Genomic DNA, 57671 nt, shown 5'->3' on the forward strand with positions numbered 1-57671 from the left:
GCCACCTACGTATTACCGCGGCTGCTGGCACGTAGTTAGCCGTGGCTTTCTGGTTGAATACCGTCAGTACGTGAACAGTTACTCTCACATATGTTCTTCTTCAACAACAGAGTTTTACGATCCGAAAACCTTCTTCACTCACGCGGCATTGCTCCATCAGACTTTCGTCCATTGTGGAAGATTCCCTACTGCTGCCTCCCGTAGGAGTTTGGGCCGTGTCTCAGTCCCAATGTGGCCGATTACCCTCTCAGGTCGGCTACGTATCATCGCCTTGGTGAGCTATTACCTCACCAACTAGCTAATACGCCGCGGGTCCATCCAGAAGAGATAGCAAAACCATCTTTTAAACAAAGATCATGTGATCTAAGTTGTTATGCGGTATTAGCACTTGTTTCCAAATGTTATCCCCCACTTCTGGGCAGGTTACCCACGTGTTACTCACCCGTCCGCCACTCACCAAGGTCTGAATCATGAAGCAAGCTTCAATCATCAGGATGGTTCGTTCGACTTGCATGTATTAGGCATGCCGCCAGCGTTCGTCCTGAGCCAGGATCAAACTCTCATATTAAAAGTTTGTGACTCATAAATAAAAATACTAGCGAATTGACTTCGTTGTAAATCCAACAAATAAATGTTGGCCTACACAATTTTAGTGTTAAAACTTTGTTCAGTTTTCAAAGGTCTACCAGCTGATTAAGCGCTTACGCTCATCAGCGACTTAATTATTTTATCAAAGAGACAATAACTTGTCAAGAACTTTTTAAAATAATTTTTTCTAACTAATTATCAACGAATTGATAAACAGTTAGGAGTCATCTAACAGACAACTTAATTATCATATCGAAGTAACAAGAACATGTCAAGGACTTCTTTAAAATAATTTGGAATCAACGGAGAAGCAATTAAGCTTGAAAGCGTTGATGCCATTGCTCTGTCGCAACAACAAGATATATATTACCAATCGAATAAGAGAGTTGCAACCCTTTTTTACAAAAAAGTTGTATTTTTTCGTTTTTTTTCTGAAATCAGCGCCATTGCACTGTTTACCCAGCCATTTTTCTCCTTAGCAATGGTTTTATATCCAATCTTATCACGATAATCCGTCCAAAAATGCTTATGTAAAATGGGGCGTCCTACCTTTTCAGGATTCAAAGCTCTTGTAGATAAACTGATTTTTTGATTATATTCATCAATCCCCATTACTACTACTTGAACTTCATCGCCTATTTTATATCTTTCTTCTATATTAGAAACAAATCCATGTTTTAATTCTGAAATGTGAATTAGCCCTTGATGCGTGCTATCCAATTTAACGAACACACCGTAAGATTGAATTCCTGAAATGGTTCCAGTAAGTTTATCTCCTATTCTCATTAATTTTCCACCTTTTTAGATTCTAAATATGTAACAATGTATCTATAGATTATATAACAGAAAATGGTGACTAAGATTATGAATGATAAAATTTATGACATTTCAATCATTGGTGGTGGCCCTGCAGGTATGTTTGCTGCCTATTTTGCACGATTACGTAATTTGAACGTATCTCTAATTGAAAGCTTACCTAAATTAGGTGGTCAACCTGAAACATTATATGCGCAAAAGCATATTTATGATGTGGCAGCCTTACCTAAGATATCAGGTACTGATCTCATTAAACAACTAACTACTCAGCTCAACACTTTGGATTGTGATAAGTATCTAAGTACTTCTGTTTCTTCTATAGATAGAAATGAAGACGATACTTGGACTATTAAGACGAATAAGGGAGAGATTACTTCAAAAGCAATCATCATTGCTATTGGTAATGGTGCTTTCGAACCACGTAAACTAACGTTTGAATATGATCAATCACTTGAAACAAACAATTTAAGTTACTTTGTTAATGACATTGAAGATTATATAGGAAAAGATGTCTTAGTCGCTGGTGGCGGCGACTCTGCTGTTGACTGGGCGATTGATCTTAGTAAGATTGCTAAGCATACATCCCTTATTCATAGAAGAAACAAATATCGTGCAATGGAATCAAGTGTTGAAAAGTTAAATACTTCTGCAGTTGAACAATTGAATCCTTTTATCATTAAAGAGGTTAACTACAATCCTGACAATCATCAAAAAATTGACGTAACTCTTAAAATGGTTAAATCAGATGAAATTAAAACTGTCACTGCTGATAAGCTCCTCGTTAACTATGGTTTTGTGTCTGATTCACGTGTCCTTCGTGATTGGAATATTGATCTACAGGGACCCTTTGTCAAAGTATCGCAAGAAATGGAAACTAATCTCCCCAATGTTTTTGCAATTGGCGATATTGTAACTTACCCAGGTAAACTACAATTGATCACAACAGCCTTTGCCGAAGGTCCTATTGCAGTAACCAAGGCTCTTCGTAATCTGTACCCTGATAGAAACTACTTTGAGCACAGTACTTCTATTTTTGAAAAATAACATTAAATTTAGAAAATATTAAAGCTAATTTTAAGTTATGCTAGTATAATGAAAACTAATTTGAATTCTGGAGTTGATTGATTGAGTTACGTAATGAGTCTGGTCGATTTCATTTTGCATATTGATAGTCATATGGTCAATATTGTAAATAATTTCGGCCTTTGGACATATTTAATCATGTTCCTTATCATTTTCATTGAAACCGGTGTGGTTATTTTACCTTTCCTTCCTGGTGATTCCCTGATTTTTGCAGCAATGGCTTTAGCAGCTAATCCAAAGTATGGATTATCAACTTGGTTGTTATTCATCATTTTCTTAGCTGCCGCGGTCTTGGGAGATTCGATGAACTATGAGATTGGTGAACATTTTGGACAGTTTGCGACGGAGAATAAATACCTTAGTAAGCTGATTAATAAAGAGCATCTGCATGATGCACATATCTTCTTTCAAAAACATGGTGGTAAAACCATTGCGATTGGAAGATTCATTCCACTAATTAGAACTTTTGTTCCTTTCGTTGCTGGGAGTGGAACCATGCACTATCGAACTTTCCTGAAGTTTAATTTTATTGGTGCCTTCTTGTGGGTCTTGGTTTGTTCTATTGCTGGACATCTATTCGGTAATATTCCCGCAGTTCAAGAACACTTCTCAATGATCATCCTTGGTATTATCTTGGTATCATTGATTCCTGTATTGATCACCGCACTTAAAAATCGCAGAAAAAAAAGAGCTTAAGACAAAACGTCTTAGGCTCTTTTTCTTGCTTCCCAAAAATTAAGTCCTTCAAAAAGGATAAAGAATAGTACAAAGCATTGCGTAAAGAATTCTTCCGGCAGGATATTGATAACAGGGTCACGTCCCGGATCGAATAACCAATCACTATTGCGAAACAAGACTTCATGAAAAATCACGAAAAATCCATCGAAATCAATCAACATTAACAAAGCCAGTATGATTCCCAGAATACCAATCCAGAGAAAAACCTTATTAAAATGAGCTCGTATCTTACCAAATTTAACCACTAGTAATCCTGAAATAATCCAGACACCAAAATTTAGCATAAAGAGTTTTTTACAATCTTCAAAATGCAGCCTACCTGCTGGTGAAGAGATAAAATTACTCAAATGAAAATTCCAATTAAATGGATTGATCAAGTAATTCATCATTTGAGCATAATTTTTATAAACTGTTCCGTAATCCATATTTACCAAAGAATCCAAATTGTAGAATCTAATATTGATAGCAAATAAAAAATAGCTGGCAAAAATTGTTACTGTAATTGCCGTTGTCAAAATGAAAAGCGCTAAAGCAGCCGTGTAAAAGCCATCCTTTTGCGTATTAGACATCCCACTTGTCCAAACTTTCTACTTCATGAGTAGGTTTGATCTCTTGTTTAGCAATATCCTCATGTGTACTTACACCCGTATAAACCAATAGAGTATCTACATTTGCGTTGATTCCACACTTAATATCAGTATTGTAATTGTCTCCTACCATCAAAGCTGTCTTAGGATCAAAATTTTTAGCCTTAGCAGCAAAATCCATAATGTCTCGTTCTGGTTTACCGATGTACTTAGCTTTTTGTTGAGTAGACGTTTCAACTAGTGAAATCACAGAACCAGCTCCAGGAACTAGTCCACGTTCATTAGGCAAGTTAGTATCTGCATTAGTTCCAATAAAGAATGCTCCACGCTTAATAGCCAAAGTAGCTAACTCAAACTTATGATATGTAACATCATAATCCAATCCTACAATAACCACATCCGGATTAGTCTCATTCAACTTGATGCCAGTACCAAAGACTGCACTCTTTAAACCGTATTCTCCAACCACATAAGCTGAATGGTTCTTCACATCATCATCAAACATATTCTTAACGTAAGCTGCCGTAGCAAGTGATGGTGTTACCACTTGATCTGCCCTTGCAGAAATTTGGTGGTTATTAGTTAAATTATCTGCCACTTGTTGTGGTGTTTTAGTTGTATTATTTGTTAAAAAATAATAATCAATTCCCTTAGCGTTCAAATTATCGATAAACACTTTAGCTTCTGGAATCTTATCTTTTCCGCGATACATTGTTCCATCTAAATCAATTAAATATGTTTGATACTTCATTTATTCGTTTCACCTATTTTTCTAATTTTAAAAGTCTTTTTAGCCGTTGTTTTTCTTACTCGACGTTTAGAGACTTTATTTTTTTTCTTCTGACTATTAACGTTATTCTTCGAATTATTATTATTCGAATTATTAGAATGCTTCGTTTTATTATTACGAGTATGAAATTTATGATTAGACTTATTATTACGACGTCCATTTTTTAATGGTGCTTTCTTGACCTTTTCTAGTACAAAATAAGCACAGCCAAAATTACAGTACTCTAGTAAGTAATCTTCTAAATAGGAGATTCTGGTATCTAGAGTACTTTCTTTTCTCCCATCTTCATAAAAGCCCTTAAATCTTAATTGATCATAACCCCAGTCGCCGACAATATAATCGTATTTATCTAAGACATTGTTATATCTCTCTTCAATACGTTCTTTGCTAAAACCATCGTCGTGATCTTCAACGATTCTGTACTGGGTTTTATTAATCGTAATTAGGTTATCAGCCAGAACAATAACATCAGCTAATTTGGTTGTGGTATTATTCTCAACTTCCTGCAAACAATCACCTCAAATCGGATATTTTTTCCCTAAATATTCACCAAAAACATTTCTTAAAAACTTAGGATACATAATTTTGTTCTTACCTGCTATCTCTATAGAAGGAAAATACGGAACAAATAAGTAATGATCCAATAAAGCTAAAGTATACTCTTGATTCTTATTTAATTCTTGACCATTTATATATACATTACGTTTATCATCAATCTTAATGCCTCGATAAATGAGTTCGCCAAATATCTTACCACGAAATCCCATTCCCTTTTGTTGATGCGTCCGCAAATACAAACGATTCTTTTCCATTTCCATTACTAGGCGCCAAACATTATCACCTGTCATAGTTGTTCTCATTACATGGATTGCATGTGGCAAAATATCATGTAAATTTTTCTCAGTAATTATACCTTTAGGTAAATCCTTCAAAAATAAACCTGAGCTTAAAATAGCTACTTCAGCATCAGCATATTCTTGTACCGCTGTTAAAGCCTCTTGAATAATCGAATGGTCTGCATGATAATCACTGCTCAAAGTAACTGGCAAATTTGCAACTTGTCTTTGATTCAACAATTCTTCACCTTTATCATATTGTGCTTTAATCCAGGCAGCATCAGTGTCCAATACTTTCATGGATGAAGTTGGTGTAGTAAAGGCGTCCTTTTTAATTACATGTTTATCCTGATTCAACTCTAAATTAATAGTCCCTACATTTTGACCGTATTTACCAGCCGCTGCTAGCAAAACGCCGTTGTCCATTTCTCCCTTAGGAAAAAGATGATGGGTATGAGATCCGATAATCACATCAATTTCAGGATGCTTACTGGCAATCAATCGATCCATGGAAACTCCTAAATGCGATAAGAGAACAATCACATCACAGTCTTTCACATCCTGTAGAACTTTGGGCAACATATCTTGTATTAAACGAATGTCCCAGTTTAATAATGGATAAGTCAAAATAAATGGTGCCGTCAAACCGATCACACCAATTTTTGTACGAGATTCAGTTGTAAAAAATTTCGATTGTACAGCAAAATCAGCCAATTTGCCAGTTTTCTCTTCATATAAATTACCTAAAATAACTGGAAAATTAGCATGGTCGTACAAATGTTCCAATTCTTCATGACTATTACCCAACCCTTCATTATTACCAATTGTAGCCGCATCATAATGAAGTGGATTCATCCAAGCAATATTAGCTTGACCATTAGTTGCTTCACTTAAAGGATGAGCTCGATCCATTGCATCCCCGATATCAAATAAATAAAAATCATCGGCAATACTATTTTGACGAGTCTGCTCAATAAAACGAGATACTCGAGGAAAGTTTTCGAAGTGAGAATGCAGATCATTAGTATGAACTATTTGAATTTTTTCCATGGTAACCTACTTTCTTTCCATCTTTGCTAACTCTTTTTTCTTCTTATCATACATTTCTAGAATCTCTTCTCCACGTAATGGTGAGCCCCAAGGTAAATCCTCAGATAATAGATCACGTTCAGGTGCATCAACTCCGACATTGATATTTTCTGGAATTGGTACAGAATAATGATGAATGTGTCCATGCAAATTAATTATTTTATCAACTTTTCCCAATAACATTGGATAATGCGTACAATAAAATTGATGGTGATCAAACTTCAACAATGAGCCGACATCTTCGAACTCATATTTAGACTTACCATCAACCATTGTCACGTTATGTTTATCAATAAATTTGAAAAGTGAACGATAATCGTGGTTTCCTTTAATCAGGGTTATGTGACCGTTCAATTGACGTAATATATCATAAGTCTCTTGATCAGTTGGATAATCCTGTGGACGCATCGAAATATCACCCAGATGATAAACACGGTCATTATCATCGACACGTGCATTCCAAGCATCAATCATTGCCTGATTCATTTCGTCAACATTACCGAAATGTCTTGGCGCAAAGTTATTTGGTTCTAATAATTGATAATGATAAAAGTGTGTATCTGCTATAAAGTAATTCATTATTCAGCGTTATCATCCTTTGAAATTATTTTATTTGCTTTAAGGATTTCATTGAAGGCATCTTGAATCTTACCTTCCGGTTTCTTATATTCAACCCATTCTGTCAAATCCATCGGTGGAACTGTATAATTTTCGTTAACATAGTCTTCATAGACTTGCACAGCTGATGAGTGTGGGATATTAAGTTTTAAGATTCTAACTTCTTTGATCATTCCTAATTCAGCGGCCTTTTCAGCACGACCATTCATGACGATATTAGCAAGCTCATAATACTTAGTCCCATCATTACGAGTTATTTGTTCAATAATATCGAGTGTTTGCTTTTCATTATCCATTTGTTACTACCTCACATTTCACTACTTATTTTAGTATATAATATCTAAAAAGTTAGGGAGTTAATTATGATTTCAAAAAGTTTCAATCTTTTCAAAATATCATTGGCACTGCTACTTTTCTTCTTTGCTAGTGGATTTACCGTTATCGGTCACCGTGGTGATCCAATCAATGCCCCCGAAGAAACCTTTGAAAGTTTCGATAAAGCTTTTGCGGAAGGCGCTGATTACGTTGAACTAGATATTCATGTTTCTAAAGACAACGTCTTAGTTGTTTCACACGATCGAGACTTAGAACGTGTCACAGGAACTTCTGCTATTGTATCGCAACACAATTTTTCAGATCTGGCTTCACTAAAACAAAAAAATGGTGAATCAATTCATAGTTTGAATCAGGTCTTCGAACACTACAAGAATAACCCTAAGGCTAAATTCCTTATTGAAACGAAGAAAACCAAAAAAGGTAATCCTCAAAATATGGAAGCCCTACTCAAACAAGTTATCGATCAATATGGTATGCAAGACCGCGTTATGTTCCATTCATTTTCCACTAAGAGTTTGGAAAACGAAGCTCAATTAATGCCGAACATCCCTCGTATCTTTATTGCCGGAACAATCAAGCGTGTCAATTTTGATATTTTACAGTATGTCACCGGCGTTAATCTATCTTCTACTATCGTTACTCCTGAAATAATCAATACAATGCACTACATGGGCAAAAGTGTTTATGTTTGGGATGAAATGAATGAAAGTCCTAAAAAATGGAATACTTTGATCAATATGCCAATTGATGGTGTCGTCACTAATTATCCTGCAACTGGTAATGAGTATCGGGAATTAAAGGATAAATCTAAGAGCCAGGTTATCAATCAAAATGTTTATTACATGAGCTCCAAAGAAGAACCTGTTTACGAAAATCCCTATCGTTTGATCAAGACTAAGAAAGTGGTTGAGCCGTTAGGTGGTTATCACATTACTAATATCATTAAATCTAATGGTCAAAAATACGTTCAAATAGGCGAAAATGAGTTTGCAAACGCCACCGGTTTTAACTCTGAATACGTTTTAAAAGATTTACGTCAATATTTCGGTGCTAAAGTTATTTATCGCCAACAACAGCCTAATAATTTTCTCTATAGCGAACCAGATGACCAGAGCCCAGTTTCTAATCGTATTGAAGCCAACAAACCTGAGAAAATTATTACTATCCAACGCACCGGTTCACAGACTTGGTTAAAATTGAAAAATGGCTGGATCAATGCAAAAAATGTTTTAATTCAATTAAATCCTGACAATTACTTAGGCAACGATAGCGAACAAAGTTACTACGACTTACCTCAAGGACAAAGATTGAAAAACATCGACTTGTTAGAAAATATTTCTTTAGCTAAACCAACAACCGACCAAAAGGTTAAAAACGCTGATTTACTAAGTGATTTTAATAATTTATTTATTGATTTCTCTTTAAATAATGACAACGATTCCATAAAGAAAATTTAGGTAAATTAGCCATTAATCCAAACCTTTGGTAAAATATATAAAACTTCATGTGGAGGTCAAAGATACATGTCTATAGATTGGGAAAAAGAAGTTTCACATCGTTCAGATGAATTAATCAACGATCTTTCTGAATTAGTAAGTATTGATAGTTCAAGAGATATCGAACATAAAACTAGTGATTTTCCATTAGGACCTGGACCAGCCAAAGCTCTTCAAACATTTTTACATTTTGCAGACCGTGATGGTTTCGAAACTAAAAACGTTGACAACTTAGCTGGAAGAATTGAATTTGGTGATGGAGAGGATGCTATCGCCATTTTGGGACACGTTGACGTTGTTCCTGAAGGCCCAGGCTGGAATACAGATCCATTTGAACCCGTTATTAAAGACGGAAACTTTTACGCTCGTGGTGCTAGTGACGATAAGGGCCCTAGTTTGGCTTCCTATTATGCAATGAAGATCATTAAAGAATTGAAACTACCAACATCCAAAAAAGTTCAATTGATCTTAGGAACTGATGAAGAGAGCGAATGGGTTGGTATCAACCACTATATGGAAAAAGAAACTCTTCCTAAAACAGGTTTTTCTCCTGATGCTGAATTCCCAGCTATCAATGGTGAAAAGGGTATTGTCTCATTTAGAGTTAACTTCCCTACTCCAAAAATCGGTTTAGTTAAGAGCTTCAATGCTGGTATCAGACCTAATATGGTCCCACAAAATGCTGAAGCAGAGTTAGATTTGAATTCTATCAAGGCCGAAGAACTAAAAGATAGTTTAAATAATTTCTTGGCTGAAAATAGTGAAGTCAAAGGTAGCACAACTACTGAAGACGATACTATCAAAGTACAAATTATCGGTAAGGGTGCACATGCTATGGAACCATTCAATGGTATCAATGCTGCCACTTACTTAGCTAAATTCTTAACTACTTTGAACCTTAATGATAGCGAAAAGCTATACTTCTCATTCATTGCTAATGATTTACACCTTGATTTTGCAGGCGAACATTTAGGAATTGCTAATAAGGATGACGTCATGGGTGAATTAACACTCTCACCTAACATCTATGAATACGACCAAGACCAAGCTAACATTTTATTGAACATTCGTTATCCAAAGGGTGACAATGGCGACACATTGACTGAAAAGATCAATCAACACTTACCAGAAAATGTTACAGCTGTAATTGAAGGACACAACCAATTGCCTCATTTTATTGACGCAGATGATCCTTTAGTTCAAGATTTAGTTGGTGCTTATCGTGATCATACTGACGACCAAACTGAACCATTCACTGTTGGTGGTGGTACTTATGGTCGAATTTTGAAACATGGAATTGCCTTTGGTGCAATGTTCCCTGGTGACGAAAACGTTATGCATCAACCTAATGAATATATTAATATTGATAAATTATTAAAAGCCACTGCAATCTATGCAGACGCTATCTACCGCTTGATTAAGTAACTTAATAAAAGTTCCGTAGAAATTCTTTTCTATGGAACTTTTTTTGTTTTTACACTTCTAAATCAATTTTATTATATAATTACGGTATGTAACTTTTTAAGGGAGCTTATTTAAAAGTGAAAAATTTATGGAATAGCATTGTCAATTGGTTCAAAAGTATTAAGAGCTGGTCCGATTTTGCTAACAAAGCTAATCTTACAATAGAGATCATTAGAAGAATAATTCTCTACTCTATCGCTGGTCTATTTATTATTTTAAGTTTAGCTGTAGGTCTCGGAATGGGATATGTTTCAGCATTAACGAATCAAGTTAGTGTTCCTACCAAAACCGAGATGAGAACCGAACTTCAAGATGTAAACAATTCAGCCACTCTATACTTTGCCGATGGTCAAAAAATTGAGAGTCTTCAAAAGGACCTTGAGGGTACTAAGATTTCAATCAATGAAATGTCACCTTATTTGAAGAAAGCCATCGTCTCAACTGAAGATAGTGACTTCTATCGTCATAAAGGTGTCGTCCCTAAGTCTATCTTTAGAGCTATTATTTCTGATGTTACTGGTATTGGTGCACAAACTGGTGGATCTACTCTGACCCAACAAACAGTAAAAATGCAAATGTTATCATCAGAAACAACTTGGAAACGTAAAGCTGTTGAAATCTTCTTAGCTATGCGTCTCGATAAGTATTTCTCTAAGGATGAAATCCTAGCAGATTACTTAAACGCCGCTACTTTTGGTCGTAATAATAAGGGACAAAACATTCAAGGTGTGCAAGCTGCCGCCCAAGGTCTCTTTGGCAAGGATGCTAAAGATTTAAACTTGGCAGAATCAGCTTTCATCGCCGGTTTGCCTCAAAGTCCTTCTATCTATACACCATATGACGAACGTGGAAGAATCAAGGACAACATAAGTCTTGGTTTAAAACGTAAAAATATCGTTTTATATCGTATGTATCGTGATAACCAAATTTCCGAATCTCAATACAATCAAGCCAAGAAATTTGATTTGAAGAATGATTTCCAAAAGCCAGAAAAAGCTGACAGTCAAAGTATCAAGTATGGTTACTTGTACAATACCTTAACTTCTCAAGCTAGAACAATTTTAATTAAACGTCTAGCTAAAAACGATGGTATTAAATACAAGGACTTGATCAAAGACAAGAACCTTTATGAGAGATATTGGACTCAAGCAGATACAGAATTACACAATAAGAATTACAAGATTCACAGTACAATCAATAAGAGTTTATACGTTGCCTTAAACAAGCAAGCTCAAGAATATAAAGATAACTTGGGAACAACTCATACTGACAACGCAACTGATCCTAATACTGGTAAGAGTATTAAAGTCTCCGAACCGGTTCAAAATGGTTCCGTCTTACTAGATAACAAGACTGGTCAAGTCTTAGCCTTCGTTGGTGGTGTTAACTTCAAGAAATCACAAAATAACCACGCCTTCGATACTAAACGATCACCTGGTTCATCTATTAAACCATTGATTACTTTTGCCCCAGCGATTGAAAATGGATTAATTGGTTCACAATCAATGTTGGCCGACTTCAAGACTAGTTTCAAGAAGTACTCACCAACTGATTATGGTGAAACAATTCAAAATCGTTTCATCTCCGCTCGTGAGACTTTGGAAGAATCATACAATATTCCTTCAGTTAACCTCTATAACTACATCAGACAACACGGCGTTGATTCTGAAAAGTATATGTCTAAGATGGGAATTCATCTTTCTGATAAAGAATATCAACAGTTAGGTATTACTTTGGGTGGTACCGCATCTGGTGTGACCGTACTTCAACAAGCCAGTGCCTTCTCTACTTTTGCTAATAAGGGTGTTCACGTTGATCCTTATGTTGTCTCTGAAGTTACTGATCCATCTGGTACCGATATTTATAAACATAAAGATTCTCGTACTCGTGTCTTCAGTAAACAAACTTCATACATCATCAAGAACATGCTTCACGGTGTTGTAACTAAAGGTACTGCTTCTGCTCTTTCATATGAAGCTAACTTCAGTACTAAGAACCTCTTTGGTAAAACTGGTACATCTAATGACTATCGTGATAACTGGTTCATTGGTAGTACCGATGGTATGACTTTGGCTTCTTGGATTGGTTACGATAATTTCTACGGTAACAATTACAATCTATCAAGCAATTCGACTGACCTTAACCAAGAACTCTGGGCGAAAATGGCAAATGCCGTTTACAAACAGGATCAAAGTGTCCTTAACGTTCATACCGCCTTTACTAGACCAAGTGGTGTTCAATCTTACAAGGTCGACAAAGAAACAGGTACTAACGTTGGTACAATTGGTTACAATGGTGTCACTTCTAAGGTTGATCAACATACAACTACCTCACTTTATTACAAAGGCAGTCCTCGTGATATGTCTTACAATAACTTTGCCATTGGTGGTAAAGCTAAGAATTACAAACTATTCTGGGATAACTACTTCGGACGTAGCAATAGTTACGGTACTGTAAAACGTCTTGGTGATGATAGTAAATCTGCCAATGAATTAGCTCAAGAAAACGGAAGCGGTCGTACTTCTGGTTTCAGTAATAGTACAAACAGCAGTGATTCATCACAAGTAATTACTAACAATAGTTCTTCATCCAATTCGGCTACAACGGAATCAACCGCTAGATCAAACATATCTAACAGTAATTCCGACACTGGTACTGGCTCGGGAACAGGTTCAGGCTCTGGTTCTGGATCAGGTTCTGGTAGCTCAAGTGAAGAAAAAGAATCTTCAAATAGTACTAGTTCAAGTTCTAATGAACAATCAAGTACTGAAACCACTGGTAACTCTTCATCAACTGGTACTGATACGGTTTCGACAACTCCACCAGCAGGTGAATAGTTAAAAAGCAGATATCTACGGATGTCTGCTTTTTTATGCAATCGAAAAACTATGATAGAATAAGTTTCGTTACTTTAGATCTAAGGAGAATAGTATGTACTTTAGTCCTGAATTCTTGCAAAACACTTTATATATAGTTGCTGCCATTTTAATTTTGTTTATCTTAATCGTGATTGGTTACAAAATTAAACACAACATCAAAATATGGGATAAATCTTTTACTTTAGCTTTGATCGTACTAGCTAACACGCTTTATTCCATCCTATCTGGATTCTTCGATATGCCTTACGAATTAAGTTCAATTATTACCGGTGGACTTTCATTAGTTGCTTTCGGATATATCGTCGTCATCGTTTGGGAATTACATAAGCAAAGAAAATCAATCAAGAGCAAGTAAAAAAGCCCTGAGAATGAAAATAACTTCACTCTCAAGGCTTTTTGTTTATGATCTTACTTATTTTGTTGAACCACGTTTTACAATGCTGTATGGTAATTTAACTGTATTTTCATCAATTTGTTCTTGATTCATCATCTTAGTCAACAAGCGCATAGCAACCGCACCAATATCATACAATGGTTCTTCAATAGAACTCATCTTTGGACGTGTTACTTCACAAAGCACTGTATCGTTACTTGTAACAAGTTCAAAATCATCTGGAACCTTAACGCCAGCCTTAACAGCTGAATTAAGAATACCAGCAGCCAACAAATCATCTGTAACATAAGCAGCTGTAGCACCACTACTGTGAACGGCATCCCAAATTGCTTCTCCGGCACGAACTGAATATTCAGCTTCAAATACTAAGTTAGATGAGAAGTTAAGATGTGCTTTCTTCAAAGCTTTCTTGTAACCATCTAATCTGTATTTTCCATCAATAGGATTTTCAAGGCTACCACCCACGAAGGCAACCTTCTTGTGACCATTTTGTGTTAATTGACTTACAACACTAGCAACAGCATCTGTAAAATCAATATTTACACTGGCACTTTCATTATTCTTATCAACTGAACCAGCCAAAACGATTGGTGTCTTTGAGTTTGCAAGAATGCGCTTCAATTTCTTTGATAATTGCTTGCCCATGTAAATAAGTCCATCAACTTGTTTAGAAAGCAAGTTATTCAAGATTTGTTCTTCATCACCAACAGATTCTTGTAAACTTGTCAAAATAATATTGTACTTGTACATTGAGGCAACATCATCAATACCTTTAGCCAATGAAGCAAAGTATAGGTTAGTGATATCTGGTAAAATAACACCAATAGTTGTACTCTTCTTACTTGCCAAACCACGAGCAACCGCATTAGGACGATAGTTCAAACGATCGATTACTTCCAAAACACGTTTTCTTGTTTCTTCTTTTACATTAGCGTTCCCATTAACTACACGTGAAATTGTAGCCATTGAAACATTAGCAGCCTCGGCTACGTCATAAATTGTTACTACTTTTTTGTCCATCAATATTCACTCTCTCAAACAATATTTTCATTAATTAACTTTAATTTATCAGAAATTTTCACTAATTGCAAGCGGTTTCTACATTATTGGCATATGTTTTCATATTTTTTCAAAAAGAAAATGATTTTCAGTGATATACTACTATTAAATCTGAACGTAAAGGAGTATTTTCATGAAGAAACAATTATTAGATCTACAAGAATATTTAGCACAAAATAATCTGGATATTGCTTATATCTCTAACCCCAGTGACATCAACTACTTTACCGGTTTCTACAGTGATCCTGTAGAAAGAATTCTCGCACTTTTAGTTTTCCCTGACAAGGACCCATTCCTATTTGCCCCTCAACTAGAAGTTGAAGCAGCTAAAGATGCTGGCTGGGATAAGGATGTCTTCGGTTACTTAGATCATGAGAAACCATTTGAATTAATGGCTGGTCATATCAAGGATGTGGCTGGAACTCCTACCAAATGGGGTATTGAAAAAGATGACTTACCTGTTCAAAAACTAGAAGCTATTAAAGGACAATTTCCTGATGCTCAATTTCCAACTAATCTTTCTCGCTACATGGAAAATGCTAAATTAATCAAGACGGCTGCTGAAATCAATGAATTAAAAGCTGCTGGTACTGAAGCAGATTACGCTTTTGAAGTTGGTTTCAATGCTATCAAAGAAGGCCGCACTGAACAAGAAGTTGTTGCAGAGATCGAATACGCAATGATGCGAAAAGGTGTCATGCATATGAGTTTTGATACTATTGTTCAAGCTGGTGCCAACGCTGCTAATCCACATGGTGGCCCTGAAAAGAATCCTATCGAAAAAAATGAACTTGTCCTCTTTGATTTAGGTACAGTTCATAACGGTTATATTAGTGATGCCTCACGTACCGTTGCTTTTGGCAAACCAGATGCTAAATCACTTGATATCTATAAAGTTGACCTTGAAGCTCAATATGCTGCTATGGATGCTACTAAACCTGGTATTACTGCTGCCGAACTTGATAAAGTTGCTCGTGACATCATCACTAAAGCCGGTTATGGCGAATACTTCATTCATCGCCTAGGCCATGGTATGGGAACTTCTGAACACGAATTCCCATCAATTATGGAAGGCAATGACATGGTTCTAAAACCAGGCATGTGCTTCTCAATCGAACCCGGAATTTACATTCCAAATGTTGCTGGAGTTAGAATTGAGGACTGTGTTTATATTACCGAGGATGGTTGTGAACCATTCACACATACAAGTAAGGAACTGAAATATATCGACTAATATAAAGTAAAAAGGATTTGATAAAACCACTAAGTGGTTTATTAAATCCTTTTTGTTTGTATAAACTTATTAAAGCAAACATCTTCCATTCAGAGAATCTCATAAATTTTAATAATTATATTACCAAATTTATTTTTAGAATCAGGGATTATCTTTGAAATAAATGTTCGGTTAGCTAAATTACCGTAGTATCCTTCATCATTTACAATGAATTCAGGATGACATATTCCAATTCTGCCCTTTTCTATATTACCTGAATTTCTGATGAAAATATTTTCTTGATTATTTTCAGTCTGAAGAACATATGATGCGTCAGCACTAGAATACTTGTCATCAAATTTATAATTAAAATCACCGCCAAACTTCAATACTTTTCCTGATATTTCTCCAGTAAAATATCCGCCATCAATTGGAATGATTTTAAAATATCCCTTTTTCGTATTTCCTATTCTAATTGGATTACCTAACATTATGTGAATATCAATAAAACTCTTAATCTTTAATGCCATTTTTATTAGATCCTTTATATCCAAATAGCATAACTAAAACAAAACCTATAATTGCAGTGACTATTCCTCCAATCGTCATAGGAATCCAATTAATTGATGTTTGTAATGATAATATACTGAAGAACATTACAGTAATTTGACCTTTTACAACTGCTGTAATTGCTCCACCTATAGCACCAGCTACAATAACATATGCCATACATTTCCTATATCTTAATAATGCTCCATAGACAATGGGTTCTGTTATTCCTGCAAATAATACAGGAATAATGGCTGCAGCCATAACTGAACGTAGTTCCGGATCTTTTTTTGCTTTAAAGATTAAAGCAATGGCAATACCAATAGCAGCCCAAGTTGCAGCACCAGCACAAGCTAATATTGAATCTGCACCTTTGGTTGCAATATTAGAGATAACAATTGGCATTATTGCCCAATGTAACCCAAACGTTACTAATATTTCCCATAAGCCACCCAAAAGCAAACCAGCCAAAATTGGTGCAACCGAAAACAGGCTCATAATTAATCCACTGATCATATCTCCAAGTCCAACTGCAATTGGACCAATTATTAAAATAATAAACGGAACCATAATTAATAATGATATAAATGGAATCAATAACGTATGATAATTACTTGAAATTCTTTTTTTCATAAATTTATATATTAGTGTATAAATGGGAATAGCAATTAATACTGGAAAAACTGTTGAAGAATAATTTTCCATCGAAAATGGAATTCCTAAAAATGATGTACCTTTAACACCAATTAATTTCATGATCATAGTAGGTTCTAGAATTGACGCACCAATAGCTGCAGCCACATATATATCAACTTTAAATTTTCGAGCCATACTTATACTTATGATAATTGGCAAAAAGTAAAAGAAAGCATTATATATTCCATTAAATATCATTAATGTTGGAGCTTTAGCAGAAAATACGCCTATCCCTGACAAGGTTATTGACAATGCTTTTATCAAACCCACTCCTGCCATTGCTGGTAATATCGGAGTGAATGTCGCCTGTAGTACCGAGAAGACACTGTTAATTAGATTATTAAATGATAATGATTTTTTATCTTTTAAATCTTCTTCAGAATAATTTTCATCTACAATTCCTTTTCCCTTGTCCTTATCAAGTAACGTCATAACAGCATCATACATACTTTCAACTTTTGGACCTATAACTACTTGTTCCTGTCCACCACTCTCTAAAAATTTTAATACTTCATTTAATTTCTCTATATTTTGACCATTTACCTTGCTTTTATCATGAACTACAAAACGTAATCTTGTAGCACAATGTGTAAGACTCACTATATTAGATGTTCCACCAATATATTCCACGATTGATTGTGCTTCTGCTTCAAATGACATATTTGTCCTCCAAATTTTAAGCATTCGCCATTTCTTTTATAAAATTTATAATTCTATTCCAAGCGTCTTTAGATGCATCGGGGTTAAATTCTTTCAAGTCTTTATGTGTAAATCCATGTTGGCAATCCTTGTAGCATTTATAATTGACCTTAATATTTTCTTTAATCAATGAATCTCTAAATATTTCTTCACCCTTTCGTAGGGAATCATACTCAGCGGAATTTATTAAAGTTGGTGGATAAATACTAAAATCAGAATTTAAAAGCGATGAAAGAGGATTATCCATATCTTCAAAATTATCATATTCCCAATACTGATATTGTTGAATTCTATTTATAGAAATTGCCTTTTGAGGATCAATATAAGTTTGTAATTGATTATTTTGTGAACACGGTGCGTAATTCATAACCAATCCTTTAATAAAATTATTTTTATCCTTATTTTGAAGTTGAACTAACGCTGCAGCAATTTGACCGCCCGCACTACTACCCCCTACAATAAATTTTTTACCTTCGAAATCTAAGTCTCTTCTATGAGAATCACAGTACTTTATAAATTCATAGGTCGTACTGTATGCCAAAGGAAATTTATATTCAGGAGCCAAACAGTAATCAATATTTACAACAATTGCTCCACTTTTCTCACAAATTAATTTACAGTATGGAATATCTAACTGATAATATCCAAGGCACATACCACCGCCATGCATATTAAAATAGACAGACTTTGTCTTTAAGTGTTTAGGATAATAAATGTATCCATCTATGAACCCTATAGAGGTTCTAACTGAAATTTTCTTTGAAGTATCATTGGCCATTTCTTGTTTTAAATAATCATTCAATTTCATTAATTTCGATTTTCTATAATCATAAACATCAGAATCTCTAATTTTTTTATCCAAATAATTACCTTCTTAAATTTATTCGTTGGAACCGGTTTCAAAAACTAGTATAATACAAATATAAGCAAAAGCAACACATTTTTGAAACCGGTTCCAAAAAAAGGAGAAAAAATGACAATAAACGATATAGCAAAAATAAGTGGTGTTTCTAAAAGTTCAGTTTCTAGATATTTGAATGGCGGTAGTATTTCCAAAGCAAACGCTTCAAAAATCGAAAAAGTAATTAAAGAAACAGGTTATAGACCCAATAAAGTCGCCAGTAGATTAAAGGCAACAAATGGAAAAATGATAGGTATCCTCATTAGTGAAATTCAAACAAAAAGTGTTGGGATCATTTTATTTAATTTACAAGAAACACTAAAAAAATTAGGATATCAATTATTTATAATATCTGATAGGCAATGGGAAAATGATAAAATTTCCAATCTAGCATCCCTTGTTTCTCAAGGTGTGGACGGCATCATTCTTGGTACATCACGTCTAACAAAAGATACCTTGAAATACCTTTCGTCATTAAGTATTCCCGTTTTACTTTTAGGTCAAAAAAATAGTATTTTTCCTTATTGTAAAATCAATGATTTTGATGGCGGACTCATGATGGGTCAATATATTAACACTATTACTGATGGACAAATCTTATACTTATCAATGCCCTTATACGATTTGGCTGCTGGTAAAGAAAGACAGGACGGGTTCTTAAGTGCCTTCACTACAAATAGTACTAATGTTCATACTATCGAATGTGGGTATGATCCAGAATCCGTTTATAATCAAAAAGAAAAAATAAATAAAATTAACCCCTCTGTTATTGTTTGTGCTTCCGATTATTTAGTTCTTGGATTGTTAAAGATAATTAACGAAAAAAGTATATCCAATTATCAACATATCAAATATACCGGTTTTGGAGATTATGAATTTAGTGGAGACTATGCTCTATCAATAACCAGTCTAAAGTTTGACTATAAACAGTTGGGAATTAACACAGGTTATAAAATAGTAAATATGGTAGAAGGTAATAACAAACTAACATCAAATGAATTAACATTGAATTTGATAAAAAGGACAAGTACTGAAGGAATTTAAAAAATGACAAATAAAATAATTATTCGAGCAGATGATTTAGGATATTCAAAGGCTGTGGATTATGGAATATATGAAACAATAAAAAATGGATTAATTAATAATGTAGGAATCATGACAAATATGCCTGATGCCGAAAGAGCCTTTAATTTAATAAAGAACTTTGATGTTTGTCTTGGACTACATGTAAACATTTGTACAGGTTTTCCTTTATCCAATCCATCTAAGATTAAAAGTATTACCACAAATAATGGATTCTTCATTCCCTCAAAAAACTATAGGAAATCAAAAAAAGATATTGTTAACTTAGAAGAGGTAACTTTAGAAATACAGGCCCAGTATGATAGATTTATAGAAATTACTGGAAAAAAACCTTCTTATTTCGAAGGACATGCGGTCCAAAGTAAAAACTTTAAAATCGGACTAAAAAGAGTAGCAAAAAGAGAGGACGTAGCTTATTTAGATTTTTCACTTGATCCAGATATTAAAACAATTCCGTTTAAAAATACTATCATGTACCCTTATATGGAAACTTTAAATGAAGGCTTTAATCCTTATGACATGTTGAAAAATGCATCTCTTGATGAGCATAAGGATGGTTTTTCAATGGTCGTTTGTCATCCAGGTTACTTGGACAAGTATATTCTCAATCATTCAAGTGTAACTATTCCCAGAACTGAGGATGTAGAGATGCTCACTAGTCCCAAAGTAAAAAAATGGATTATATCGAATAATATTCAATTAATTAAATATTCCGATATCAAGTGATTCAAAAAGAGGACTCAAACCTAAATGGTCTGAATCCTCTTTTTTATGTTTAATTTAAATTTTTAAATATATATTAATCTTCGTCGTTAAGATCATCTTCATTAAAAACGATGTCTGATGTATCTTCATCATCTTTAATCTTATCAACAGTTGAAGCCATATGATCTTTTAGGGCATCTGTTTTGTCATTAAAAGCATTTACTAAATCACTGTTAGTGTTTAGACCAACGCCACCATTATTGAAATCGCCACGAATAGTCTTAATGTTTTCAATCAACTTTTGTCCTGATTCACTAGTTAAATACTTAGAAGCTAAATAGCCTGATGCGCAGCCTAAAAATAAGCCAACAATAAAATGATTATTTTTCATAACTAATTATTCTTCTTTCTTGGCCATACTTTGGTGGCTGTCTTAAGAACTGTAGCCACATTGCCTAATGTTAATAAGTTTTGAAGACTGAAACCTGAATTATGATGTTCTGAAGTTGCAGCAGCACTCTTCTTACCTAAGTTCTCCACTGTATCAAAAAGTGGATTCAGCTTACTAGACTTACTGTTAACGTCATCCATCAAAGTATTTGTCTTATCAACAAGCTTTGTACTTTGATCCATGATTTCATCTGTATTCTTAGATAAAATCTCCACCATCTTAGTAGTTTCCTTCATTGTTTCTTGTAACTCTTGAAGCAATTTAGCAGTTTGTACTAGTGTTCTGGCTAAATATACAACCAACACTACAAATGCGACTGCAGCAATCAATCCTGCAATTTGTCCACCAGTCATAATATTACCCTCCTGTATTTTAATAGCACTTTCATACTAGCATTATAACAATTTTAGGGCAATTAATTACCAAATAATCCAATCTTGCCACTGTTTTTCTAACTTTTTAATAGCTTGTCCACGATGACTGATCTGATTCTTTTCATCGACTGTAATTTGAGCCATTGTTTTTCCTAATCCCGGCACATAAAACAACGGATCATAACCAAAACCGTCGTCACCTTCTGGGAAAGCACCAATAATTCCATCTACTTTTCCTTCAACGACTAAATCTTTATCATTCTTAGGATTAGCAAAAACTAAAGTTGAAACAAAATGGGCTGTACGTTTTTCTTTAGGGACTCCACCTAATTCACTCAACAATTTAGCATTATTAGCGGCATCATTGTGATCACCAGCATAACGGGCCGAATAGATACCAGGACGACCATATAAAGCATCCACTTGTAAACCAGAGTCGTCAGCAATCGTAGGTAGATTGAAACGTTCCATGACGGCATGAGCCTTTAAAGTAGCATTCTCTTCAAAAGTTTTACCAGTTTCTCTAATTTCGGGAAAATCTGGAAAATCTAATAAAGTCTTGATTTCAAAATGTTCATCATCAAAAACACGCTTGAACTCACGTGCCTTACCAGGATTCTTAGTTGCTATTATTATTTCTTTCATCGTTTCCTCCGATATTTACTAAGCTAATTTCATCAATATCCGTTTTTAACCAACGTTTAGCTAATCTAGAGAATTCTTCAATATCACTAGTTGCATATAATTTCAATGTACGTTGCTTACTATCGGTCAACAAATCATTTTCAGTTAAATATTTGGTTGTCACTTTAACAGTACTTACAGCTGGATCGATTAACTTAGTATCTGGTAAATAATCATTAATTTGTTTCTTTAACATTGGAAAGTGAGTACATCCCAAAATTAAAGTATCATAGTCGTTATCTTTAAAGGGTTTCAAAGTTACTTCAATATTATCTTTGGTCTCTTTAGTATCAGCTTGATCATTTTCAACAAATGAAACGAATTTTTGCGCTGCTACACCTAGAGAAGTCAATTTAGGATTTATCTCTTGAATAGTTTTGTTATAGCTCTTTGAATTGATTGTTGATTCAGTTCCAATAATTCCAATATGACCAGATTTAGTTACTTTAGAAGCTTCTTCAGAACCTGGTTTGATTACTCCAATCATGGGAACAGTAAACTCTTGACGCAAAGTTTGTAATGCGTTGGCAGTTGCTGTATTACAACCATAAATTATTAATTTTACATTTTGACTAATTAAATACTGTACCATTTCACGAGTATAAGATATGATTTGGTCATGTGTTTTGACCCCATAAGGCATTCTAGCCTCATCACCGATAAATACAACGTCTTCGTTAGGTAACTGACGAATCACTTCTTTTACCACTGTCAATCCACCTAACCCAGAATCTAACACTCCAATTGGTCTATTATCACTCATATGTTACCCCTGCCTTCATTTAAGCGAATTATCTGTATTTTATGAAAATAATTATGTGCTATCTTTTACATTGACTTAAAAAGCAATTATTCTAATGATATAATGAATTGTCTGAAAAAAGGAGTTAAAGCAATGGCCGCAAAATCAAATGATCTCAACAAACCAAAGTTAACAGATACCCAAGATGATAAAAGTGAAAATACGTTAACTGAAAATTACTTTGCAGTTTCGGTACTCCGTGATTTTATCCTTCCCGATCTACTCGATAAAGATACCGTCGAACTACTATATTGGGCAGGTAAAAATCTTAGCCGTCAATTGATTCTTGACATGCAAAGCCTACCTGAACTATTTCAAAAAGCTGGCTTCGGTAAACTTGAAATTACCAAGCAAACTAAACATAGTTACATTTATACGTTAACCGGTCCCGAAGTTGTTCAACGTTTTGATACTAATAATGATGATCCAGAGTTTTCATTAGAGACTGGAATAATTGCTGAAACTGTCGAAAAAACTATTGCAGCATATTGCCTAGGCACATATACTGTCGACAGCAAAGCCAAAAGCGTTTCAATTAAAATACAAATTGATCGAAACTAAAGTATACACCAAAAAAGCCCTAATTCAGATGAATTAGGGCTTTTTTTATTGCTATTTATTTGAATTAGTCAGAATAGCCATCAAGAATCTTAGCTAGTTGAGCCTTATTATGGAATCCAGTTATCTTATCAACTACTTCGCCGTCTTTTTTAACAAGCAATGTAGGGATAGCCATAATTCCAAATGATTTAGGCGTATCAGGATTAGCATCTACATCCATCTTTAAAAATTTAACTGAATCATCTTCTTCAGACAATTGTTCAATAACTGGTGATTGCATACGACATGGGCCACACCATGTTGCCCAGAAATCAACTAGGACAACGCCATCTTTTGTTTCTTCCTCAAAATCTTTGTCTGTTACTTCATCAACCATTATAATCACTCCTTAACTGGTTAAATATTATCATTAATAACCTAATTTTTGAAAATATTTTGCTTATATTACAAATCAACAATTGTTGCACCAGAACCACCTGAACTAGCTGGTGCGTAGCCAAATGACTTAACTCGCGGATTACGTTGCAAGTAATTCGTAACACCTTTTCTGATAACACCAGTACCAAATCCATGGACAATTGTTACTTGATTATAACCGGCTAACAAGGCAGCATCAATATATTGATCTAGATCTGACATAGCCTCTTCATAACGTTCACCACGTAAATCTAGCTTACTTGATAGACCTGTGCTCCTTGTTCTTCTGACCATAGTTGGGTTTTTCTCGGGTTCAGGTTCGGCTGATTGAACTTTCTCAAGATCTTCAGCACCAAACTTCATCTTCAAAATACCTAATTGAACTTCATATTCATTATCTTTATTCTTACGAACAATCGTTCCAATTTGGTCGTATGGCAAAGCCTTAACATCATCGCCAACTTTCAAAATTTGTTTACGTTTATTACGACGTAAAACCTTATTCTTCTTGATCGTCTCATCCTGATGTAAGTTCTTCAAACCAGTCTTAGCCGAAATAATCTGATCTTCCTTGACCATTGATCCCTTACGTTCCATTTCGTGAAGATGATCAATAATCTTTTCGGATTCTTTTTTAGCTTTAGCAACAATTTGATTAGCACGAACCTTAGCAGCTTGAATCTCAGAAGCTTTAGATTTATCCAGAGCGTCACTCTTTTGTTCATAATCTTTTTGAACATCTTTATTCTTAGATAATTGAACCTGCAATTGCTCATTCTTCTGTTCAAATTCTTTACGACGATTCTCTAAGTCAGCAATCATGTTATTCAAATCCTGACTCTCACCACTCATCAATGACTGACCACGATCGACAACACTACGATCCATGCCCAATCTAGCTGCAATATTAAAAGCATTACTTGCACCTGGAATGCCAATCAACAATCTGTATGTAGGTTTCAATGACTCATCGTCAAATTCCATACTAGCATTGATTGTCTCTGGCGTATTGTAAGCAAAGACTTTCAATTCAGGATAGTGAGTTGTTGCCATGATAAAGCAATGTGATTGAGCCAATTTTTCTAGAATAGCAATCGCAATTGCAGCTCCCTCTTGGGGATCAGTGCCGGCACCAAGTTCATCGATCAGAACTAAACTGTGTCCTGACACCTTATGGATGATATTAATAATATTATCCATATGAGATGAGAAAGTACTCAAGTTCTGTTCAATTGATTGTTCATCACCAATGTCGACAAAAACTTCATCGAAAACAGCAATTTCACTTTCTTCACGCGCTGGGATAAACAATCCAGCCTGAGCCATCAATTGAATCAGGCCCAAAGTTTTCATAGTAATAGTTTTACCACCAGTATTAGGACCAGTGATCAACATTGTCTTATAGCCATCACCCATTTTAATATCATTAGCCACGACCTTATCAGGATCGATTAGAGGGTGTTTTGCATTATAAAGTTCAACTACATGGTCCTTAGAAATTAAAGGCTCTGTCGCCTTTATTTCACGTGCATACTTAGCTTTAGCATTGATCAAATCAAACTGAGCCAGTACTTCGTTATTTTTGACGATCTCATCAATTTCTGGGCGAACTAAGTCTGACAAGTCATTTAAAATACGGACTTCTTCCATCTTTTCAGAAACCTGAGATTCATGTAATTGATTATTTAGCCCAACAACGGCTTGAGGTTCAATATAAAGCGTTTGACCACTGGCACTTTGGTCATGGACTACACCACCAAACTTAGCCTTATATTCAGTTTTAACTGGAATTACAAACCGATCATCACGCAATGTCACAATTGCTTCGGTTAAATACTTAGTATTTTTACCACGAGTATATTGTTCCATTGATTGTCTAATTTGGTCATTCAAACGAGAAATACGTCCACGAATATACTTCAAATCATCAGAAGCTGTATCCAAAACTCGACCAGTATCATCTAATGAACGAGAAATTCTCTTTGTTAAACCAGGATTATCAATCAACTTATCATTCAATTCATACAATTGACGTAAATCAATTCTGTCATCCTTTAAACCTGCAAAGAACTCTTTTAATTCAGTTGTATTCTGAAGTACTTGTCCTATTTGAGCCAATTCAGTTCCATTTAAATTACCGTCTTTTTTCAAACGGTTGGCCTGATCATGTAGATCAGCCAATTTTCTAACAGGGATTTCTCCCTTAATACGAAGAATGTCAGCACCATCTTTAGTTTGATCGATCAATCTTTGAACAATTGATTCGACTGACATCGGCATTAATTTTTTTAAGAGAGTATTCCCACGCGTTGTGATTAGGTATTTGGCAATTTCAGCTTTGATTTTGTCAAATTCTAATACTTTCAAAGCCTTATTATTCATACTCTTCTCCTGTTATAAAATAAGACTGAAACAAACGTCTCAGTCTTAAAGTTTTACATAGCTCCTATCCACAGATTACTTAGCATTGCCGTTAAACCTGGTGTACTCTTAATCATCGTCGAAGCTACAAATGAATGTTGCAAAGCATGTTGAATTCCGGATACTGGAATCATTGCCAAAATTAATAGGATCATAAAGATCGTTACATATGTGACAACGAAACCAATAATTCCACCGCTTAATATATTGACGTCATTATACATTGGAAAATAAGTTAAACGTTTAAAATAAAGCCCAGCAAAACGAATAATTACCCAACCAATGAAACAAACAAATATAAAAGCAAAGGCACGATAAAATGCATCATCTAATTTCATACCAACTTTTGTCGTAAAAAAGGCAAACTCACTGCCCAAACTAGCTGAAGGGTATGGTACGATCATTTCAAATTTAGGACCAAGGGCCTTATATGTCACCCATGCTAAACAAAAGAACAGTCCATATCCAACTGCATAAAACGCCTCCATGGCAAGGCCACGGCGAGCACCAATATAAAAACCATAAATCAAAAGTAAAATAAGTAAAAGACTAAGCATTATTTCCCCTTACATCAATCATGCTAAAAAGCGAATTTGTGAATCATACTTTAGGATAAAAATACCAAACGATTGGCTTACGCCAATCGTTATTTTTATCTTATTCTTCGTCACTTGTGAAGGTATTTAATACCTCTTGAACCATATCCCATTCTTCAGGATCTTCAATTGGATTCAATTCTCCTGCATCTACATCACCATTTTGGTCTGGTGTGAAAGAAAAGGCTTGAATCTCAATTTCATCTGAATCCTCTGAAGCCTTAGGATATAGAAAGACATATGATTTACCATAATCATCTGAATCAAAAGTAAAGAGAATCTTGTAAACTTCTTTATTACCTTGTTCATCACTTAAAATAACTTCATCTAAATCTTTTGGTGGTTGTTTTTCACTCATATTTATCACCTAATTCCGTGTTAGTTTACCTTTGGCGTCAAGGTAATTTTGTAAAATCATTTCGGCAGCAATTTTATCAACTACCTTCTTACGTTTACGACGTGAAACATTTGCTTCATCAATCAGCATTCTTTCAGCTTGCACAGTTGTCAAACGTTCATCAATAAAATCGACTGGTATATCGAAACGTTCTTCAACCATTTTACCGTATTCACGAGATTTTTCCGCTCTGGGTCCTTCAGTATTATTCATATTTTTAGGCAAACCGAGAACAATCCCCGTAGCCTGCTTTTCTTTAATGATCTCACCTAAACGATCTAAGCCAAAATCATCTTTTTTTTCATTCATATGAATAGTTTCCACACCCTGTGCTGTCCAGCCTAACAAATCGCTTGCTGAGACACCAACAGTTCTTGCACCAACGTCTAAACCTAATAATCGCATTTACTTACCTTGATTGAGATAACTCTTAACTAATTCTTCGATTATCTCGTCTCTTTCATGTTTCAAAATCAAATTACGGGCATCATTATGTCTTGGAATATATGCTGGATCACCAGAAAGAAGATATCCAACAATTTGATTGATTGGATTATATCCCTTTTCTTCTAGTGATTGATAAACACTTTCAAGTGTCTCTTTGACATCTTTGCCTTTGTTTTCATTAAAGTCAAAACTCATTGTTTTATCAAGTGAACTCATGGCAAACCTCCATATAACAAATATTTAAGTGACTAGAATGCTTAGTTCAATTATAGCCCACTTTAATAAGATTTAATAATATCTTTAGCTAATTGTAACGCATTTGTTAAACCAGCTGGATTTTTACCACCGGCTTGTGCCATATCTGGACGACCACCGCCGCCACCTTGAATCTCTTTGGAGATCTTCTTAATGATATCGCCAGCTTTAATACCTTTAGCTTGTGAATCTTTATTTACAGCTACAACTAAACTAGCCTTATTGTCACCACTGGCACCCAAAACAAGAATATCTGACTTCTCATCATTCTTCCATTTATCAGCCAATTGTCTCAATGTAGCCATGTCAGTTGGGATGATATTAGAAATAACTTTATAACCATTAATTTCTTCAATACTATCAAAGACTTCAGCAGACTTTTGACTTGTTAATTGAGTCTTCAAGTTTTGATTGTCACGCTTCAATTCCTTGATTTCATCGACTAATTGACTAGCACGAGCTGGAACATCTTTTAATTGATTTACTCTCATATTCTTAGCTGTCTCTTGCAAAGCTTGCAATTGATCATTTAAGTATTCAAAAGCCTCTTCGCCAGTTACAGCTTCAATTCTTCTTGTACCTGAACCAATAGCTGATTCAGAAGTAATCTTGAAGAGACCAAGTTCTGAAGTATTACGAGCATGTGTACCACCACAGAACTCAGTTGAAAAGTCGTCAATTTCAACAACACGAACGGTATCACCGTACTTTTCACTGAATAGAGCAATAGCGCCCTTCTTCTTCTTAGCTTCTTCAATAGGCAATACTTCTGTTTTAACAGGAATAGCTGCCCAAATTTTTTCATTAACAATTTTTTCAAGTTGACTAATTTGTTCAGGTGTTAATGCTGAATTGCTGTTGAAATCAAATCGTAGATAGTCAGGTTCAACCAAAGATCCGGCTTGATGTGTTCTTGAACTAACAACATCACGTAAGGCTTGGTCCAACAAGTGAGTAGCAGTGTGATTATGACGAACCTTTTCACGGAAGGCACCATCAATCTCCAACTTGTATTCTGCATCAGCATCAATTTCTGACATTACATTTACTAAATGAATATTTTGTCCATTTGGTGCATGCTGAACATCAACAACCTCAGCGACTTGATTACCCTTCAAATCGTAAATATTACCAACATCTGCAACTTGTCCACCCATTTCAGCATAGAAAGGTGTTGTATCGAAGATCAATTGTGCTTGACCTTCGGTAACATTCTTAACTTCTTTATCATTAACAATAATGTTTTTCAAAGTACTTTGTGTTTCGTTATGATCATAACCAACGAATTCGCTAGGTGTCTTGATTTCCATCAAAGTTTCATCTTGCATACCCATAGATTGTAAGTTACCACGAGCATCACGAGCACGTTGTTTTTGTTCTTCCATGTTTTGTTTGAAACCATCTTCGTCAACTGTTAGTCCTTCATCACTAGCATATTCACGAGTTAATTCCATAGGAAAACCGTAAGTATCATAAAGTTTGAAAGCAGAAGCACCATCAATAACTGTTTGATTCTTCTTCTTCAAATCAGCAATTTCACCGTTTAATAGAGCTAGACCAGCATCCAAAGTTTCTGAGAAACGTTTCTCTTCTTGTTGGATAGTCTTAGCAATAAAGTCTTGTTGTTGGCTAACTTCTGGATAGTAACTTTCCATGATCTTACCAACGATTGGAACCAATCTGTAAAGGAATGGTCCATTAACGCCTAGCTTCTTACCATTCAAAACAGCACGTCTGATAAGTCTTCTGATAACATAACCACGACCTTCATTTGAAGGAAGAGCACCGTCACCAACAGCAAATGAGACAGTTCTAGCATGGTCGGCAATGATTTTGAATGAAATATCATCCTCATCATTTACGCCGTATTTCTTGCCACTCAATTCACCAACATCTTTGATCAATGGCATGAATAGGTCTGTTTCAAAGTTAGTCTTTGTTCCTTGAATAATAGATACAAGACGTTCTAGTCCCATACCCGTATCAATGTTTTTATGTGGTTGTTCTACATATTGACCATTTGGTAAATGATTCAATTCTGAGAAAACAATGTTCCATACTTCGAGGTAACGTTCGTTTTCGCCACCAGGATAGTTCTCAGGGTCATCTTCAGAAAGGTTATTGAACTCTTGACCACGGTCATAGAAAATCTCTGAATCAGGACCACAAGGACCTTCACCGATATCCCAGAAGTTGTCTTCATTCTTAAGAATATGATCTTGAGCAATTCCTGCTTCAGCCCAAAGTTTTTGTGTTTCAGTATCCTTAGGATAAGTTGTGATATAGAGATTATCTTTATCCATACCAATCCAATCAGGACTTGTTAAAAATTCAAAAGCCCAAGGAATAACTTCTTTTTTGAAGTAATCACCAACTGAAAAATTACCAAGCATTTCAAAGAAAGTTTGGTGACGAGCTGTACGTCCAACATTTTCAATATCATTAGTTCTGATACATTTTTGAGCATTGGTGATACGAGGATTTTGTGGGACAACTGTTCCATCAAAATACTTTTTCAAAGTAGCAACACCAGAGTTGATCCATAACAAAGTTGGATCATCATGTGGAATCAATGATGCACTAGGTTCAATCATGTGACCTTTTGTTTGGAAAAAGTCTAAAAACATCCTTCTTATTTCAGCACTTGATAAGTTTTTCATTTTATCTCCCCAAAAAACGAAAAATCGTTGCAAGTCCAAGGACGCCCATGCGCGGTACCACCTTGTTTGCAACGATTTCGTTAGCCTCTCAATATTTTATATACAATTTAAATTGGCAGCATCTTTACATTAAATACATAGGCCTTCACACCAACTGGCCTTCTCTGAAAGTATTTAATACAAGATATATCCAAAGAAAATATTAACCACCAACTGAAAAATTGTCAATATTAAAACTAACTATTATTTTTACGTCTTGCATCTCTTTGCTTACGTCTCTCTTGTCTGATCTCAATTTTACGTTGTTGACGACGCTCATCTGAGATAGCTTGCTTGATCTTTTTCTTATATCCTGGTTTCTTCTTAGTCTTCTGTTTCTTAACGAAACCAACTAACTTAGTATCAAGTTTTTCTTGAGTTGCCTTACGGCTTTGACGACGATCACGTTCTTTAACGTCAACGATCTCACCATTCTTAATGTCCTTAGGTTCAAACTTGATGCCCATATGTTCAATCTCATCAACCTTGTGATCTTCACCTGGTTCGTACAAAGTAATGGCAATACCAGACATCCCATTACGACCAGTTCTACCAACACGGTGAATAAAGAAGTCTAGATCATCAGGAATTTCAGCATTGATAACATGAGATACACCACTAATGTCAATACCACGTGCAGCCAAATCAGTAGCTACAACAAATTGATACTCCATGTTTTCAATCTGCTTCATAGTTCTCTTACGTTCTCTAGGTGTTAAACCACCATGAATACGAGCTGTTTTCAAACCCTTATTACGCAAGTAATGATAAATTTCATCTACAGTCTTCTTAGTATTAGCGAATACCAAAACCATATATGGTTCACCAATTGTCATAAGTCGATAAATAATCTCTTTCTTATCACGACCATGAGTGAACATTAGCCAGTTATCAACATTCTTAGGAATAATGCTACTATTCTTAATTTCAACTCGTTTGGGACCATGCATGTATTTGTCCAAAAATGGTTCCAATTTTTGTGGAATTGTAGCTGAGAAGACCATCATTTCACGATCTTCTGGTAATTTATTAGTAATTTGATCAACATCATTCAAGAAGCCCATGTCTAAAGTCATATCGGCTTCATCGACAACATATCTTTGAACATTATCAACATGTAAGTCGTTTTCACGAATTAAATCCCAAAGTCTTCCGGGAGTACCGATAGCAATTTGTGGTTGATGTGCTTCTAGCTTTCTCTTTTGACGATCACGGTCAGCTCCACCAACAAAAATGAAAGCATTATATTCTTCAGGATAATTCTTCAAAATATTCTGTGTATCTTCGTATATTTGGTAAGCTAACTCTCTACTTGGGGTAGCAATCAACAATTGAACCTCTTGGTCCTTTGTCAAAGCATTCATCGATGGCAACAAGAAAGCATGCGTCTTACCTGAACCTGTTTCAGATTGAACAATAATATCTTTTTTCTTATTGACCAATGAGATTACAGCCTCTTGAACCTTTGTTGGTTCATCGAAATGTATTTCTTTTAATGATTTATTGATAGCATCATTAAAGTTGTATTGTGAAAATTTAGTCATCTATTCACCCTTCTGATTAAAATCAGTCACTATTTTTATTAGTTCCTTAAACATTTGTTTAACTTCATCAAGATCCTTAGCTGTAGCACCACTAGCTAATGGATGTCCACCACCATCATGTCTTTTAGCCAATTCGTTGATAACTGGTCCTTGAGAACGCAAATGCATTCTAAATGTACCATCATCCTTTTGGACGGCCTCCATCCATGAACAAACTTCTTTTAGTCGACCTGGTGTAGAAACTACTGAGTTTGCTTCTTCTTGGTTAAGATTTAACTTCTTCATTAAATCATCATCAATAATAGCTAGAGCAGCTCCTGAATCATCGATTTGCAAAATATCATAAATGAAGCCTTGTAACTTAGCTTGTTTCAAGCTAACTTCATTCATCTTATTGTTAATACCAGCAGTATCAACACCTAGCGCAATAAACTTTCCGGCAACTTGCATTGTATGTTCAGTCGTTGCTGGATAAAGGAATCTCCCTGTATCGCCAACAATACCAGCATACAAATAATAAGCAACTTTCTTTGTCAATTGTAGTTCATCACTGCTATCAATCAAATCAGCTATGATTTCTGAACAAGAACTGGCATCAGTATTAACAAATAATTGGTCACCGTATGGTTCATCGTTAGGATGATGATCGATTTTTACTAAAAATGCTCCATCATTATAACGTTGATCGTCAATACGAGGTTCATTAGCGGTATCAACAACAATTACTAAAGCACCTTGATAATCTTCAGCAGATACTTTTTGAGCAGTTGATAACCACTTCAAGCCTTCGGTATCATTTCCGCCAATTAAAACTTTTTTATCAGGATAAGCCTGACGAATGACGGTTGCTAAGCCAGCTTGGGATCCCAATGCATCAGGATCTGGATTTTGATGACGTAGAATGATAATTCTATCATATTTTTTTATTGTTGCAATTATTTCAGCAAAGCTATTCATTATAATTGTCCCCCTTATAAGACAAATTCAAAGAAACTTCTTCATATGACAATGGATCTAAATTAGTAACTGTGATCCCTAATAGTCGAATCTTTTGGTCTGTTACCCTTAATTTATCATAAATATCCTTGGCAACACGATAAATTTCGGTTTTTGTTTGGACATAATCTTGAAAACTCATCCGTTTGGTAATCGTTTCAAAATCTGAATTACGTAATTTAAGAACGACAGTCTTGCCGTGTTGACGTTGCTTTTTTAAATCTTTACTGACTAGATCAGCTAAAAAATCTAATTCCTGAAGTATTTGTTCATCTGTAACTAAATTACGATTATAAGTTCTCTCACGACCAATTGATTTCCGAATTCGATGTCCATTCACTAATGAATCATCGATTCCATGAACTCGTTTATATATGATATACCCCATTTTACCAAAATTCTTCAAGAAGATGTCTTGATCTAACTTTTGTAGATCACCACCTGTGTAAATGCCCATATCATGCATTTTTTGCTGCATGGCTTTACCGATACCATTGAATTTTTCAATTGGAATTGGTCTCAAGAAATCTTCAGCATATTTGCCAAGAATAATCGTTCTACCAAATGGTTTTCGATAATCTGATGCCATTTTGGCCAAAAATTTATTATAAGAAATTCCTACTGAACAGGTCAACCTAGTTTCTTTAACAATCCTTTGCTGAATATAATTAGCAATTTTTATCGTATTTGTCTCATGTAATTTATTCTGTGTGACATCAAGATACGCTTCATCCAAAGCTACTGTTTGATAATTATCCGTTACCTCATGAAAAATATCATGAATTTGATCTGAAACCTGACGATACAATTCAAAATGTGGCGGTGTGATAACTAACTTTGCTCGGGGAATTAAGTCAACCGCTTCTTGAGCTGGCATGGCCGAATGAGCACCATATTTTCGAGCATTATAATTTGCCGTAGTCACAACTCCATGATGATTATGTTTTCGCGGATCTTGAGCCACAATTAAGCACTTTTTCTTATATTCAGGATGTTCTCTTTCTTCCACAGAAGCGAAAAAAGCATCCATGTCGACATGGATGACTTTTCGATTTTCTTCAATTTTAATTGGTATTTTTAAAAAGATGGCTTAACACTCCTCTAGTCATCCCAAACCCATGAGTTGCCATTACGTTCCAATAACATTTCAGCTGCATCGGGACCCATTGAACCACTCAAATAGTTTGGAAAATCAGGTGTTTGTTCATCCCAACGATTTCTGATCGTATCAATATACTTCCAGGTACTTCTCAATTCATCCCAAAGTGTGAAATGAACACGATTACCAGAAAGAATATCAATGATCAAACTCTCATAAGCTTCACGAGCTTTGTCGAATTCAGCTTCTTCTGGGAAGGAAATAAAGTCCTGACCTGATTCCTTATAATCGATTCCATTGATTAAAATACTATTACCATTAACTCTCTCAATCAATAAAGTAACGACAGTATTAGGCTTGATACCTACTTCATCAACTTTATCATTGAAAACAATATCAATTCTTGATGATTTTTCAGGCATACGTTTACCAGAACGAACGTAGAATGGCACACCACTCCAACGTTTTGTATCGAATTGAATATTGCCCGCAACAAAGGTTTCAATATTAGAATCTTCAGCTACGTTATCCTCTTGACGATAAGCCTTTTTATCACCTAGTTTGTCAGTATCGTATTGTCCACGTACAAAGTCAGTATCGACTCCCTCTGGAGTCAATTTCTTAAGACTGCTAAAGAGGTCAGTCTTATTCTTATGAATAATTTTAGCATCCGTAGCTTCAGGATCATCACTGGCAACAGTACCAATAATTTGCATAATATGATTCTGTACCATATCACGTAATACACCGGCTGTTTCGTAGTAACCACCACGATCTTCAACACCAAGGGATTCGGCAAGCGTGATTTGAATATTTGAAACATATTTGTTATTCATTGCTGCTTCAAGCTTAGGATTATTGGCACGAATGTGGGGAATATCTTGAATCATTTCCTTGCCTAAGTAATGATCAATACGGTAAATATCATCCTCTGGAAAGGCTTTAGAAATATTACCGTTTAATTCGCAGGCAGAATCTAAATCACGACCAAATGGTTTCTCAATTACTAAACGATTATAACCGTCTGTTGTCTTCAAACCTTCGGAATTAATGTGCTCAGCAACTGTACCGAAAAATCTAGGAGCAATTGCCATGTAGTAAACACGATTATGACCAGCTTCAAATTGATCATCTAACTTAGCAGCTAAATTCTTCAAAGCAATATAATGTTCTGAATCATTAACGTCATGTGATTGGTAGAAGAAGTGCTTAGCAAACCCCTTCATGATATCCTCACTATCATCAAAGTAATCTTTCAAAGAAGTGATAACAGTTTCACGAAAATAGTCATCACTCCATGGACGACGAGCAGTACCAATGACGGCAAAATGATCTTTTAAAATCCCCGATTTATAAAGACGGAACAAAGATGGATATAGTTTCCGATGTGCTAAATCACCAGAACCCCCAAAAATAATAAAAATTGCTGATTTTTCTGTAACCATTTTTAAACTCCTTTGAATGCATCATGTAGTTATATTTTACAACATGAATTATTAAACATCTTGATTTATGACTTATTATTTTTTAAATAATTTACTAACTATACCTTATCTAACGGCATTATTTATTTAACACTTTAAATAATAACCCCTAGAGTGTACTTTAACGCAAATCATATGCTAAAAAGAGCGTAAAAAAATAATCCTCCGTTTAACGGTTGGATTATTTTTTAATTAATTAAAGAATTATTTTGTTTCTTCTTTAGAATCAGCAGCAGTATCAGCAGGCTTTGTATCTTCTACCTTTTCTGTTTCGTCTGACTTAGTGTCATCTGAAACTTCTGCCTTAACATCTTCTTTAGCAGCATCGTTCTTAACTTCATTGTTGTCTTCAGCAGCCTTATCAGCAGCTGGCTTTGTAGCACCAGCAGCGACTGGAGTTGTACGACGAATGAAATTCAAATCAAATGTTAGATAAATTCCATCACAGTCAACAACAACTTCTTTGTTATCACGATCGATTGAAGCAACAACACCTTTAATACCGCCAAGTGTAACAACTTTGTCACCCTTTGACATCTCTTTAAGCATTTCTTGACGCTTTTGTTGTTGTTTCTTTTGTGGACGAATGGAGATAAAGTACATACCAACAAACATAATAACAACAAAGATCAAAAGACCCATTGAGCCACCAGCACCAGCGCCGGCACCTAACGTAAGCATATTCAAATTTTCCACCTCTTAATAATTTACATACTTATAGGTTACCAAAAATATAACCTTGTTTCCAGACTAGAAGACTTTTCTTATCAAAATCTTCTAAAATTTCTTAGCATCTTTTTTATTGAAACCATATTCTTCAAAGACATGTTCTCTAAATTCAAGTAAATTATCATCCCTGATAGCTTGACGAACACCCTTCATTAAATTCAACAAGAAATATAGATTATGATAACTAGTCAAATGTGTACCAAATAATTCATTGGCATTGATCAGATGACGGATATAAGCACGTGTATAGTTACGACATACGTAACAATCACAGTTATCATCCAATGGCGTAAAATCATGAGCATACTTGGAATTCTTAACAACTAAACGACCGTGGCTGGTCATACATGTACCATTACGAGCAATTCTAGTTGGTAGAACACAGTCAAACATGTCAATTCCACGAATAACACCGTCAATCAAGGAATCAGCTGTACCAACTCCCATTAGATATCTAGGTTTATTTTCAGGCAACATTGGTGTTGTAAAATCTAACACTCGATTCATTTCACCCTTTGATTCACCAACAGATAAACCACCAATTGAGTAACCGGGAAAATCCATGCTAACAAGATCACGAGCACTTTGCTTACGAAGATCTTCAAAGCCTCCACCTTGAACAATTCCAAATAGAGCTTGCCAATCAGGATTACGATGAGCTTGCAAACCACGTTCAGCCCAGCGACTTGTTCTGGCAACTGATTTCTTGATATAGTCGTAGCTTTCAAAGAATGGTGGACATTCATCCAAACTCATCATGATATCAGGACCTAAGTAGTTTTCGATCTTGATAGCTTTTTCTGGTGAAAGGAATTCTTGACGTCCATTCAAATGATTTCTAAAGTGAACTCCCGCTTCAGTGATATCACGCATATTAGCTAGTGAGAAAACTTGGAAACCACCTGAATCAGTCAAAATACCCTTGTCCCAGTTCATGAATTTGTGTAAACCACCGGCTTCTTGAACAATATCTTCGCCAGGACGTAACCATAAGTGATAGGTATTTGCCAAGATAATTGAAGCACCGATTTTTTCCAAATCCTCAGGTGCCATATTTTTAACAGAGGCTTCTGTTCCAACAGGCATAAACATTGGTGTTTCAAATGTTCCATGGGGTGTCTCTAACAATCCCAAACGAGCACCAGTATGCTTTTCCTTCTTAATTAATGTGTACTTAATAGCCGATTCCATAACTTTCCTCTACTTAATGAACATTGCATCCCCAAAACTAAAGAAGCGATATTTCTCTTCTACAGCGTGTTGGTATGCGTTCAAAATATTTTCTCTTCCGGTAAATGCTGCAACTAACATGACTAAAGTTGATTTTGGCAAATGGAAGTTAGTGATGAACTCATCAACAACTTTCCACTCGTAACCTGGCTTAATAAAAATATCAGTCCAACCACTGTCAGCTTTGATCTCACCATTAAATTTAGTTCCGATTGTTTCCAAAGTTCTAATTGAAGTTGTTCCAGTCGCAACAATCTTGCCACCATTCTTCTTCACTTCATTTAAGGTCTTAGCGGAATCTTCATCCAAACGATAGAATTCAGAATGCATCACATGTTTACTAATATCTGATTCAGTCACTGGTCTGAAGGTTCCCAAACCTACATGCAAAGTAATATAAACTAACTTAACACCTTTATCCTCAACCTTTTTCAACAGATCTTTGGTCCAATGAAGTCCTGCTGTTGGAGCAGCGGCTGAACCATTTTCCTTAGCATAAACTGTTTGATAGCGATCAGGATCATCTAATTTTTCTTTGATATAAGGAGGTAAAGGCATTTCACCCAATTGTTCTAGGATCTCCATAAAGATACCTTGATAGTGAAATTCAATAATCTTACCACCATGTTCGAGGTCCTCAAGTACTTCTGCCTCAAGTTGTCCGTCACCGAATTCAACCTTTGTTCCTACCTTGGCACGTCGAGCAGGTTTCATTAAGACTTCCCACTTATCGCCCTCAATATTATTTAAAAGTAATACTTCCTCATGTCCATCGGTATCTTCCTTAGTACCATATAAACGTGCTGGTAAAACACGAGAATTATTCATTACCAAAGCATCACCGGGATTCAAATAATCAAGAATATCATAAAAATGCTTGTCTTGATATTCTCCTGTTTCATGATCCAAGACTAATAATCTTGATTGATCACGATTTTTAATTGGTGTTTGCGCAATAAGTTCTTCCGGCAAATCATAATCAAAATCTTCTGTTGTTAGTGTCATTGTAAACTCTCCTTTTAATCGTGGAATAATGTTTTTCTTGAGATACACCAAAACGAGTAAATCACTTTACTCGTTTTGTTCGGGATAAGGTAATCCCATGTGTTCATAACCTTTTCTCGTGACAACACGACCTTTAGCTGTACGCTTCAAGAATCCCATTTGCATTAGATATGGTTCATAAACTTCTTCAATTGTTTCTTGTTCTTCACCAATATTAGCGGCGATAACTTTCAACCCAACTGGACCACCACTGTATAGTTCAATTATCATCGACAAAATTCGACGGTCTAGATGATCAAGTCCGGCATCATCAACTTGTAATTGGTTCAGAGCCGACTCAGCCATATCATAGTCAATCGTATCTTTATTAGCGACTTGAGCAAAATCGCGCACTCGCTTCAACAAACGATTGGCAATTCTAGGCGTTCCTCGAGATCGACGAGCAATTTCATGGGCTCCTTCTTCGTCAACATTAATATTCAAAACACTGGCTGAACGAAAAACAATTTTGGATAATTCATCTATGGTATAGTACTCCATTCTTTCGACAATTCCAAACCGATCTCGTAAAGGTGCCGAAAGTTTTCCAGCAGCAGTCGTAGCACCAATTAATGTATAAGGAACCAACTGATGATGTAGTGATCGTGATTCACTACCTTGACCAACAATAATATCAATGTAGAAATCTTCCATAGCCGAATAGAGCACTTCTTCAATAGCTCGGGGCATACGATGAATCTCGTCAATAAACAGGACATCGCCTGGTTCCAATTCATCCAAAACAGCTACCAAATCACCAGACTTTTCAATCGAAGGACCTGTAGTTGTATGAATATTAACTCCCATTTCATTGGCAATGATCATTGCTAAAGTTGTTTTACCTAACCCAGGAGGACCATATAGCAAAACATGATCCAGCGTCTGTTGACGTTGTTTAGCAGCTTTGATATAAACATCTAACTCTTTCTTAGCTTTCTCTTGACCTAAATATTGGTCAAAAGTTTGTGGACGAAGTGTTTGTTCAATAACATCTTCATTGTTATCAAGTGAATCTGCGTCTGTTAAACGTTCACTCTCATCATTCTCGTTATCTGCGATTTTTAACACTCCCTTCATTTCAAAAATTTATTTGCTTAATAATTTAAGACCAGCGCGCAAGTATTCATCAGCACTCTTCAGGTGTTCCTTTTCAAGGGTCGACTTAACTTTACTAATTTCTTTAGATGAATAGCCTAGTGATTCCAAGGCTGCCAAGCCATCTTCCAACTCTTGACTTAAACCACTGCTGAATTCAACTGGAGCCTCGCCAAGTGTCATCTGACCTTCAGCTGTAAATTTACCAGATAGATCCAAAATAATTTGTTGAGCCGTTTTCTTACCAATTTTAGGAAACTTAGTTAAGAATTTTACATCATCATTTTCAATCGCATGAATCAAACCTTGTAGATCTTGTCCAGCCAAAATAGCTAAGGCACTCTTAGGCCCAATTCCGGAAACACTAATTAGATGTAGAAAAATATTCTTCTCATTCAAATCATAAAATCCATATAAAGACTGTTCATTATCACGAACAATTTGCTCGACATAAACTCTAGCCTCTTGATTTTCTTCATAACGATAAGGATTAGCCACTTGGACTTTATATCCTACACCTTTAACATCCACAACAATATACGAAGGGGTAATTGCCGTAATCAAACCATTTAAATATTCAAACATAATTTATTCACTCTCTCTAGTATCATGTGGATCTTGAATTCTTTTGAACATTTTTTCCAAATCCTTATTACTGAATTCAACCAAAACTGGACGTCCATGAGGACAGTTATAGGGATTTTCAGCCTTAGTCAAATTATGGAGCAATTGTACTGCTTCACGATCGTCAATATGATGATTGGCCTTAATAGCCCGTTTACAGCTCATCATGATGGCATTTTTTTCACGGAAACTGGCAACACTGATTTTAGAATCATTTAGCACATAGTCAACCATTTCTTTAATAGTCGATTCCTCTTGTCCCGGGACAAACCATGTAGGATGGGTATTGACGACAAAACTATTTTGCCCGAAATCGTCCAAATAAAGACCAATACTTTCCAAAATCGGTTTCTTCTCTCTAATCAAAATACTTTCTGAATTAGGATAATCCAAAACGATTGGAACTAATAACTTCTGTTGGTCATTGGAAACTTTTCCAATTTCTTTACGATAATATTCATAGTTAACCCGCTCCTGTGCCGCATGTTGATCAATCAGGTAAAAGCCGTCTTCACTCTCGGCAACCAAATAAGTTCCATGTATCTGACCAATATAACGTAGATCAGGGAAACCACTCTTCTCTTCTTGGTTGATAGATTCCGGCTTTGTCGAATCATTTTTTTGAGACTGACTGTTTAAAACTTTTACTTTAGATTCAGTCTCTTTTTGTAACCGTTGATCCCAAGATTTTAAATGATCAGGGTCTTTAAAAATTGGCATCCCCGTCATAGGCGTTTCAAACGTTTCGCTTGTTTCCATGGGTTGAGATTGTTCACTTGGCATTGAGCTTGCAGGTTCAACAGTCTTCGTAGGTGTACTTAATGGTTCACTGATCTTATCGATCGTGGCAATATCATTGAAACTAATCTGTTCCGGTTTGTAAGTATCAACTGTCTTAATAGGTTCTTTTCTGCCTAAATTCTTAACAGCATCAGGAATCAAATTTTGATCTGACAAACGTTGCTTAATTCCATCACTAATCAAATCACCGATATGCCCTTCATTTGAAAGTCTGACCTCTTGTTTGGTTGGATGTACGTTGATATCAACTAAACTTGGATCCATTTTGATATCAATCACCGCAACTGGGAATCTAGCTACCATCAACTTGGAACCATAGCCACGAATCACTGCATTAGTTAATTGGAAGTTGCGGATATAACGTCCATTTAAAATCAATGAAATGTACGAACGATTAGAACGTGTCGTATCCGGCTTAGAAAAGAAACCATGTATTTCATAGTCTGGATCAGAATTTTCAAACTCTAGCATATGGCTAGCAATTGTTCGACCATAGATACCAGCTATTGTCTGTTGAAGATTATCATTGCCGGATGTCCAAACTAAATCTTTTCCTTCGTTAATTAATCTAAAGGAAATATCCGGATGTCCCATTGCTAAACGGTCAACAATATCAACAATTTTGTTCAACTCTGTATGCAGTGACTTCACATATTTCAAACGAGCCGGTGTATTGAAGAACATATCTTCAACTGTGATAGTTGTTCCTTTAGAACGGGCAAAAGTTTCTTTCTTAACCAATTCATTACCTGAATATTTGGCACGAACAGCTGACTTGCCATCGGTACTTGTTAAAACCATTAACTTAGAAATAGAAGCAATACTAGCTAAGGCTTCACCACGAAATCCTAGTGTCCTGATATTGAATAAATCACGATCATTAGCAATTTTACTAGTGGTATGAGGTAAAAAAGCTACTTCAACATCATCCGAAGAAATACCTTTTCCATTGTCATTAACTTCTATTAATTTCAATCCAGCTTGCTGAATCGTAATTAGCACTTGAGTTGCTTGTGCATCGATGGAATTTTCCACCAGCTCTTTCACGACTGATGCGGGGCGTTCAATAACTTCCCCAGCCGCAATCTGGTTACTCAATTCAACTGGTAGTTCATGAATTATACCCACGTTTTCCACCTTCTTTTATTTAAGTTTCTTCTGCCATTTATAGAGTAAATTGATGGCATCGATTGGTGTGACACTCATTAAATCTTGATTGTTTAGTTCCTTAAGAACTTGATTCTCTTTAGATGATAACTTCTTAGTTGGTTTAGAAACTTCTGGGAATAGTGACATTTGTGTGTCCTCTTCCACTTCTGGTTCAGATTTTGGCTCTGATTTTGTTTCAGGAACAACTTCTGGTTCTGGCTGAGCCTTTACGACTGGTTGAACATCTTCATGAATACTGTCAGATGTCGTCGTATGAACCGAAGTTTCTTCCAAACTACTCAATATTTTACCGGCACGAACTAAAACATCATCTGGTAATCCGGCCAATTTAGCAACGTGGATACCATATGACTTGTCAGCTGGGCCAGGTAATACTTTGTGGAGAAAGACTAAGTCGCCATTTTCTTCTGAAGCATCAACGTGCACATTCTTCAAACCAGGCAACTGACTTTCTAGTTCAGTCAATTCATGATAGTGAGTTGAAAATAAAGTCATCGCCTTAACATGCTTATCGATGTATTCAATAATTGCTTGAGCCAAAGCCATCCCATCATAAGTAGCTGTTCCACGACCGATTTCATCAAAAATGATCAAACTATTTGGAGTAGCGTTCTTCAAAGCATCATTAGCCTCACGCATCTCAACCATGAAAGTTGAATCACCAGAAATAAGGTCATCAGCGGCCCCAATTCTAGTAAAAATATGATCAAAAATTGGCATCTGTGCAGAATCAGCGGGTACAAAGCAACCAATTTGAGCCATGATAACTGTTAAAGCCATCTGACGCATATAGGTACTTTTACCTGACATGTTAGGCCCAGTGATCAAAAGAATATCTGTCTGATCATCAAAATCAACATTATTAGGAATATAACTATTATTACTTAAAACTTTTTCCACAACCGGATGACGACCATTAGTGATTTTTAACTCATGTTTTTCAATAAACTCTGGTGCAACATAATGATACTCTTCACTGACAACCGCAAAACTCTGCAAAACATCTAAACGCGACAAGATGTTAGCTAGTGATTGGATTCGTCTAATCTGATCTTTAATCTTCTTTCTGATTTGATCAAATAAGTGATATTCCAAACTCTTAGATTTCTCTTCGGCTTCAAGAATTAAACTTTCTTTGTCCTTTAGTTCAGGCGTAATGTATCTTTCAGCGTTAACTAGAGTCTGTTTTCTTTGATAGCGGTCTTCAGGAATTTTATCGATATTAGCACGACTGACTTCAATGTAATAACCAAAAACTTTGTTATAGCCAATTTTCAGATTATTGATGCCAGTCAATTCTTGTTCCTTAGCCTTCAAAGTAGCTAACCACTGCTTACCATTCTTCGAGGCGTCTAGATACTTATCAAGTTGATCATTGTAACCTTCTTTAATCAGACCACCGCCAGTAATGGATATTGGAGCTTCCTCCACAATAGCCTTGTCGATCAGTTCACGAATATCAGCCACTTCATCAATTTTTTCCACATAGGCTGTCAATTCATCATCGCCAATGTCCAAAAGAATCGATTTTATCTCAGGTACTTGTTCGAGCGAGGTCTTCAATTGAATCAAATCACGTCCATTAACGGTTCCGTAAGCTACTCGACCGGCTAGTCGTTCCAAATCGTAAACTTTTGTCAAATAGTCTTGGAAGGATGATCTTTGAAAATAGTTATCCATGAAGACTTGAACGAAGTGCTGACGTTCTTTCAATTTCTCAACACTGATCAAAGGACGAGCTAACCATTGTTTTAACAGACGGCTACCCATAGCGGTTTTGGTTTCATCCAATAGCCACAAAAGCGTTCCGGATTTCTTATTAGTCCGAATATTTTTAAACAATTCTAGATTACTTTGAGCTGAATGATCCATCAATAAGTATGAAGAGGTTTCATACGATTGAGCAGCTTTTAAATGATCCAATGAACGCATCTGTGTCTTGATCAAATAACTTATCAACAGCTTAACGGTGGATACTTCTAGATTTGAACTAATTTGTGAAAAATCGAAACTGTAATTATCATCCAGTTCATCCAATTTAGAAATCAGGATACCGTATTTACGTAATTGATCGAGATATTTTTGTGGGAAACTGCCAGAAACGACAGTCTCTTTAGTGTCCAAATTTTGTAATTCATTTGTTAAGTCTAATTGACTAGTAACCGATGTAACTTTTACTTCACCGGTGGATAAATCTGCATAAGCTAAACCAAAAACATCTTTATTAGCTGTGATTGCTGTGATGTAATTGTTCTCTTTGGCTTGATCTGATTTATCCATGATAGTACCGGGTGTAACTACTCGTGTAACACCACGTTTAACCATCTTACCTTCTGCGTCAGCGGGATTCTCCAATTGATCACAGACAGCAACTTTGTAGCCTTTATCCACAAGTGTATCGATGTAACCTTCGATTGCATGATGAGGAACTCCACACATTGGGATGCCTTCATCGGCTTTTTTATTACGGGATGTCAGAGTTAGTTCCAAGATCTGTGAACCTTTAACGGCATCGTCGTAGAACATTTCATAAAAATCACCAACACGATATAACAAAAAAGCATCTGGATATTGTTTCTTATACTCCAGATATTGCTCCATCATTGGTGTTTCTTTAGTTTTTTGAGGCATGAATTCCCCTCCATTAATTCAAGAAAGATTGATTGTTTGGTGTAATGACATAGTTCTTGATACTACGTGCATTATTTGTTTGATCATTAATTTCAATAACTGCAAAGCCAATTTGCATGCGACCATCTTCATCAACATCGAATTTATTAGGTCTTTGTGTTAGAAAACGATTGATGATTGGTTCCTTTTTATCGCCAAGAATACCGTCATACGAACCGGTCATTCCAACATCAGTTAAGTAAGCTGTTTGCTTGTTGATAACCCGTGCATCATTTGTTTGAACGTGAGTGTGCGTACCACAGACAGCTGAGACACGACCAGTTACATAATTACCGAAAGCAATTTTTTCACTAGTTGTTTCAGCATGGAAGTCGACAAACTTGATAGCATCTTTATCTAAAGTTTTGAGCAACTTATCAGCTTCAAGGAATGGATTATCGATTGGTTGCATCAAAGCAGTTCCCATCATATTGATAACATAGACTTTTTTAGTATTTACATTAATTTCTAGATAACCACGTCCAGGAACATGATTGCCGGGAAAATTATATGGACGGAGAATATTTTTCTTCGGATCATCGATGAAGTCAAGGATTTCACGCTTATCCCAAGTATGATTTCCTCCCGTTACGACATCAGCACCGGCACGAGTGATTTTTTGATAATCAGGCTCTTTAGTACCCTTGCCACCAGCAGCATTCTCACCATTAACGATTGTTAATTGTGGTTTAACCTTCTTCTTGATCTCAGGTAGATATGTTTCTATAGCTTTAATGCCGACAGAACCTACGACATCGCCAACGAAAAGTATTTTCATTATATTTTTATCCCCAATCTTTACCTATGATATTGTATCAATTTTAGAGGAAATTAAAAAGACCAGACGAACGTCTGGTCGTATATTTTAATCCTCAAAAAAGTCTTCGTCAATTTCAAAGTAAGTAATAACATCCTATTTAACAAATATCCACTTTTTCTTTTAGATTATAAGTCCGAAAATTTCAATAACAAGTTAGCCACTTGGACAAAATAAATTGAATCCAAGTGATATCAGTATTTGAAGTTTATAAATATGTCTTTAAGCGCCACAGGAACTAGCAAAGAGTTCTTGTGGCGTTTTATAGTTCAATAACTTTCTAGGCATATTGTTGAGCTTAAATTCTATGTCTCTTATTACTTTTGGGCTGACTGTATCCAGTGACAGCCCTTTGGGCAAGTCACGACGTATCATTCGATTATGTACTTCATTTGTTCCACGTTCACAAGATGTATATGGGTGTGTGAAGTAAACATCCGCAACGCCAGCCATATCAGATGATAGATTAGAGAACTCAGGGCCATTGTCTGCAGTGATTGAATTGATAAGATCACCATAGTTCTTTATGATCTCTTTCATAGCATAATCTACAGAGTCGGCATCTCTACCGTCAATAAGTCTCATTATTTCAAAGCGTGTCTTACGCTCTATGAGCGTTAAGACGACACTCTCATGGCCATTTCTTTTGCCCACAATCGTGTCTATCTCAAAGTCCCCAAAGGATTCTCTGCTATCAACACTTTTAGGGCGTTTCTCAATACTACGACCAAGTAGACGCTTATGCTTTTTTGAAGTATGTTGCTTAGTCGGTCTAGTTGACTTTTCTACCAGATCAATATTCCGGATTTCAAGTCGTTGTTCATCAATATATTTGTAAAGTGTAGTAGTACAAACCATTTCATCTACTAAGAATAATTCTTCGTTCTTAGCTCGTCCAACGGCCGTATCAGGTGACCATCCATTATCTATGAACTGGCTTACAAAGAAGCCTAAAAAGGCTGTGACTTGGTCGAATTTAGAAGGACGATGGCAAAGCTTACGGTTCTTTACATACTTTTGATGTGCAGTGTCAGGAAAGTAGCAATTCAAGTGTTGAACTTTACCATTAACTTTCTTGATCTGCTCAACAGTACCTCTGTTAATTTCATTATTAATAGTCTGAGGTGAAACGCCGATAGCTTTAGCTATCTGGCGATTCGAGTAGCCAATTGAATGAAAGGAAGCAATCTTTCCACGTTCAATTTCAGTTAAATGATGTCCTTTAGGACGATTTATGATATTCTGTTCTAGCACCAAGACGAAAAACCTCTTTCATTGTTTGTGTGAGAACTCCAATGATACCTGATTTTTACGTCTTGGTGTTTTTATTTTGTCATTTTTCTAAAGTGGCTAACTTGTTATTGAAATTTTCGAATAATAATTAATAATTGAATCAGATTGTTTTTTATTAAATCATATAATGATAATGATAGAAAATACAATCACTTATTATTGTATCTTAGGGGAGGATATGAATGAGTAAGGAATATAGATACATTCGTAGAATCATAGGCATATTTTTCATTGCCTTATTTTGTTTTATCACCTTTAATAACAGCACCACTTTAAACGTTAAAGCCTTTTCTGAAAGTGATGTAATTACTAATACCAATAAAATTGATGATGGTATTAGTACGTGGCATCAGATATCAGGAACCAATCCCAGTAACAGCGGCTACGTTGGTTCTATTCAGATTAGTAACGGTGTTTATTTGAAATATACTTTTGGATCGGCTCGTGATAAATATGGTAATGTGACAAGCGGCGGTGATAATACTGTAGCCACTGACGTTACCAAACTGAATAGCGGTGTTTACGGTGCGGGATATAATTACTATTCTAAAATCAATGTTTTTATTGATAATCATGGTAAATACAATAGTATCGTTCATCAAGGACAAGATTCCTATATCAACGGTAGTCCTCAGAAAACTTCTGATTCATCATTCGATTACGCCCTTGTTTCTGGTTCATCAGGTAAATATTATGCTGATCATTCAGTAATGGGAAAAATGAGCCCCAAAGTTTTTATGTATGGTTATGACAGTAACAATCGTCTAGTCTTAAAAATTGCCGGATATCTGGCTAGTGGACCTGGTGCCCGTGCTTATGCTGAAGTAGTTTTACGTCCCTCAGCAACTGGAGCACCTATTGTTCAACGTGAACTCTACGTCTACACTCCTTCTGGACAAGTACAATTCCAACCATATTTTGGTGAAGATACTGCGATGAATGACGATAGTACCATATATGACGCTTCTACTAATACTAGTGTTGATGCCGTTGGTGATGACGTTCCACTTTATGCTATCGGTGGCGGTCAAGGTCTTTATATTAATAGTGCTAAGAATACTAGTAACAGTAAATCTAAATTATTTGTCACAAATAATGTTCCCGGTGGATTCAAGAATTACATGGGTATTGCTTTTTCCAGCCAATACTCACAAGATATTAAAGGTAAACCTGTCAGCAGTAATGCCGGTAACGTATTAACACCTAACCTTAAACCTGGTGGCAGTGATCCTGGTGATACTGACAAAGCTGCCGGAGAACCACTTCTATTTGCCAATACACAAAATGGTGGATTGCAAGCTATTGTTGATGCCAATGGTCGTCAAAATTCAGCATATGTATTGAGATGGGATAGTGTCACATTGCCTGCTGGCAGTACAGGTCACTACGCTTCAACAATAGGTGCAACCGTATCCCCTTACGCTGTACCTATCGTAACTAAGACTTACACAAATAGTAATCAGAATTCCGATGGAACAAATAATGTTGGCGACACACTTCATTTCAAATTAAAGGTTGTTAATAACGGTTTGAATTCCCACTGGAATTACAGCAAATTAGTTGATACATTGCCTAAGGGATTGCAACTAGATCAAGACTCTGTTAAATATGTTTCTACTAAATCAGTTTCATACGGTTCTGGTTCTAATCAATATGACAAAGATGTTGTTGATGGAAGTGGTAATATTTCTGCTTCTTCAACGACAAATAATACAATCAACTTTACGCCCAATAAAGTTCTAGAAGATAAAGCTACTTATACTGTTACCTTTGATGCTACAGTTACGTTTGCTGCTGGGGAGAGTTCTAGTTTGACTAACTCAGCCTCTTTCTATGGTAATAATCAAAACGCTAGTGGAGTCGCACTCGATACTACTGCTACTTATAATGACAGCGTAAAAATACCTATAGCAAGTCCTCATCTTGATATCTCATTCGACAAGACATTACGTAATGACACTACTAATCCAACTGGTAGTTTTTCAAATTCAGCTGATGGTAAAAAGGGTGACACTATTGAATATAAAGCTACAATCAAACCTACCGGAACTGATACCGTAAAAAGTGCCATCTTCAATGATAAACTCCCTGCAGGACTAGAATTGAAAGCAAATAGCGTCACAGTGAATGGTGTCGCCCAAAGTGGTGATATCGATGGTATCAATTTAGGCTCCATTGCAAATAACGGTACAGTAACCATTGGCTTTAAAGCTACAGTTACGGCTGTTACTAAACAAACCGCGACTAACATTGCTGTTTTGAATAGTATTAAAACAGCTAATGGTAAAACATATAATAATTTTCAATCTACCAGTGCTATCCTAAATATTGCTGAAACAGCGCCAACAATGAGTTTCGAACAAGTTCCAACTTCTATTGATTTCGGCGTCATCAATAGCTCTGGCTCTGAAAGAATATTGCCTAACGTCAAAACCGATGGTCATTTGGTAGTTGATCATACCAGTGACACTCCCTTCCAAATCACTGTAGGTTATGACAATGATAATGACGATGCCATTAAAAATACTGGCGATAATTCAAAACTAATTCAAGATAACGACAATGCTATTTACTTTAATCAAAATAATAATACTAATAAGGAAAATTGGTTGCCTCTTTCGGCCAGTGGTATTCCCATCAAAGATGAAGGCTTCTCTGGATCGCATACAAACTACGATTTAACTAATTACATCGGCTTAAAGCAATGGCGTTTGCGTGTTCCAGGTACAGCTACATCTGGTCAATATTCAGGTAAAATAACTTGGTCAATGCAAGATACCTTACAATAGACTCACGATTATTACAGCTACAAAAATATCCAGCAGCTTATCAAAAAGTTGCTGGATATTTATTTTTCCATAACATAATTTTTAATACAATATTGCCCATTTTTATGCAATTTGTCTATTATGAGACAAAAATCATAATCATTCCATTATAAATATATTATTACTTATGTATAATATTCATGTATCAAAAATCAAAAAATATATTTTAATTTTATTATGTAAGGTCATCTAAACATATTTCCTAAAGGGGGTTAATAAAAAATTGTTAACAAAGTATGTTTTACAGGAGATGCCTTTACTCACTAGTCTCTTCTTTATCTTTGGTGTTTTTATTATTTACGAAATATTATTTGATGGAGTCAGATCAGTTTTATCTTTAAAAGAAATCAATATTGAATCGGGTTTTCTCAAAGCCCAACTAGGAATCATGTATTTATCTATTCTTTTATTCGGCCTGCAAACTCTCGTCGTCAATCGACAAACTACTTGGATTTTCATTAATTTTCAAATTATCGCTTTAATTTTCTGTGCTGTCTTTCTGGATGCACCAATTAATTATCCCATCTTCATTCCTATTGTCTTAGCATTTATGATTTTCAATTCGGCCATCTTTTATTGGGAATCATGGTGCTTTGCCTTAACGCTATTTCTTTTTTATTATTCACTAAAATACATTAAGAAAAAGCGAACTAATTCCTTTCCATTCATTTACTATATGCTGGATGGACTGTTCTTCGGTACTATTCTTTGGGGTCTAGCCAGAATCAAATTCTCTCTTAACGGAGCTATCATTTTTCAACAAGTATCTTACCTAATTGTTTTCGAAATTTTTGTTTACAGCTATATCGGCTTCTTTATCCGTGATATCCGCGTTAAACAGACACTTTATGAGTTTGCTCACTTAGATGCCCTGACACACGTTAAAAATTTTGCTGCCTTCGACAATGACATTCATTCTTTTTTCAATCAACATCAGAGTAATGACATTAATGTTGCCATGATTATGTTCGACATTGACCATTTCAAAAATATTAATGACCACTATGGACATTTAGTTGGTGATAAAGTTTTACAACAAGTCGCCGACATTACACAAACAGTTCTCAATGCCAACGATGAAAATATCAATTTTTATCGTACTGGTGGTGAAGAATTCAATATTCTCTTACCTAATTACAAATTATCAGAAATAGATTCCATTACTCAAGAAGTTTTCACAGCCATCAATAATTCTCAATTTAATTTCAACAATCAAACCGTTGACGTTTCAGTCTCTGTGGGTAGTTCTGAAATAAGAGAAAATGATCTTAATTCGGATGAATTTTTTAACCGAGTTGACGATGCGCTCTACCACTCAAAAAGAAATGGGCGTATGCGAATTACTAAGAGTTAAACAATCTATTTTTGTATTATTTATCAATCATAAAAAGAGGTGTTCATGTTAACCAAAATTAATCGGTTAATATGAACACCTCTTTAATTTCAAAATTAAAGCCCTAAATAGTTAAAACACTATTTAGTCTGGAGTAAGAATTTGGAATGCGTTCAGTTATGAAATCATTGTTAACGGCTTTGCCGTTTACAATGAGGCCGGACTTGAAGATCCATAATTTCACACAAAGCGTGGAATTATTAGCTTCAAGCCGTGCCCATAACGTTCCAATGCATTCCAAATTCCTGCGGAAGGCGGAATTTCAAGCACACTTATACTACTTACTATGATTGCTTAACCATTTCAGCACCAATGCCAGCTTTATCACAAATAATGGCAATGACATACTCGATTGTCTCCGTATCATCCCAATCAGCTGACAAATCCAAATTAACTTCACGACCATCTTTTAACTTTATTTCCAAATAATATGGTGTTGGCAAATTGAACATAATTTTTTTAGGTGCATAGAATGATCCACCCAAAATATTAGCAGGTGCATTCATTTCTCGACCCACGATCACTCGCAAAGACTTAACATCAACAAATTTAAAACTCATTTTATCTTCGCTAAAAGGCATCAATACTGATTGAAATTTGACACCGAAGTTTTGATAATCGTAACATCTAATACCATCATCGGTAACTTCCCAATAGCCATAAAAATCTGATAAAGTTTTGGCAAAAATAAGCGCAGTTATAACAAGAAAAGTTACTCCTAAAATTACCGCCAATAATATTTGATGCGTAAATACTGTTATCACTAAACCAACTAATATACCAACTACCCAACTCACGATCATTGGCACGTAGTTAATCTTGCGACCAAATTCAATACTATCCATTCTAATTCTCTCTTCTTCTCTATACTCTAATAAACAATTCTATACTTTTCACATTCACAAAGACAATAAAAAATAAGACCACATATTGTATGCAGTCTTATCAACATAATTCAATTAATTATTTCCAATCATAATCTGTCGGATCATTTAGTCCCCTCCCAGTGGCTTTATCCAACATAATTCTTTGTTCAAAGCGAGCTACATTACGTTTCGTTTCCTTAACCATATCTGGATTGACTGAAACATAATCAATGCCGCATTTAATTAAGAAGTTAGTGAAGTCTGGATACTCTGATGGTGCTTGACCACAAATACCAACAGTCTTGCCATCTTTATGAGCTACTTTGATCAAGTGGTTGATAGCACGTTTAACAGCTAGATTACGCTCATCGAACAAACTAGCAACTGTATCATTATTACGATCACAGCCAAGAATCAACATTGCTAAATCGTTTGATCCGATTGAGTAACCATCAACATACTTGTTAAACTGATCGGCTAAAATAATATTTGTTGGGATTTCAGCCATCATATATACATGGAAGTCGACACTACGTACAAGGCCTTCACCACGCATAATATCAGTAACCTTTTGAGCTTCATCAACAGTTCTAACGAATGGGATCATAACATTCAAGTTCTTTAAACCAAATTCGTTACGTACTTTCTTAACAGCAGCCAATTCGAGTTTAAAGGCTTCGATATATTTAGGGTCATAGTAACGTGAAGCACCACGCCAACCTAGTAAATCAGCTGGTTCATGTGGTTCATATTTGTCGCCACCCTTTAAGTTACGATACTCACTAGACTTGAAGTCTGAGAAACGTAATACCATTGGACGAGGAGCCATAGCACGAGCAACTTTAGCAATTCCATCAGCTAACATATCAACAACTTTTTCTGGATGTCCTTGTTCAATCAAATATAGTGGATGTTCATGAATAAAGGTTGTCCACAAGAACTCTTCACGCATCAAGCCAATTCCGTCAGCTGGTAATGTTGAATATTTATCGGCTAAATCAGGATCACCAAGATTCATCATTACTCCAGTTGCTGTAGGTGCAAACGTTTCAGCTGCAACTACTCGACCGCCAGCTTGAGTTGGTTCTGGTTTCTTAAGCAAGCTCTCAACTTTACCCATGTAGACAATACCATTTGTAGCATCAACTGTAACAACATCGCCCGTCTTCAAAGCATCAGTTGCAGCAACGTTCATACTCTTGGTACCAACGATACATGGAATTTGCATTTCACGGGAAACGATAGCAGCATGACAAGTCATCCCACCATTATTAGTTACAATAGCAGCGGCCTTCTTCATAGCGGGAACCCAATCAGGCGATGTCATCAAAGTAACAAGGATTTCGCCTTCTTTGAATTGGTCAATATCTTTAGGATCATCAATAACATGTACAACACCACTAGCTAAACCGGGACTAGCTGGCAATCCACGAACTGCAACTTTAGCATCTGCTTCTGCAACCACGTTATCATCTCCACCGTTAGCTTTATTCTTCTTACGTTGTGACCAAACAGTCTCTGGACGAGCTTGAACGATCCACAATTTATTAGTATTGCTATCAAGAGCATATTCCATATCCATATAACAGCCATAGTGACGCTCAATCTCTTTAGCATATCCGGCTAATTCAATAACTTGGCTGTCAGTCAAGACTGGTTGACCTTGTAATTCTTCAGGTACTTCTTGTTCTTTAGTACCACCAGTTGAATCTCTAATTAATTCAATTGGTTGTTTAATAATATTCTTTTCAACAATCTTCATTGATTGCTTGTCTACAACAAAATGATCAGGCGTTACTTTTCCTAAAACAATATATTCACCTAAACCATAGATAGCATCAATCACAATCTTAGACTCATCACCATTAGCGACGTTAACCGAGAACATGATTCCTGATGCTTTAGAGAAAACCATCATCTGAATAGCAGCTGACAAAGCAACTTTTTCATGTGGAAAATGTTGCTTGTGTCTGTAGTACGTTGCACGATCAGTAAAGAGTGATGAATAACATTGTTGTACACGGTTAACGACATCATCGGCTCCTCTAATATTTAGATAAGACTCTTGTTGGCCAGCAAATGAGGCATTAGGCAAATCTTCAGCTGTAGCAGACGATCTAATCGCTACGAATGGATCAGTCTGTCCCATCTTGTCAGAGAGATCGGCATATGCTTTCTTAATATCATCAGCCAAATCAATTGGCATCGTTGCTCCAACGATCAAATTTCGAATTTCTTCACATGTCTTATGAAGTTCATCGGAATTCTCGTAGTCACTTATACTTTCCAACAATGCATTAACCTTATCGTTCAATCCAGTTTGATGCATGAAGTATTGATATGCGCGTGCGGTCGTTGCAAAACCATATGGTACCGGTACGTCCATTGAGGAAGTCATTTCTCCCAAAGAAGAAGACTTTCCACCAACTAAATTAACATCCTTGCGATGCAATTCATCAAACCATAAAACATTCGCAGTATCTCGACTACTCATGATAATATTGCCTCCTTATATTTCCGATTTAATTCTATTCTATGCATAATTGAAATTGCTTTTTATAAGTAATTTCATTACGACCACATTATAGTTCATTTACTCACAAATAGTAAACATGTTTAAACCATTTTTGGCTTAAAATATTAACCTAATTCCATTGACTTCTTGATAAATAAAACGGTATATTCATTGATATATACGGATTGTATAGTAAAATTAGTCAATTTTTATTAATCAATAATAATCATAATTTATATCATTTTTAAAAGTTCATTTCATCACAATATTGTCATATAAGTGCAAAAAAAAGAAGCATATCAGTTAAGATATGCTTCTTAAATTATCTTCATATATGAATCAAAAGATTACATCATGCCGCCCATACCACCGGCTGCAGGATTAGCTGCAGGTGCAGCATTGTTATCCTTTGGTTCTGGCTTGTCAGCAACAACAGCTTCTGTTGTTAACAATAGAGATGCAACACTGGCTGCATTTTGCAATGCTGAACGTGTTACCTTAGTTGGGTCGATGATTCCGGCGTCAACCATATTTTCCCATTTGTTAGTTGCAGCATTGAAGCCAACTTCATTCTCTTGGTTCTTAATGTGTTCAACGATAACTGAACCCTCGAAACCAGCATTTTCAGCGATTTGACGTAGTGGCTCTTCAAGAGCACGTGCAACGATATTGATACCTGTTTGTACGTCTCCTTCTTCTTTAAGAGCAGTAACTTTACCAAGTACGTTCATCAAAGCAGTACCACCACCAGCAACGTAGCCTTCTTCAACAGCAGCACGTGTGGCATTTAAAGCATCTTCAATTCTGTACTTGCGTTCTTTCAATTCTGTTTCAGTAGCAGCACCAACTTTAACAACGGCAACACCACCAGCTAATTTAGCTAGACGTTCTTGTAGTTTTTCCTTGTCAAAGTCAGATGTTGATTCACTGATTTGTTTCTTGATTGTTTCAACACGTTCGTTGATAGCGTCCTTGTTACCTGAACCTTCAACAATTGTTGTGTTGTCCTTTGTAACAGTAACCTTACCAGCTTGACCTAATTGATCCATAGTTGTGTCTTTTAGTTCAAGACCAAGGTCAGAAGTAATAACTGTACCACCAGTTAATGTAGCGATATCTTCAAGTTGTGCTTTACGACGGTCACCAAAACCAGGAGCCTTAACAGCAACAACGTTGAATGTACCACGGATCTTGTTCAATACAAGTGTTGGTAGAGCTTCACCGTCAATATCATCGGCAATGATCAATAGTGCCTTACCTTGTTGAACAATCTTTTGTAGTAATGGCAAGATATCTTGAATATTTGAAATCTTCTTGTCAGTGATCAAGATGTAAGGATTGTCGAGGTCAGCTTCCATCTTGTCGTTATCTGTAACCATGTATTGTGAAATGTATCCACGATCAAATTGCATACCTTCAACAACATCAAGTGTTGTATCAATACCCTTTGATTCTTCAATTGTGATAACACCATCGTTACCAACTTTTTCCATGGCATCAGCGATTAACTTACCAGTTTCTTCACTAGCTGATGAAACTGAAGCTACTTGAGCAATATCATTCTTACCTGAAACCTTATGTGAAATCTTGTGAAGTTCATCAACAGCAGCATTTGTAGCCTTTTCGATACCTGTTCTGATACCAACAGGGTTAGCACCAGCTGTAACGTTCTTCATACCTTCTTTAACGATTGCTTGTGTCAAAACAGTAGCTGTAGTAGTACCATCACCAGCAATGTCATTTGTCTTTGAAGCAACTTCGGAAACAAGCTTTGCACCCATGTTTTCAAAGTGGTCTTCTAGTTCAATACTTTTAGCAATAGTAACACCATCATTTGTAATCTCAGGTGAACCGTAACTCTTTTCAAGAACAACATTTCTACCTTTAGGTCCGATTGTTGTCTTAACTGTATCAGCTAGCTTATTAACACCGTCCATCATCTTTGAACGTGCATCTTCTGAAAATTTAATTTCTTTTGCCATTAATTTTCACACTCCATAATTAAATTCTTTTAGTTAAATTTTTTTAAGTTTAAAATTAATCAATAACCGCCATGATATCTTTTTCATGAAGGATTAAATATTCATTGTCTTCATACTTAACTGTTGAGCCTGAGTATTTATCAAAAAGAACTTTATCACCCTTTTTAACGTTCATAGGTAATTTCTTTCCATCTTCAGTAACTAAGCCTTCACCAACGGCAACAACATCGGCTGTTTGTGGCTTCTCCTTAGCGTTGTTTGCTAAAACAATGCCACCAACTGTCTTTTCTTCTTCTTTATCGACTGTTACAATGACTCTATCTCCAAGTGGTTTTAACAATTTAAATCCCTCCGATTATTATTTTTCTTAGTGTTTATTTTTATATCTTTAGCACTCGAACATCTCTTGTGCTAATCACAAGTTTTATATTAACATTATATTGAAAACATGCAAGTATTTACCTTTAAAAAATGTAAGGAGTAATCATGAATTTTCCCAAAAATCAATTCTTCACCCTGTTAACATATATCCTTTTGTTACTGCTGGGTAGTGTTCTAAACATGTTGTCAATCACTGGTTCAATCTATTTCGTTATTATCACATTAGGTGCCCTAATTGCCACTGGTCTTATGATGTATCTGGTAAAACTAAATGGCCCAAATGATTTCGAAGAAAAAACCGATTTGAATCATAATTTACAATGGATCATTTTAGGAACTATCGGTGCGATTGCCCTCCAATACGGAGTTGGCTTTATTGACCAATTA

The 57671-nt window shown here is 35.7% G+C and carries 51 protein-coding genes, 1 rRNA gene and 1 pseudogene (2 of these 53 running past the window's edge); 13 read left to right on the forward strand and 40 right to left on the reverse strand.

What is annotated here, in order from left to right:
• Window positions 1-568, reverse strand: a 16S ribosomal RNA gene (locus ACI6PB_RS09610); it reaches 999 nt to the left of the window's first position.
• 419 nt (window positions 569-987) lie between these two features.
• Complete coding sequence (locus ACI6PB_RS09615; protein ID WP_056955739.1) at window positions 988-1374, reverse strand: CvfD/Ygs/GSP13 family RNA-binding post-transcriptional regulator; 387 nt, start codon at window positions 1372-1374, stop codon at window positions 988-990.
• 78 nt (window positions 1375-1452) lie between these two features.
• Between ACI6PB_RS09615 and ACI6PB_RS09620 the strand changes: the two genes are divergently transcribed.
• Together ACI6PB_RS09620 and ACI6PB_RS09625 are read left to right on the forward strand one after the other, a co-directional pair.
• On the forward strand, window positions 1453-2448 hold the full coding sequence (locus ACI6PB_RS09620) for an NAD(P)/FAD-dependent oxidoreductase (RefSeq protein WP_309510752.1): 996 nt from the start codon (window positions 1453-1455) through the stop codon (window positions 2446-2448).
• 93 nt (window positions 2449-2541) lie between these two features.
• Complete coding sequence (locus ACI6PB_RS09625) at window positions 2542-3183, forward strand: DedA family protein (protein WP_025084663.1); 642 nt, start codon at window positions 2542-2544, stop codon at window positions 3181-3183.
• A gap of 11 nt (window positions 3184-3194) precedes the next feature.
• Here ACI6PB_RS09625 and ACI6PB_RS09630 read toward each other — a convergent pair whose 3' ends face one another.
• From ACI6PB_RS09630 to ACI6PB_RS09655, 6 genes are read right to left on the reverse strand one after another with little or no spacing between them, the layout of a single operon-like run.
• Window positions 3195-3794, reverse strand: coding sequence for a TIGR01906 family membrane protein (locus ACI6PB_RS09630; protein WP_025084662.1), 600 nt, complete (start codon window positions 3792-3794; stop codon window positions 3195-3197).
• Window positions 3787-4563: a TIGR01457 family HAD-type hydrolase gene (locus tag ACI6PB_RS09635; RefSeq protein ID WP_025084661.1), complete on the reverse strand. Its 777-nt coding sequence runs from the start codon at window positions 4561-4563 to the stop codon at window positions 3787-3789. Before ACI6PB_RS09635 ends, ACI6PB_RS09630 begins: the two co-directional genes overlap by 8 nt.
• A complete protein-coding gene (locus tag ACI6PB_RS09640; protein ID WP_404327359.1) occupies window positions 4560-5111 on the reverse strand; it encodes a YutD family protein in 552 nt (183 codons plus the stop codon). Before ACI6PB_RS09640 ends, ACI6PB_RS09635 begins: the two co-directional genes overlap by 4 nt.
• A 9-nt stretch (window positions 5112-5120) precedes the next feature.
• Entirely contained in the window at window positions 5121-6488 is a 1368-nt protein-coding gene (locus ACI6PB_RS09645; RefSeq protein ID WP_404327360.1) for a bifunctional metallophosphatase/5'-nucleotidase, read from the reverse strand.
• A 6-nt stretch (window positions 6489-6494) separates the two neighbouring features.
• Window positions 6495-7106: a metallophosphatase gene (locus tag ACI6PB_RS09650; protein ID WP_404327361.1), complete on the reverse strand. Its 612-nt coding sequence runs from the start codon at window positions 7104-7106 to the stop codon at window positions 6495-6497.
• Window positions 7106-7441 carry a hypothetical protein gene (locus ACI6PB_RS09655; RefSeq protein WP_025084658.1) on the reverse strand — a complete coding sequence of 112 codons (336 nt, stop codon included), beginning with the start codon at window positions 7439-7441 and terminating at the stop codon, window positions 7106-7108. The genes ACI6PB_RS09650 and ACI6PB_RS09655 overlap by 1 nt, the downstream gene beginning before the upstream one ends.
• A 66-nt stretch (window positions 7442-7507) precedes the next feature.
• Here ACI6PB_RS09655 and ACI6PB_RS09660 point away from each other — a divergent pair, with 66 nt between their 5' ends.
• The 4 genes from ACI6PB_RS09660 (at window position 7508) to ACI6PB_RS09675 (ending at window position 13675) form a co-directional block, all read left to right on the forward strand.
• Window positions 7508-8938 (forward strand): glycerophosphodiester phosphodiesterase, encoded by a 1431-nt coding sequence (locus tag ACI6PB_RS09660; protein ID WP_404278075.1) that lies wholly within the window; start codon window positions 7508-7510, stop codon window positions 8936-8938.
• 66 nt (window positions 8939-9004) lie between these two features.
• A complete protein-coding gene (gene pepV / locus ACI6PB_RS09665) occupies window positions 9005-10402 on the forward strand; it encodes a dipeptidase PepV (RefSeq protein ID WP_404327362.1) in 1398 nt (465 codons plus the stop codon).
• Between the two features lie 116 nt (window positions 10403-10518).
• Window positions 10519-13278, forward strand: coding sequence for a transglycosylase domain-containing protein (locus ACI6PB_RS09670; RefSeq protein ID WP_025084655.1), 2760 nt, complete (start codon window positions 10519-10521; stop codon window positions 13276-13278).
• Between the two features lie 94 nt (window positions 13279-13372).
• Window positions 13373-13675 carry a hypothetical protein gene (locus tag ACI6PB_RS09675; protein ID WP_025084654.1) on the forward strand — a complete coding sequence of 101 codons (303 nt, stop codon included), beginning with the start codon at window positions 13373-13375 and terminating at the stop codon, window positions 13673-13675.
• Between the two features lie 57 nt (window positions 13676-13732).
• Here ACI6PB_RS09675 and ccpA read toward each other — a convergent pair whose 3' ends face one another.
• Window positions 13733-14734, reverse strand: a complete 1002-nt coding sequence (ccpA, locus tag ACI6PB_RS09680) for a catabolite control protein A (RefSeq protein ID WP_025084653.1) — start codon at window positions 14732-14734, stop codon at window positions 13733-13735.
• Between the two features lie 172 nt (window positions 14735-14906).
• Between ccpA and ACI6PB_RS09685 the strand changes: the two genes are divergently transcribed.
• Entirely contained in the window at window positions 14907-16007 is a 1101-nt protein-coding gene (locus tag ACI6PB_RS09685) for a M24 family metallopeptidase (RefSeq protein WP_404327363.1), read from the forward strand.
• Between the two features lie 89 nt (window positions 16008-16096).
• Here the strand turns inward: ACI6PB_RS09685 and ACI6PB_RS09690 are convergent, their stop codons facing one another.
• The 3 genes from ACI6PB_RS09690 to ACI6PB_RS09700 are packed head-to-tail and all read right to left on the reverse strand — an operon-like array spanning window position 16097 to window position 18792.
• Window positions 16097-16516 carry a DUF3237 family protein gene (locus ACI6PB_RS09690; protein WP_025084652.1) on the reverse strand — a complete coding sequence of 140 codons (420 nt, stop codon included), beginning with the start codon at window positions 16514-16516 and terminating at the stop codon, window positions 16097-16099.
• The gene (locus ACI6PB_RS09695) at window positions 16500-17891 is read right to left on the reverse strand and encodes a PTS transporter subunit EIIC (protein ID WP_309510749.1); all 1392 of its coding nucleotides are present in this window, start codon (window positions 17889-17891) and stop codon (window positions 16500-16502) included. The genes ACI6PB_RS09690 and ACI6PB_RS09695 overlap by 17 nt, the downstream gene beginning before the upstream one ends.
• A gap of 16 nt (window positions 17892-17907) precedes the next feature.
• Window positions 17908-18792 carry an alpha/beta hydrolase fold domain-containing protein gene (locus ACI6PB_RS09700; RefSeq protein WP_056955744.1) on the reverse strand — a complete coding sequence of 295 codons (885 nt, stop codon included), beginning with the start codon at window positions 18790-18792 and terminating at the stop codon, window positions 17908-17910.
• 111 nt (window positions 18793-18903) lie between these two features.
• Between ACI6PB_RS09700 and ACI6PB_RS09705 the strand changes: the two genes are divergently transcribed.
• The gene (locus ACI6PB_RS09705) at window positions 18904-19875 is read left to right on the forward strand and encodes a LacI family DNA-binding transcriptional regulator (RefSeq protein ID WP_025084650.1); all 972 of its coding nucleotides are present in this window, start codon (window positions 18904-18906) and stop codon (window positions 19873-19875) included.
• 3 nt (window positions 19876-19878) lie between these two features.
• Window positions 19879-20640 (forward strand): ChbG/HpnK family deacetylase, encoded by a 762-nt coding sequence (locus tag ACI6PB_RS09710; RefSeq protein ID WP_404327364.1) that lies wholly within the window; start codon window positions 19879-19881, stop codon window positions 20638-20640.
• A gap of 73 nt (window positions 20641-20713) precedes the next feature.
• Here ACI6PB_RS09710 and ACI6PB_RS09715 read toward each other — a convergent pair whose 3' ends face one another.
• From ACI6PB_RS09715 to murI, 4 genes and pseudogenes are all read right to left on the reverse strand, one after another.
• Window positions 20714-21010 (reverse strand): hypothetical protein, encoded by a 297-nt coding sequence (locus ACI6PB_RS09715; RefSeq protein ID WP_025084649.1) that lies wholly within the window; start codon window positions 21008-21010, stop codon window positions 20714-20716.
• 2 nt (window positions 21011-21012) lie between these two features.
• The gene (locus ACI6PB_RS09720; protein WP_025084648.1) at window positions 21013-21423 is read right to left on the reverse strand and encodes a DUF948 domain-containing protein; all 411 of its coding nucleotides are present in this window, start codon (window positions 21421-21423) and stop codon (window positions 21013-21015) included.
• A gap of 66 nt (window positions 21424-21489) precedes the next feature.
• Window positions 21490-22101 (reverse strand): annotated as a pseudogene (locus ACI6PB_RS09725) (XTP/dITP diphosphatase); the annotation flags it as partial.
• Window positions 22064-22891, reverse strand: a complete 828-nt coding sequence (gene murI, locus ACI6PB_RS09730; protein ID WP_025084646.1) for a glutamate racemase — start codon at window positions 22889-22891, stop codon at window positions 22064-22066. The gene murI and the pseudogene ACI6PB_RS09725, both read right to left, overlap by 38 nt.
• Before the next feature lie 132 nt (window positions 22892-23023).
• On the opposite strand from murI, the gene ACI6PB_RS09735 reads away from it, so the two are divergent.
• Window positions 23024-23491: a DUF2507 domain-containing protein gene (locus ACI6PB_RS09735; RefSeq protein ID WP_054642560.1), complete on the forward strand. Its 468-nt coding sequence runs from the start codon at window positions 23024-23026 to the stop codon at window positions 23489-23491.
• Between the two features lie 64 nt (window positions 23492-23555).
• Here the strand turns inward: ACI6PB_RS09735 and trxA are convergent, their stop codons facing one another.
• From trxA to ACI6PB_RS09835, 20 genes are all read right to left on the reverse strand, one after another.
• Complete coding sequence (gene trxA / locus ACI6PB_RS09740; RefSeq protein ID WP_025084645.1) at window positions 23556-23867, reverse strand: thioredoxin; 312 nt, start codon at window positions 23865-23867, stop codon at window positions 23556-23558.
• Between the two features lie 68 nt (window positions 23868-23935).
• Complete coding sequence (locus tag ACI6PB_RS09745; RefSeq protein ID WP_404327365.1) at window positions 23936-26290, reverse strand: endonuclease MutS2; 2355 nt, start codon at window positions 26288-26290, stop codon at window positions 23936-23938.
• A 53-nt stretch (window positions 26291-26343) separates the two neighbouring features.
• Window positions 26344-26886 (reverse strand): CvpA family protein, encoded by a 543-nt coding sequence (locus ACI6PB_RS09750; RefSeq protein WP_025084644.1) that lies wholly within the window; start codon window positions 26884-26886, stop codon window positions 26344-26346.
• A 100-nt stretch (window positions 26887-26986) separates the two neighbouring features.
• A complete protein-coding gene (locus ACI6PB_RS09755) occupies window positions 26987-27283 on the reverse strand; it encodes a DUF1292 domain-containing protein (RefSeq protein WP_025084643.1) in 297 nt (98 codons plus the stop codon).
• Window positions 27284-27292: 9 nt separating this feature from the next.
• Entirely contained in the window at window positions 27293-27727 is a 435-nt protein-coding gene (gene ruvX / locus ACI6PB_RS09760) for a Holliday junction resolvase RuvX (RefSeq protein ID WP_404327366.1), read from the reverse strand.
• Entirely contained in the window at window positions 27728-27985 is a 258-nt protein-coding gene (locus tag ACI6PB_RS09765; protein ID WP_025084641.1) for an IreB family regulatory phosphoprotein, read from the reverse strand. It lies immediately after the preceding gene.
• Between the two features lie 62 nt (window positions 27986-28047).
• The gene (alaS, locus tag ACI6PB_RS09770; RefSeq protein ID WP_404327367.1) at window positions 28048-30684 is read right to left on the reverse strand and encodes an alanine--tRNA ligase; all 2637 of its coding nucleotides are present in this window, start codon (window positions 30682-30684) and stop codon (window positions 28048-28050) included.
• Between the two features lie 236 nt (window positions 30685-30920).
• Window positions 30921-32267 carry a DEAD/DEAH box helicase gene (locus ACI6PB_RS09775; protein WP_025084639.1) on the reverse strand — a complete coding sequence of 449 codons (1347 nt, stop codon included), beginning with the start codon at window positions 32265-32267 and terminating at the stop codon, window positions 30921-30923.
• Window positions 32268-33224 (reverse strand): bifunctional oligoribonuclease/PAP phosphatase NrnA, encoded by a 957-nt coding sequence (locus ACI6PB_RS09780; RefSeq protein WP_025084638.1) that lies wholly within the window; start codon window positions 33222-33224, stop codon window positions 32268-32270. It lies immediately after the preceding gene.
• Window positions 33217-34350, reverse strand: coding sequence for a DNA polymerase IV (gene dinB / locus ACI6PB_RS09785; protein ID WP_034543857.1), 1134 nt, complete (start codon window positions 34348-34350; stop codon window positions 33217-33219). Before dinB ends, ACI6PB_RS09780 begins: the two co-directional genes overlap by 8 nt.
• 14 nt (window positions 34351-34364) lie before the next feature.
• Window positions 34365-35807, reverse strand: coding sequence for a glucose-6-phosphate dehydrogenase (gene zwf / locus ACI6PB_RS09790; protein ID WP_404327368.1), 1443 nt, complete (start codon window positions 35805-35807; stop codon window positions 34365-34367).
• 243 nt (window positions 35808-36050) lie between these two features.
• Window positions 36051-36527: a preprotein translocase subunit YajC gene (gene yajC / locus ACI6PB_RS09795; protein WP_404327978.1), complete on the reverse strand. Its 477-nt coding sequence runs from the start codon at window positions 36525-36527 to the stop codon at window positions 36051-36053.
• A gap of 96 nt (window positions 36528-36623) precedes the next feature.
• Window positions 36624-37766: a tRNA guanosine(34) transglycosylase Tgt gene (gene tgt / locus ACI6PB_RS09800; RefSeq protein WP_054642551.1), complete on the reverse strand. Its 1143-nt coding sequence runs from the start codon at window positions 37764-37766 to the stop codon at window positions 36624-36626.
• Between the two features lie 9 nt (window positions 37767-37775).
• Entirely contained in the window at window positions 37776-38810 is a 1035-nt protein-coding gene (queA, locus tag ACI6PB_RS09805; protein WP_025084634.1) for a tRNA preQ1(34) S-adenosylmethionine ribosyltransferase-isomerase QueA, read from the reverse strand.
• 66 nt (window positions 38811-38876) lie between these two features.
• Complete coding sequence (gene ruvB, locus ACI6PB_RS09810; protein WP_152319290.1) at window positions 38877-39908, reverse strand: Holliday junction branch migration DNA helicase RuvB; 1032 nt, start codon at window positions 39906-39908, stop codon at window positions 38877-38879.
• A 27-nt stretch (window positions 39909-39935) separates the two neighbouring features.
• Entirely contained in the window at window positions 39936-40529 is a 594-nt protein-coding gene (gene ruvA / locus ACI6PB_RS09815) for a Holliday junction branch migration protein RuvA (RefSeq protein WP_025084633.1), read from the reverse strand.
• 3 nt (window positions 40530-40532) lie between these two features.
• Window positions 40533-42497 (reverse strand): DNA mismatch repair endonuclease MutL, encoded by a 1965-nt coding sequence (mutL, locus tag ACI6PB_RS09820; RefSeq protein ID WP_404327369.1) that lies wholly within the window; start codon window positions 42495-42497, stop codon window positions 40533-40535.
• 15 nt (window positions 42498-42512) lie between these two features.
• Complete coding sequence (mutS, locus tag ACI6PB_RS09825) at window positions 42513-45170, reverse strand: DNA mismatch repair protein MutS (RefSeq protein ID WP_404327370.1); 2658 nt, start codon at window positions 45168-45170, stop codon at window positions 42513-42515.
• A gap of 13 nt (window positions 45171-45183) precedes the next feature.
• The gene (locus ACI6PB_RS09830) at window positions 45184-45987 is read right to left on the reverse strand and encodes a TIGR00282 family metallophosphoesterase (protein ID WP_025084632.1); all 804 of its coding nucleotides are present in this window, start codon (window positions 45985-45987) and stop codon (window positions 45184-45186) included.
• A gap of 261 nt (window positions 45988-46248) precedes the next feature.
• A complete protein-coding gene (locus tag ACI6PB_RS09835) occupies window positions 46249-47283 on the reverse strand; it encodes an IS30 family transposase (protein ID WP_059075255.1) in 1035 nt (344 codons plus the stop codon).
• Window positions 47284-47501: 218 nt separating this feature from the next.
• On the opposite strand from ACI6PB_RS09835, the gene ACI6PB_RS09840 reads away from it, so the two are divergent.
• Together ACI6PB_RS09840 and ACI6PB_RS09845 are read left to right on the forward strand one after the other, a co-directional pair.
• Complete coding sequence (locus ACI6PB_RS09840) at window positions 47502-50108, forward strand: isopeptide-forming domain-containing fimbrial protein (protein WP_025084628.1); 2607 nt, start codon at window positions 47502-47504, stop codon at window positions 50106-50108.
• A gap of 262 nt (window positions 50109-50370) precedes the next feature.
• Window positions 50371-51501, forward strand: a complete 1131-nt coding sequence (locus ACI6PB_RS09845; RefSeq protein WP_056955751.1) for a GGDEF domain-containing protein — start codon at window positions 50371-50373, stop codon at window positions 51499-51501.
• 323 nt (window positions 51502-51824) lie between these two features.
• Here the strand turns inward: ACI6PB_RS09845 and ACI6PB_RS09850 are convergent, their stop codons facing one another.
• The 4 genes from ACI6PB_RS09850 to groES all read right to left on the reverse strand — a co-directional run bounded on the left by ACI6PB_RS09850 (window position 51825) and on the right by groES (window position 57243).
• Window positions 51825-52385, reverse strand: coding sequence for a hypothetical protein (locus ACI6PB_RS09850; protein WP_025085094.1), 561 nt, complete (start codon window positions 52383-52385; stop codon window positions 51825-51827).
• A 118-nt stretch (window positions 52386-52503) separates the two neighbouring features.
• Complete coding sequence (gene ppsA / locus ACI6PB_RS09855; RefSeq protein ID WP_404327371.1) at window positions 52504-54900, reverse strand: phosphoenolpyruvate synthase; 2397 nt, start codon at window positions 54898-54900, stop codon at window positions 52504-52506.
• A gap of 368 nt (window positions 54901-55268) precedes the next feature.
• Window positions 55269-56903, reverse strand: coding sequence for a chaperonin GroEL (gene groL / locus ACI6PB_RS09860; RefSeq protein ID WP_404278130.1), 1635 nt, complete (start codon window positions 56901-56903; stop codon window positions 55269-55271).
• Window positions 56904-56958: 55 nt separating this feature from the next.
• The gene (gene groES / locus ACI6PB_RS09865) at window positions 56959-57243 is read right to left on the reverse strand and encodes a co-chaperone GroES (protein WP_025085097.1); all 285 of its coding nucleotides are present in this window, start codon (window positions 57241-57243) and stop codon (window positions 56959-56961) included.
• 146 nt (window positions 57244-57389) lie between these two features.
• Here groES and ACI6PB_RS09870 point away from each other — a divergent pair, with 146 nt between their 5' ends.
• On the forward strand, window positions 57390-57671 hold the beginning of the coding sequence (locus ACI6PB_RS09870; RefSeq protein WP_404278132.1) for a lysostaphin resistance A-like protein. Its footprint extends 345 nt past the window's final position; 282 of the gene's 627 nt are visible here — the first part of the coding sequence; the start codon lies at window positions 57390-57392; the stop codon falls past the right edge of the window.

The organism is Companilactobacillus paralimentarius, from assembly GCF_963227125.1.
Taxonomy (GTDB): Bacteria; Bacillota; Bacilli; order Lactobacillales; family Lactobacillaceae; genus Companilactobacillus; species Companilactobacillus paralimentarius.

What these genes read in the sequence shown, in the direction of transcription:
- ACI6PB_RS09615 (WP_056955739.1), bottom strand. Translation starts at nt 1,374, where the DNA reads ATGAGAATAGGAGATAAACTTACTGGAACCATTTCAGGAATTCAATCT.
- ACI6PB_RS09620 (WP_309510752.1), top strand. Translation starts at nt 1,453, where the DNA reads ATGAATGATAAAATTTATGACATTTCAATCATTGGTGGTGGCCCTGCA.
- ACI6PB_RS09625 (WP_025084663.1), top strand. Translation starts at nt 2,542, where the DNA reads ATGAGTCTGGTCGATTTCATTTTGCATATTGATAGTCATATGGTCAAT.
- ACI6PB_RS09630 (WP_025084662.1), bottom strand. Translation starts at nt 3,794, where the DNA reads ATGTCTAATACGCAAAAGGATGGCTTTTACACGGCTGCTTTAGCGCTT.
- ACI6PB_RS09635 (WP_025084661.1), bottom strand. Translation starts at nt 4,563, where the DNA reads ATGAAGTATCAAACATATTTAATTGATTTAGATGGAACAATGTATCGC.
- ACI6PB_RS09645 (WP_404327360.1), bottom strand. Translation starts at nt 6,488, where the DNA reads ATGGAAAAAATTCAAATAGTTCATACTAATGATCTGCATTCTCACTTC.
- ACI6PB_RS09650 (WP_404327361.1), bottom strand. Translation starts at nt 7,106, where the DNA reads ATGAATTACTTTATAGCAGATACACACTTTTATCATTATCAATTATTA.
- ACI6PB_RS09655 (WP_025084658.1), bottom strand. Translation starts at nt 7,441, where the DNA reads ATGGATAATGAAAAGCAAACACTCGATATTATTGAACAAATAACTCGT.
- ACI6PB_RS09660 (WP_404278075.1), top strand. Translation starts at nt 7,508, where the DNA reads ATGATTTCAAAAAGTTTCAATCTTTTCAAAATATCATTGGCACTGCTA.
- pepV (WP_404327362.1), top strand. Translation starts at nt 9,005, where the DNA reads ATGTCTATAGATTGGGAAAAAGAAGTTTCACATCGTTCAGATGAATTA.
- ACI6PB_RS09675 (WP_025084654.1), top strand. Translation starts at nt 13,373, where the DNA reads ATGTACTTTAGTCCTGAATTCTTGCAAAACACTTTATATATAGTTGCT.
- ccpA (WP_025084653.1), bottom strand. Translation starts at nt 14,734, where the DNA reads ATGGACAAAAAAGTAGTAACAATTTATGACGTAGCCGAGGCTGCTAAT.
- ACI6PB_RS09685 (WP_404327363.1), top strand. Translation starts at nt 14,907, where the DNA reads ATGAAGAAACAATTATTAGATCTACAAGAATATTTAGCACAAAATAAT.
- ACI6PB_RS09690 (WP_025084652.1), bottom strand. Translation starts at nt 16,516, where the DNA reads ATGGCATTAAAGATTAAGAGTTTTATTGATATTCACATAATGTTAGGT.
- ACI6PB_RS09695 (WP_309510749.1), bottom strand. Translation starts at nt 17,891, where the DNA reads ATGTCATTTGAAGCAGAAGCACAATCAATCGTGGAATATATTGGTGGA.
- ACI6PB_RS09705 (WP_025084650.1), top strand. Translation starts at nt 18,904, where the DNA reads ATGACAATAAACGATATAGCAAAAATAAGTGGTGTTTCTAAAAGTTCA.
- ACI6PB_RS09710 (WP_404327364.1), top strand. Translation starts at nt 19,879, where the DNA reads ATGACAAATAAAATAATTATTCGAGCAGATGATTTAGGATATTCAAAG.
- ACI6PB_RS09715 (WP_025084649.1), bottom strand. Translation starts at nt 21,010, where the DNA reads ATGAAAAATAATCATTTTATTGTTGGCTTATTTTTAGGCTGCGCATCA.
- ACI6PB_RS09720 (WP_025084648.1), bottom strand. Translation starts at nt 21,423, where the DNA reads ATGACTGGTGGACAAATTGCAGGATTGATTGCTGCAGTCGCATTTGTA.
- murI (WP_025084646.1), bottom strand. Translation starts at nt 22,891, where the DNA reads ATGAGTGATAATAGACCAATTGGAGTGTTAGATTCTGGGTTAGGTGGA.
- ACI6PB_RS09735 (WP_054642560.1), top strand. Translation starts at nt 23,024, where the DNA reads ATGGCCGCAAAATCAAATGATCTCAACAAACCAAAGTTAACAGATACC.
- trxA (WP_025084645.1), bottom strand. Translation starts at nt 23,867, where the DNA reads ATGGTTGATGAAGTAACAGACAAAGATTTTGAGGAAGAAACAAAAGAT.
- ACI6PB_RS09745 (WP_404327365.1), bottom strand. Translation starts at nt 26,290, where the DNA reads ATGAATAATAAGGCTTTGAAAGTATTAGAATTTGACAAAATCAAAGCT.
- ACI6PB_RS09750 (WP_025084644.1), bottom strand. Translation starts at nt 26,886, where the DNA reads ATGCTTAGTCTTTTACTTATTTTACTTTTGATTTATGGTTTTTATATT.
- ACI6PB_RS09755 (WP_025084643.1), bottom strand. Translation starts at nt 27,283, where the DNA reads ATGAGTGAAAAACAACCACCAAAAGATTTAGATGAAGTTATTTTAAGT.
- ruvX (WP_404327366.1), bottom strand. Translation starts at nt 27,727, where the DNA reads ATGCGATTATTAGGTTTAGACGTTGGTGCAAGAACTGTTGGTGTCTCA.
- ACI6PB_RS09765 (WP_025084641.1), bottom strand. Translation starts at nt 27,985, where the DNA reads ATGAGTTCACTTGATAAAACAATGAGTTTTGACTTTAATGAAAACAAA.
- alaS (WP_404327367.1), bottom strand. Translation starts at nt 30,684, where the DNA reads ATGAAAAACTTATCAAGTGCTGAAATAAGAAGGATGTTTTTAGACTTT.
- ACI6PB_RS09775 (WP_025084639.1), bottom strand. Translation starts at nt 32,267, where the DNA reads ATGACTAAATTTTCACAATACAACTTTAATGATGCTATCAATAAATCA.
- ACI6PB_RS09780 (WP_025084638.1), bottom strand. Translation starts at nt 33,224, where the DNA reads ATGAATAGCTTTGCTGAAATAATTGCAACAATAAAAAAATATGATAGA.
- zwf (WP_404327368.1), bottom strand. Translation starts at nt 35,807, where the DNA reads ATGGTTACAGAAAAATCAGCAATTTTTATTATTTTTGGGGGTTCTGGT.
- yajC (WP_404327978.1), bottom strand. Translation starts at nt 36,527, where the DNA reads ATGCTTACGTTAGGTGCCGGCGCTGGTGCTGGTGGCTCAATGGGTCTT.
- tgt (WP_054642551.1), bottom strand. Translation starts at nt 37,766, where the DNA reads ATGGAATCGGCTATTAAGTACACATTAATTAAGAAGGAAAAGCATACT.
- queA (WP_025084634.1), bottom strand. Translation starts at nt 38,810, where the DNA reads ATGACACTAACAACAGAAGATTTTGATTATGATTTGCCGGAAGAACTT.
- ruvA (WP_025084633.1), bottom strand. Translation starts at nt 40,529, where the DNA reads ATGTTTGAATATTTAAATGGTTTGATTACGGCAATTACCCCTTCGTAT.
- mutS (WP_404327370.1), bottom strand. Translation starts at nt 45,170, where the DNA reads ATGCCTCAAAAAACTAAAGAAACACCAATGATGGAGCAATATCTGGAG.
- ACI6PB_RS09830 (WP_025084632.1), bottom strand. Translation starts at nt 45,987, where the DNA reads ATGAAAATACTTTTCGTTGGCGATGTCGTAGGTTCTGTCGGCATTAAA.
- ACI6PB_RS09840 (WP_025084628.1), top strand. Translation starts at nt 47,502, where the DNA reads ATGAGTAAGGAATATAGATACATTCGTAGAATCATAGGCATATTTTTC.
- ACI6PB_RS09850 (WP_025085094.1), bottom strand. Translation starts at nt 52,385, where the DNA reads ATGGATAGTATTGAATTTGGTCGCAAGATTAACTACGTGCCAATGATC.
- ppsA (WP_404327371.1), bottom strand. Translation starts at nt 54,900, where the DNA reads ATGAGTAGTCGAGATACTGCGAATGTTTTATGGTTTGATGAATTGCAT.
- groL (WP_404278130.1), bottom strand. Translation starts at nt 56,903, where the DNA reads ATGGCAAAAGAAATTAAATTTTCAGAAGATGCACGTTCAAAGATGATG.